The following is a 42052-nucleotide window of genomic DNA, read 5'->3' on the forward strand; positions in this document are numbered from 1 at the left end:
CCGGATTCTCTTTCACCAGCTCTTCTACTGCCTGAACCCCTCCCTGGATCGTGTAATCACCATGACAGATCAGCTTTTCATCAACCGCAATTCCATGAGCCTTAAGTGCTTTCATATATCCTAACATACGCTGTCTGGCAGTGAATACCTCATCCGGTCCACCGATCAGACCAATCTTCTGATGCTGTTCTTCTACCAGCATGCCAACAGCCTTCTCAGCTGCATTTACATTATCCACCAGCACACAGTCGCAGGATATTCCCTGGATCATACGGTCGATAAGCACAATGGGTTTATCTGTTTTCTGAAATTCATTCAGATGGGCTCCAGTCATATCTACCGGCATATTGATAATTCCATCCACACGTTTCCGGGTAAGGAAATCCACTGCTTCTTTTTCAAGCTTCTTATCTGTTCTGCAGTCACAGACAATCGCTGCATATCCATGGCTTCGGAGGATATCCTCCATTCCACTGATGATTTCTGCGCAGAAAACATTGTTCAGCTCTGGAATCACAACCCCCACTGTCTTGGTCGCATTGGTCTTCAGACCGCGGGCAACTTCATTTACTTCGTAATGTAATTCTTCGATGGCTTCTTCGATCTTGATACGGTTCTTCTCTCTTACATTCCCCCCATTGAAATAAGAGGAAATCGTTGCCAGACCAAGTCCTGTCCGTCTGGCAATATCTTTCATCGTCGCTGCCATAAATCAGCCTCTTACTCAGCCTTTCCGTCACAGCCGCAAACTTTCATACGGGCCATTACAAGCTCTTTCACAGCTGCAATTCCAGCCTTGCCATATGCCTTAGGATCAAATACCTTCTCATCCTCAAGTGTCTCTCTGACAGCCTTGGAGTATGCTGCACGAAGCTCGGTGGCAAAATTAACCTTACAGATTCCTCTCTTTACGCAATCCATAACATCCTCATCGCTAAGGCCGGAAGCGCCATGAAGAACCAGAGGAATATCTACAACTTCACGAATTTCACTTAAACGCTCCTTATCAAGAACAGGAGTTCCCACATAGAAGCCATGTGCTGTGCCGATTGCTACCGCAAGAGAAGTAACGCCGGTGCGCTCTACAAATTCTCTGGCTTCCTGTGGATCGGTATTGGTATCTGCAACTGCAACCAGGTCGTCTTCCTTACCACCTACCTTACCAAGTTCTGCCTCGCATGGGATTCCCATAGAAGCTGCTACGTCAGCCACCTTCTTGCTCACCTCAATGTTTCCTTCATAATCCAGCTTAGAACCGTCAATCATCACGGAAGTATATCCAGCCTTCAGAGCCTTCATGGCGAGATCAAAGCTACTGCCGTGGTCAAGGTGCAGGCAAACCGGAACGGAAGCCTTTGCAGCTTCTGCTGCAACGATTGCCTGATAGGTCTCAAGAGTGCCATATTTAATAGTAGATGGAGTAGTCTGGATCATAACAGGTGCTTTCAACTCCTCAGCTGCCTGAATGATCGCTTTCACCATCTCCATATTCTCTGCATTAAACGCACCCACTGCGTAACCGCCCTGCTGAGCCTTCAACAACATTTCCTTAGATGTAACAAGTGGCATATTCTCCTCCTTCTGCCTGCTGATACAGGCCGTGAATCTTCTGTTTTCAAGAAACCGAAACGTTTCTGTTTTAGTTCATATTAACTCTTTTCCAAATTTCTGTCAACAGTAAATATTTCATCTTTTTGCGTAAAATTTTACCTTGAAAAATCCAGCAAAGAAAGGTAACTTATAGAGTAGAATACTTTCGGAACCGGTATCAGTTTTTATAGATTACTGTGCCAGATTTCTGAGAAAGAACGAAGGGAGAATATATTATGTTAAAAGGAATTCCAGAAATACTTTCACCACAGCTTTTAAAAGTTTTATGCGAGATGGGACACAGCGACCGCATCGTTATCGCGGACGGCAACTTCCCAGTAGAATCAATGGGTAAAGATGCAATTGTTGTTCGCTGCGACGGACATGGAGTTCCAGAACTTCTGGACGCTATCCTTACTGTTATCCCTCTTGATTCTTATGTAGAGAAACCAGTTACCCTGATGGAAGTTATGCCTGGCGATCCGGTAAAAACTCCAATCTGGGATACATACAAAGAGATTGTTTCCAAACATGATGAACGTGGCGCCGAGGCAGTTGGAAATATCGAGCGTTTCGCATTTTATGAAGAGGCAAAGAAAGCATATTGTATTATCGCTACAGGTGAGAAAGCTGTTTACGCAAACGTTATGCTTCAGAAAGGTGTTGTTATCAACAAATAATTTTTTATTTCAGCTAAAAAGCTCCGTCGGATTCCCGGCGGAGCTTTTATTATTCATGTTTATTATGATTCACTATTTTTTCCTTTTTTCTTAAGGAGCCAGATTACCACTGCGATACCAATGATAATAACTACAACCAGAATCCAGATAGCAGAACTCATTCCTTTATCTGTGCTCTCCACATTTTCGCTGGACGCTTCCTGTTCTGCACTTTCTGAAGGAGCAACTGTTACTGCTGCCTCTTCTGTAGGCGCAATAGTCACACTTGGCTCCGGGGTGGGAGTACTTGTCTCTGTTGGTTCCGGAGTAGGAGTACTTGTCTCAGTCGGCTCCGGGGTAGGAGTGCTCGCCTCAGTTGGTTCCGGGGCAGGAGTGCTCGCTTCAGTCGGCTCAGGGGCAGGAGTACTTGTCTCAGTTGGCTCTGAAGCTGCAGTTGCTTTCTTAGTCGGTTCCGGAGCAGGAGTACTCGTCTCAGTTGGCTTCGGAGCAGGAGTACTTGTCTTCTCAGGCTTCGGGGTAGGAGTGCCTGTTGGCTCTGCCTCCGCATCACTGCTGTCTTTGCCTTCGGTACCTGCTTTTCCAACTTCAGAAGTATTCTCTCCAGCCTGAACAGATTGGGAACCGTCTTCCGCTTCTTTCTCAGTTTCAGGAACAAGTTCTACTGTACTCTCTTCCGTATTGGTGGCTTCTGCAATATTTACCCAGCCAGAAACATCACCAGCCTCTGTGTGTCCCCAGATACCATCTTTACCAGTATCTACTTCTGTATCAATATATAACTTCTCACCATTCGCTATATTACAGCCTCCGGAAACTGTGCCGTACTTTTTTCCAGGTCCTTTATACAGGCAAACGGAACCGTCTTCCTTAGCATTGACTGTAAGACTGTAATTCGCATCCTTGCTTCCGTATAAGGCAAGCTCTGATGCCACTGCCTCGGCAAGAGTGGCCGGCTTCAGATAATTCTCTTCCAGGAAACCAAACATGCCATGAAGCTGAGCATATACCCATACCTTTCCAGCTTCATCTGTGGTCTCTCCTTCTACATGGATCGCAGTTCCATTAGGAATCAACTCATCATTCAGCTTCGGGCTGGAAGCATCTGCCTCTGAATACATGTCAACACCGCCATCAGGCGATTCTACAATCATATAGTAATCTGTTTTATAATCAACCTGCTGTGTCTTTCCTGCATCTGCAAAAACTCCCACAGTCATGCAAAAAGTAAGAAGCACAGCCAGCAACATTCCCAGCTTTTTCTTCATATATATCCTCTTTTCCCTCTTATATACATTTTCTGTTTTTCATTGTAACACACCAGGAAAAACTTGCAACCATTTTTCTCATATTTTCCCATTATTTTACAGCAACAGTTACTATTCACCGGTAATGTTCCGCGAGGTGTTTTTATAAACAATTTCACAGAAAAATCGGGAATCCGGGCGTGAAATCATGCGAATGTATGTCCGATAAAGAGCCCCAGACAATAAAAGAGCGAGACAAAAGTCCCGCTCTCTCAGCTTTCCTTCATTGTCCTGGGGGAGTGAAAGAAAGCAGTTAAATTATAAAAAGCTAATTATTTATAAAGAGGTCCATAGTTCTTGCAAGCTCTGAAGTCTGCACCCTCTTTATCCATTCCAAATGCATTCCATGCTGCCGGACGATAGATATCTTTCTCCGGAACGTTATGCATAGATACCGGGATACGAAGCATAGAGCACATTGTGATCAGGTCAGCTCCGATATGTCCGTAGGAGATAGCACCGTGGTTAGCTCCCCAGTTGTTCATTACATCATAAGCTGTCTTGAACGGTCCCTCTTTGCCATCGCATCTTGGAGCAAACCATGTACATGGCCATGTGTAGTCTGTACGTTTCCAAAGTTTGTCAGATACTTCTGCTGGAAGAGCAACTGTCCATCCTTCAGCAATCTGCAGAACCGGTCCAAGTCCTTTAACAAGGTTCAAACGGATCATTGTTGCAGGCATCTGAGCTTTTGTTTCATAACGGCTGGAGTATCCGCCTCCACGGAAGTATCCGTTGTCAGCCATACACCATTCAGTGTTTTCCATGATAGCTTTCTGGTCTTCTTCTGTGATATCCCACCACTGTTTCATAACAGCATTGCCGTTTTCATCTTTAGCTTCGCCGTTAGCGTCAAGGCAAGCAGCACCGGAGTTGATCAGGTGAAGGAATCCGCCAGCTTCTTTAGCTACGCCTTCAAGGTCATATCCTGTAGCTTTCTTAACAGCCTCTGGGCTCCAGTATGTACGAACATCAGCGAAGATCTGAGCTCTGTTTGTAAGAAGTTTCATGAACATCATTCCAAGTCCGTTAAGAACGTCATTCTCTGTAGCGAGGATGTATGGCTCACGAGCTCCGTTCCAGTCAAAGGATGTGTTCAGCATAGCTTCTGCAAAGTCACCGTTTGGATAGAAATCTGTCCACTGTCTCTGTCCCTGGAAACCAGCTGCCAGAGCGTTGTGTCCGATTGCTTCCTCGGAGAATGCAGGATCAAGGTTATCGCAGCCGTTCATCAGCTCTTTGATGATAACTGCCATTTTAACTACGAACTCAAACTGCTCTTCTTTCTTCTCTGGGGAGAACTGCAGTTCTTCAGGGTTCTTGTCCCAACCAATCTTACAGGTCTCTTTCGCCCATTTGAGAGCTTTCTCAAATTCTGCGTGATCGTAGATGCCTTCTGTCATACGACGGATGATTTCTACCTCATCAACGGATTCAACACGCATTCCAAGATAGGATTCGATGAAATCGGAATCAATGATAGATCCGCCGATACCCATTGTAACGGAACCGATCTGCAGATAGGATTTGCCTCTCATGGAAGCAGCTGCAACTGCTGCACGTCCGAATCTGAGTAATTTCTCTTCAACGTCTGCCGGGATAGATGTGTCATCAGCTTCCTGAACATCATGTCCATAGATACCGAATGCCGGAAGACCTTTCTGTGCATGTGTAGCAAGAACGGATGCAAGGTAAACTGCTCCTGGTCTTTCTGTTCCGTTGAAGCCCCATACAGCTTTGATTGTCTGAGGATCCATATCCATTGTCTCTGCGCCATAGCACCAGCACGGTGTAACAGTAAGTGTGATGTCTACGCCTTCTTTACGGAATTTGTCAGCACATGCAGCACTTTCACCTACACGTCCGATTGTTGTATCAGCGATAACAACTTTAACAGGCTCACCGTTGGAATATCTCAGGTTTTCTTCAAAAAGTTTCGCAGCGGATTTAGCCATATTCATTGTCTGCTCTTCAAGAGATCCTCTGACATCGAGTGCTCCTCTACGTCCGTCGATTGTTGGTCTGATACCGATAACCGGATAGCTGCCTACTAATCTGCTCTTTGCCATGATTCATTACCTCCATAATAAATATATTCTTTTTTAAGAGGTTTCACTAAAAAACCTCCCTGTTTCCTATAGTTCATAGTATACAATTGCCAAACCGTAATTACTTGTGATATAATGGCAAAAAATAGTACAATATTCACTTTTTTGATCATTTTGTAAAAAATCCATCAAATTAACTTAAGGAGGAATTTATTTTGCAGGATCTGGACCATAATGAAGACCGTTTAAGGGGAACATATGATTTTCCTTTTGAATTTCATCATATTGATCAGGCTCATCCGCGCTATGTAATGTCCTATCACTGGCATGTAGAATATGAAATCATTCGTATTCTTGAGGGCTCTCTCACTGTCACTTTAGACGAAAAAAGTTTCATTGCAACAGCTGGAGACATCATTTTTGTACATAGTGGAATTCTTCACAGTGGAATTCCTGATAATTGTCTTTATCAGTGCATTGTTTTCGACGGAAATGTTTTCCTCAAAAATAATTCTGTTTGTGCAGGATATATGCAGAAGATTATTCATCAGGAAATTCTGATCTATCATCATTTTACACCAAAGCATATAGAAATCTGCAATACAATAAACAGTCTTTTTGATTCTCTTTGGAAAAGAGAACCTGGCTACGAGCTCACTGTAATTGGACAATTTTACCACTTTTTCGGCATTATTTTTAGTAATCATTACTATCTTGAAAGTATAACACGCGCAAGACGTGATTATAAGAGAATTTTACAGCTGAAACAGGTACTTGATTTCATTGAGCACAACTATACGGGGGCTCTGACACTAAAACAGCTTTCGGCCTCCGTATCCATGTCACCCAAATACTTTTGCCGTTTTTTCTCCGAAATGACCCATCAGACTCCCATGGATTATCTGAACAGGCAGCGCATTGAGAGAGCCTGCTATGAAATCTCCACAACCGATGATTCTATTACAGATATTGCATATCGAAATGGATTTAATGATCTGAGCTATTTTATACGTACATTTAAAAAATACAAAGGAACTACACCAGGAAAATATAAGAAAAGCTGATTAGGAGGGCGAGCATTGGCCGGACGCCCGCCCACAAAAAAAGAATTGACTTCTTTTTCTCTTATTTCTCAGATATGCTAAAGATGTGATTTTTTTCGTCGTAAGAAAAACGACAGAGAATCATTCCTGTATTTTTTACAGGCTACGTTGACGCATTTTATGCGTTTTCTTTTGCTGTTAAGACTCGAAAAAAGCCATAGCTTATTCTTGTTTTCGCTATATATGCCATTTTTCCAGAATGGTCTCTTATTCCAGGACCCTTATGTAGCAGGTTTTCAAGTAACCGGATGATGGAATTGCTGCTGATCAGGCAGATTAGCCCATGGCAGAAAACTGTCCGCACATACTGCTGCAGAACGCCGCAGAAAATCAGAAATTGTTTTTCTCTTTCGTTTCTTTTATTCTAACAAAAGCCGACCGCCATTACAACGAAATTCGGTCGTAAAATTCTCCCATAATTCGACACTTAAATGATAAATTTTATCTGTAGCTAGAGTTTTCTTTTGTCTGAAACGTGCTATAATATTTTTAATTAGAAACAACTAACACAAGTACGATGAAAGGAAGCTGTTGAATCATGGGAAGATGTTATCATTTATCAAAAACTATTACGGAAGACCAGGCAAATAAAATCATAAAAGAACTGACAGAGCGAGGCGATGTGAAACACGCCAGAATCTCCGCTGACGGACGTTATCTTTATGTGGATACCATTGACGGAGAATTTTCCGTGGTAATGTATTCAGCAGTAAATATCTGCAGCCGTATTGCAAACTGCGAGCTATCCTTTGTGAAATTTGATTACACAGCTTAAAGTCTGCAGATTGCGGGAATGATTTTTTCAAACAGGCTCCAGTACCACTTCTTCTGAAAGCATACCATCAGGACATTTATGGCAAATCTATTAAGAAAGGGAGATTAAATTATGCAGCAGATTACATTAAAAATAGACGGAATGATGTGTGGAATGTGTGAATCCCACATTAACGAAAGTATTCGTAATAACTTTTCTGTAAAAAAAGTCACCTCGTCCCATACAAAAGGAGAGACGGTTATCCTTACAGAAAATGATCTTAATGAAGCAAAGCTGAAAGAGACCATTGATAAAACAGGTTATAAACTGCTCTCTGTCTCAAAAGCTCCATATGAAAAAAAGAAAGGCTTTTTCTCTTTCCTGAAAAAATAGCCTTTCCTTGTCATAATCCTTGTACAATATTCCAACTACAATATCTCCGGTAATACGGACAATGCATATTCTGCCAGGCTATGATCTTCCTCTCCTGTGCCTCCACTTATGCCAAGACCTCCGATAATCGTATCTCCGGATTTCAGCGGCACACCGCCTCCGAAAATCACGATTTTTCCACCATCCATCTTATCTACGCCGTAAAAGGTTCCACCTGGCTGAGCCAGTTTGGATAATTCCATTGTGGACATCTTCACCGCAACAGAAGTATAAGCTTTTTTCAAAGCGACATCAAAGCTTACCAGAAATGCTCCGTCCATTACATGAACGGCAATTGGATTTCCTTCCGGACCACAAACTGCAATCACCGCTTTCTTCCCGCGGCGAAGGGCTTCCTGTTCGATTTTTCCGATCAGCTTCTTCGCTCCATCCAGTGTAATCTTATTCTGCATACCCATGCGGCGCAGTACTGCCTGAATTACAGCTTCGTCTACAGAATCAGAGGTACCAGATATGAGAGAATTTTCAACTTTCGTATCCACGCTCACGCTTCCTCCTGCCACTTTCTCAGTTCCACTTGCATGTAGTTCCGTATTTTCAGAAGATGTGTCAGTTTCTACAGACTCTGACGTACCCGTCTTCTGACCTGCTGCCTCCGCTTCTTCATAGCGTGCAAGCACATACAGATAGTCTGCCAGACGGTTCATATATTTCTTGCTTCCTGTATCAGAACCAAACTTTACACTTACAGCCGCAAGATCACGCTCCGCTCTTCTGGCCACAGCCCAAGTCACACCAATCTCAGCAGACAAGCGACAGGCCCCAGGTAAAGAGGACTCCTTCGGCATATGAAAAAGCCCCGTCAAACGGTCAATCTCTTCCTCTAAAAGCTCTGTCTTGTCATCATTGATCTTATACTCTCTATTATATGGATCTGCCACTCCTGCATCAATTCTGGTCAGATTTTCCTGGATCTTTTCCAGAAAACGGATGGTATCTCCATCTCTGATCATGGTTTTCAACACTCCAATATGGCAGGAAAGTTCATCTATGGTTCCCTCCAGCTGAATTCGGTCATCCGCTTTGGAAACGTTTTTCGTATGGACAAGATTGGTAGTTCCCTTGTCACCATTCTTTGTATAAATACTCATACGACTTTCTCCTGACATTTTACCCATCCGGGAAAATGGATTTTATTACTACTATTCAAAGATTTCTGTGTAGCTTAAATTAATCTGCCACGAAATCCTTAAGCAATTACATTTTATTATGCACCAATACACTGAATATAAGACAAGGTTCGTGCAAAAGCAGGAAATAATCCACATTATCTTACGTTCACTACATTAGTTATAAACAGACTCTGGACAAATACATACAATTCCGCCGTATCTGTCCAAAGTCTCTTATGTGTTACCGGGCACAAAGTGAACAGCAACTCTTAAATTCATTAAAATGACCACAATTTCTTGTAGATCTTCACAATATCCTCTTTCGTTGGTACTCTTGGATTGGCAGTTGTGCAGGCATCAGCAAGCGCCAGGTTTGCCATTTTATCAATTGCTGCAAAATACTCATCCTCAGAAATAGTTCCCATTTCTTTAATCGTAAGCGGAATATTCATTTCCTTCTGCATAAACTGAATCCAGTTTACAAGAGATCTTACAGACATTACTTTGTTGTAGTTACTCAGTCCAAGAATATGTGAAATATTGGCATATCGCTTTACTGCCGGAAGATATTCCTGCTGACTTCTGCTGTGTTTGTTGATATTTGCATTAAATTCTACAATATGCGGAAGCAGCATTGCATTGGCACGTCCATGAGGAATATGGAAAATAGCTCCCAGCTGATGTGCCATACTATGTGTGATTCCAAGTCCTGCAGCATTAAAAGAAAGTCCGGCAAGACAGGAAGCTACATGCATTTTCTGACGGGCATGCATATCGCCACCGTCAAGGTATGCTCTTAACAGAAAGACTCCGCAGATTTCAATTGACTTTTCTGCAAGAGCAGACGAAAATTCATTGTGATTGATACTTACATAAGACTCAATTGCATGAGTCAGTACGTCCATACCTGTATCTGCTGTGATAGAGGGCGGAACGCTCTTTACCAATTCTGCATCCAGGATTGCCTCATCAGCTGTAAGGCTGTCTGAGATCAGCGGATACTTCACATGATTATCTGTATCATTTACAACTGCAAAAGAGGTAACCTCAGATCCGGTACCACTGGTAGTAGGAATTGCAATAAGACCTACTTTGCCGTAATTGTTGATCTTCAGGGCAAACTCACGGATTGCCTTGGATGAGTCAATTGCAGAGCCGCCTCCGACAGCTACTACAACCTCCGGCTGATACTCCAGGAACTTCTTTACACCTTCTGCGATTTTTCCTACCGGTGCATCCGGCACAACATCACTGAATACTTCAAACTCCTTGCCACCGCGTCTCAATGGGTCTGTGATCAGCTCGATCATTTTCCCTTTTGCGATGAATGGATCTGTGATCACCAGAACTTTTTTGTATGGCAGTTCTGCCAGTCTATCCAGGGCATTGTCACCAAAATGGATGACTGTTTTCATTTCAAAAGTTTTCATAATTCAATGCTCCTTTATTGCAGCTTTCTTTTGTAAGCAGAAAGCTTCTATCGGACAGATTCCGGATATCTGCACTCCACGCCCTCTTCTTCAAAAAGCTTCAGCCATTTTTCAGAAGGCTTCACATCTGTCACGACGATATCAACATCCCGCAATCTTCCGGCAACGGAAAATGCGGTCTGGTCAAATTTCGTATTGTCCACAACCAGGATTTTCTTACGTCCTGAATCCAGCATTGCTCTCTTTGCTGTTCCAAAAGCTTCCTGTGATTCCATTACTCCCCAGTTCTCATCAAGAGCCTTACAGGAAAAAATAACGGTATCTACAAAATAAGAGCGAATGACTTCTTCTGTCCGGGATCCAAGAAAAGCCAGATAGCCTTCCTTCATCATCCCACCTGTGGAAATAATATTCCATCCTGACACATCTGCCAGTTCCAGAAGGATCTCCATGGAATTGGTGATCACAGTCAGACGCTCCTTCTCTTTTAATGCCTTTGCCACAAACACTGCAGTAGTGCTGGCGTCCAGAAGCAGATGTTCCCCGTCATGCACAAGAGAGGCTACAATTTCCGCCATCTTCTGTTTCCCAACTACATTCTGATTCTTGCGCACATTAAAAGGGAGATCAATGCTCACATCTTCATTGATCACAGCTCCGCCATAACTTTTAATGGCAAGCCCTTCCTTCTCCAGCTTGTCCAGATCCCGTCGGATGGTTTCCTCAGAAACACCGTATAACTGGCTCAGTTCACTTACTACTACGCGCTTCTCATTCTGTAATTTCTCAAGGATCAGATTCCGTCTCTCTAACGCAAGCATGTTCAGGTCCCCTCCGCGTTCATTTTATTGGTCAGACCAGAATTACAGAAGGCTGTCGATCATTCTCTTATCCGGATGTGCAATAACAGAGGAATCCAGATACATGCCTTTTTCAGCAACAAGCTCTTTCGCTCTGTCGATTGATGCGGATACAGCAGAAACCTCACCAGTGATCATCATGTAAGATTTTCCGCACATGCCTTTTGCAATACGAAGCTCAATAAGATCTACAATTGCAGTCTTTGCAGCCTGATCTGCAGCCTCAATAATGGAAGCTGCATCATATGTTTCAAGAATTCCCAGCGCACTGATCTCCTCAACCTGAGTAGTTCCATAAATAGCTGGGAAAAGAGACTCGTGTGGATTACCCAGTACAAAACTGTCAATGCACTTGTCCTCATATGTTGTTACAGCTGTATCTACGGCAGCTTTTACCGCACTGAGATCACCGGTAATAATTGCAATATATTTACCCGGACACACGGTCTGCGCCTCAACGATTTCTACATCAGATGTCTTAACCATTGCATCTGCTGCAGTAACGCCGGTAGCTGTAGTTTTGAATTCAATCATTCCGATTGCTTTACTCATTTTCTGCACGTCCTTTCTAATTCTTTGCAACTACGATCCAGCGGTCTGTCACCTCGGTAACTTTACCGGAGATGGTTGCATGGATACCAACACTTAAGCCCTGGGCAGGAGAAGCGATCATCTGACCTCTTGTCACCTGATCTCCAACTTTTACAATTGCCTGAGCAGGTGCTCCAATATGCTGGCTAAGAAGAATTTTAACCTTTGGAATATCAACCAATGTCTCGTCCATCGGTGCGTCTTTGTCATATTTTGTAAGACCAAGACGTGCCATCAGGCGTTCTTCCGGAACCTTGCGGTATTCTCGGGATTCCTTAACTGGTACTGGCTGTACTCCCTGAGGAGGACGAATACCTGCCTTACGAAGTCCGCCCTTCATGTCTGCAAGAAGTGTTCTTGGAGCAAGGCTCTGAGGACATGCATACATCTCACAAACTCCACAGGAGCTGCAGAAGCTTGCATTGATGTATGGATTAACATCTCTGAAATCCTGATTGGAAGCTGCACGCATGAAGCGGGCAGGATCAATCGGATGTCCCAGATTGTTACGTGGGCAAAGATCTGTACAAGTATTACACTGGCAGCAAATAGATGCTGCACGTTTTAAATCTATAGCAGAAGTCCGCATCTTCTTCTGTACGATTAAATGGTCTTTTGGCAGAACCAGAATCGCATTTGTTGTCTTCGTCACAGGGTCAGAACCTTTTCCGATTCTTCCCATCATCGGTCCACCAATAAAGTAAACCGGATCTTTTACAGTAGTTCCGCCTGCCTGGGCAACAACATCATCCATAGTACATCCAAGAGGTACTTTTACAGTTACCGGATGATTTACCTCAGCTACAACAGACACATATTTGGCTGTTACAGGCTCTTTTTTCTCTACTGCCTGGTATATATTATACAATGTCTCTACGTTAAACACAGCAACTCCCTGCTCAATAGGAAGTCCGCCAGGTCTTACAACTCTACCAGTTGCTTCGTAGATCAGTACAACCTCATCTCCCATCGGATACACTTCATCCAGAAGGTGAATGCGCATTCCAGGGAACTCTTCAATATGCTGTTTCAGAGCATTTACTGTCTGAACGTAAGATTTTTTGATTCCAATAATGGCTTCAGAAGCTCCAACCGTTTCCTGAACCATATGGAAGGTTTTCATAATTTCGTAAGCGTGCTTCTCTAATAACTGTCTGTGTAATTTCAGTAAAGGTTCGCACTCTGCACAGTTCATAAGAATGGTATTTGCTTTGTCTGTCAGCTTCATGTATGTAGGGAATCCTGCACCGCCGGCACCAACTACACCATTCTCCTGTATAATATTCTGTAATTCTTTGATATCCATGGCGTTACTCCAATCCTGCACCGTCATCAACGATACCTACAATGGCGGCATCTACCGGTGCTGTTTCTACGCCGCAGCCAATTCTTGCCGCGCTTCCTTGTGCCACCAATACATATTCTCCGATTCCTGCACCGATAATATCGATTGCAACAATCTGACTGAGGTCACCTTTCATGTGATGAACCGGTTCCACGATCATAAACTTATTGCCGATCAGCTTTTCGTTTTTTCTTGTGGAAACAACGCTTCCTACTACCTTGCCAACTATCATGTGAACCTCCAAATTTTATATCAGTTCAGCCATGCACCTGTCATTTTCAGAACCAGCATGGCTGAACACTTTATTTTAGTAATGAGGAAATGATTCCCAGAACATTACTTTATAATTGTAACTGTATTGCCTGTGGCAATTTTTGCTGCATTTGCTTCATCTGTATCAATGTGCATCTCCAGTGTAAAGCTGTCATCTACACGGATCTTCACCTGATTAAAAATGGTTCCTCTCTCATTGTCAGCCTTAACAGATACGATATCTCCATCCTTCACACCGGCTGCCTGGGCATCCTTCGGGGACATGTGAATGTGACGCATTGCTACGATACATCCCTCTTTCAGATAAATCGCACCTTTCGGTCCGACAATTGCAATAGGAGCACTTCCCTTAACATCTCCAGACTCACGCACCGGTACTTTCATACCAAGCTTGATTGCGTCTGTAGCTGATACTTCAACCTGGGAAGCCTTGCGGACCGGTCCGAGAATACGTACATTCTCAATTGCACGGAGCTTCAGTCCAACGATAGTTACTGTCTCATTGGAGGCAAACTGTCCGCCCATCAGCTCTTTTTTCTTGGTGAGCTGATATCCTGGTCCAAATAAAGCTTCAACATGTTCCTGTGTCAGGTGGATATGTCTTGCGGAAACTCCGATGGGCACCATGAAGCCATTGCCTTTTTCTTCTTTTTTATTGAGAGCATCCAGTACCATTCTGGTAATCAGCTCAACATTATTGGTTTCCAAAAGTACACCTGCTTTCTTCCTGGAATTCGGTAATGTCTGCCATAGCAGACATTATAAAAGTAAGAAGCATCCATGAATTCGCTCATGCAAGCACAGCTCATTCATGGCTGCTGTCTGGCACTTTTATATTATTTCAGAACTGGAAGGATTTTCTCAACATCTGTATGAGGTCTCGGAATTACGTGTGTAGCTACAAGCTCTCCAAGTCTGGATGCTGCTGCGCTTCCGCTCTCTACTGCAGATTTAACTGCTCCAACATCTCCACGAACCATAACTGTTACAAGACCGGATCCGATCTTCTCTGTTCCAACTAATGCAACGTTAGCTGCTTTGCACATCTGGTCAGCTGCCTCGATAGCTGCTGTAAGTCCTCTGGTTTCTACCATTCCTAATGCTTCCTGTGTCATGATTTTTTCCTCCTTATGAATTGCTGGTTTCTCAGCTTCTGTATGTTTGGTTTCTGTAATCTCTTTGTCAGCTGCAGTGGTCTTCGGCTCTTCAGCCTTTACTTCTGCTGCTTTTGCTCTGGTTGTTCTGGCCGTTCTTCTCGGAGCGGCTGCCTTTTTAGGGGCTGCTTTTTTCGCTGTCTCTTTCTTTTCTTCGTCAGCCATTATTCATCCCCCTTTTTCTTTCTCCATCGACTTGCGCTAAGCTCCACCATTTTGACGATTTCCTCATGGGGATTGGCAATTACTGCATAGCTTGCCGGTTTCTTGATGGCATTTGTTGCTGCCGCTTCCACGGCTTCTGTAACAGCTGCCACATCGCCTTGTACAATAATGGTCACCAGTCGTCCGCCCAGCTTACGCTCCCATGACGCCAGCTCAACGTCTGCCGTTTTACACATAATGTCCAGGGCATCCATGGCCGCTACAACACCTGTGATTTCAATAAAACCATATGATTTACTCATGAGCGAACTCCTTATAGTTCATTAGATGCTTGGAAGGATTTTCTCCACATCTGTATGAGGTCTTGGGATTACGTGTGTAGCTACAAGCTCTCCAAGTCTGGATGCTGCTGCGCTTCCACTCTCAACCGCTGCCTTAACAGCTCCGACATCACCGCGAACCATAACAGTTACAAGACCGGATCCGATTTTCTCTGTACCAACCAGTGTAACCTCTGCTGCTTTTGTCATTGCATCTGCTGCCTCGATTGCAGCTGTAAGTCCTCTGGTTTCTACCATTCCTAAAGCTTCCTGTGCCATGATGAATTCCTCCTGATATATCTCGACTTTTCAAGTACGCTCCAGCGTACTTGCTGTGAGGTACCTGCCATGCTCCGCATGACTTTGTTCGTTTTTATTATAGACTTAAATTCACTGGTTAGCAATCATTAATCCTTATCCAGTGCGCTGATTTTCAGCATTTTTTGTGTACCGGGTTCCGGATTTGGTATTACGTAGTGCTGTACCACACCGGTCATACTCTCTGCTACTCTGATTCCAGCTTCTACAGCCTCTGTTACATCAGAAACGCTTCCGCGGAACTTGATGCAGACAAGGAGCGGTACCGGCAGACTGTCCGCATTTGCAGGTTTATTTTTATCAAAAACCTCCAGATGGACATTTGCTGCCTTGCAGCCGGCGTCGGCCGCCACAAACGCTGTTGCCAGTCCGAACACCTCCAAGATTCCTACAGCTTCTGCCATCTTGATTCTCCTTTATCCGGCAATTATTTATTTACAACTGCGATCTTAAGACCGGTCATTGCAAGGTTCTTCTTTAATGCTTCATTGATCTCCTCAAGCGGATACTTGTCTGTGATCAGCTCAGACATTGGAAGTCCGATTGCGTTTGCTCTCTTAAGGAAATCAAATGTTGTAACGTAATCTCTTAAGGTGTATACCCAGGAGCCTACGATTGTAATCTCTTTGGAGCAGATGTCAAAATGCGGGTTGATTGTAGCATCTCCACCATTGATGAAGAAACCAAGCTCGCAAAGACCACCGCCGTTACGAATAAATTTGTAGATGTTTGCATGAGCAACAGGTGATCCTGTACACTGGAATGCAAAGTCTGCAAGATGTCCGCCAAACTGATCTTTAACAGCTTCAGAAAGTGCTTCGATTCCTTTGTGCTCCATGAAGTTAACGCTCATGGTAGCGCCCATTTTCTTAGCGAAATCAAGACGCTGCTGATTTCCATCTACAGCACAGATGTTCTCGATACCCATGGTACGAAGAACTGCAATACAGATCAGACCGATTGGTCCGCATCCCTGTACAACAACTCTGCTGTTGAAACGAAGGATACCGGTTGTTTTTGCTCTCTCAACTGCATGTACAAGAACTGCACATGGCTCAATCAGGATACGGGAATCCAGATCAAGATCACTTACGTTGAAGAATGTACTTCCAAACTCTCCGCCTCTGATAAAGATGTAATCAGAGAACCATCCGTTAAGATGAATGTCATCATCTGGAAGAAGTCCGTATACGTCAGCTCCGCCAACGTTTTTCTTGTTCAGGTCGAACATTGTGATCTCCGGATCATCCTTGAAGATCATACAGGTAACAACTTTGTCACCGATCTTAACCGGTTTTCCAGCTGTATCAGTCTTAACATTTTTACCCATGGCAACGATCTCACCAGTTCCCTCATGTCCAAGTGCAACCGGGATCAGGTTGAATGGGTCTCTCTTAAATTCGTGAGCATCAGTACCGCAAACGCCGCAGCCTTCTACTTTAACAAGGATGTCGTCATCACCAAGTGCCGGAATCGGGTACTCTTTAATATCAAAATGCTCTTTTTCAGTAAGTACTGCAACGTGTGCAGTTTTCGGGATTGCGCCTGCCGGTGCTGCAGCTGGTGCTGCCGGTGCTGCTGATGCAGAAGCTGCCGGTGCTGTTCCAGCCATTCCAGCAAGAACCTGTTTTACGATTTCTTCGATATTTACATTATTCATGTCCATTTTTATGTTTCCTCCTGTCAGCGAATGCAAAGGCTGTCTGCCATTACGCAGCGTCTTTTCTTGGTGAATGTACTTGCACTTGTAAGTCCTTCACCAGTACGGCTTGCGATTGTGAATGTACAGTAACCTTCTCCGCCGAATCCAAGTGCTGCATAGGAAGGTGCATTCTTAACAAGGATTGCGGTGTCGATTGCTTTCGCATATTTGGTGATATTGTCAATGTTCTTGGAATGAATGTGTGCAGAGTGGCGGTTACCATGCTCAAGCCATACAGCCTGCTCTACTGCATCATCAAAATCTTTTGCCCTTACAACGCCAAGGATCGGCATCATAAGCTCTGTAGCGATAAGTGGATGTTCCTTCGGTCCTTCAAATACGATGCAGCGGATATTTGCAGGAGCACTTACTCCGATCATGGAAAGTAATGTTCTTGCGTCACGTCCAACGCATTTACGGTTCAGCTTGCCGCCTGCAAGAACAACTGCTGTAAGTTTATCCTGCTCTTCTTTGGAAGCAAGGTAACAGTCATTCTCGCTTACCAGATAATGCATAAGCTCATCTGTAATAGAAGCAACTGCTACGATTTCCTTCTCTGCGATACACGGAAGGTTGTTATCGAATGTACATCCGTTTACGATATCCTGAGCAGCTTTTCTTACATCTGCTGTCTCATCTACAACTGCCGGAGGATTTCCCGCGCCAGCGCCGATTCCACGTTTTCCAGAGGAAAGGACTGCTGTTACAACGCCAGGACCGCCTGTTGCTGCAATAAGCGGGATATCTTTATGTTTCATCATAATATTGCTTGTCTCTAATGTAGGTTTCTCTACTGTTACTGCGATATTGTCCGGGCCACCTGCTTCCAGGGATGCCTCATTTAAAAGATTGATCGCATAAATAGAGGTTTTGATTGCTGCCGGATGTGGATTAAATACAACTGTATTTCCACCTGCCAGCATACCAATTGTATTGCACAGAATGGTCTCACTTGGGTTCGTACACGGAGTGATTGCTCCGATTACGCCAAACGGTCCCATCTCGATCAGAGTAAGTCCTCTGTCACCTGACCATGCTGTAGTGCTGAGATCTTCTGTACCAGGGGTCTTGTCTGCTACCAGATGATGTTTCAGGATCTTATCTCCTACATTTCCCATTCCGGTCTCATCAACGCCCATACGTGCAAGGATTTCTGCATTTTCTTTTGTTTTTCTTCGAATGCAGGTAATAATTTTTTCTCTCTGGTCCAAGGACATTTTCCGAACGATCTTCTGGGAAGCTTTCGCAGCCTCAATGGCCTCGTTCATATCTGTGAAAATTCCATGTTTACCGGCCGGAGCATCTGCAATCTGCATTTTCGCCATAACTTCCTGTACAATATCCTGTACCATGCTCTCGCTGATTGGCATGAGATTGTTCCTCCTTAACAATTGCCCACAGCTGCCTGATTTTCCCACAGCTGCCAGCCTTTATATTTTCTGATTATTTCAGTCCTAACTGAGCCATAACCTGTTTGGTAATCTTAGCTACTAACTCTGCATCTGCATTAGCTGTATCTGCTGCCGGAGCATCGCAGTTACCGCCAACGAAATCATACTGATATCCTGGGAACTGTTTGTAGTCTTCATTGTGACATGCTCCACCGCAGTTATGGCAGTTCATGCCATCTTTGTTCTGGCAAAGGCTTGCCGGATGTTTTCCAGGCATACCGAATTTACGACGGATCTCATAAAGTTTCTTAATGTTCTCTTTATCAAATTCCTTCGGACCTCCAAGAAGTTTGCTCTGATACAGAAGCTGTGCATAGAATTCTACGGACTCCATCTTCATGTATGCAGCGTTCAGGTCTGTGCTCCAGGTAAGAGCTCCGTGGTTCTCAAGAAGAACTGCATCGAAGTATGGAAGATATTTCTCAAGGTTATCCGGGATCTCCATTGTAGAAGGTGTACCATACTCAGCAATCGGAACACATCCAAGAGCGATAACTGCCTCTGGCATGATTGGCTGGGTAAGCGGAATACCAGCAATAGCAAAAGATGTTGCATAAATTGGATGCGCATGTACAACAGATCCTACATCAGGTCTCTTCTCATATACTCTCATATGCATCTTGATCTCAGATGATGGTTTGAATCCCGGGTTAGCCTGAAGAACATTTCCTTTTGCATCTACTTTACAGATGAACTCTGGAGTCATAAAGCCTTTGGATACACCAGTAGGTGTGCAAAGGAACTCATTGTCATTCAGTTTTACAGAGATGTTTCCATCATTTGCTGCAACCATGTTGCGGTTATAGATTCTTCTTCCGATGTCGCAAATCTGTTTTTTGATTTCGTATTCGTTTACCATGCTTTTTTCCTCCTTAAGCACATTCAGGTGCGGTGGATTATGTATGTTATAGTACCGCACCGGGTAACTTATCATGGCTAGGCATAGCTAGCCTGTTACTTTTTAGGTTATGTTGTAAGTTTACACCATTCCACATTATAAGTCAAGGTTTTTCCGTTGTTTTATGTTGTTTTATGTGGATTTTTTTCTGGGTTGCTATGTTGTTTTTCGTGGTTTTACTGTTTTTCCCCATTTGGCAGGTATTTTCTAATTCACCGGATCAGAGGCATCTTTTTCCCACGGCATTACATCGCCATCTTCCCTGAGATATTCCAAAATCTCCGGAATGCCCTCCTGCTGCCTGGAGTCTACATAAAAGATTTTTTTACAGCCGGCAAGCTCCAGCCAGGACGTGGCAAGTTTTACATTTGCATCCGGATTGTGGATTTTGGTAACAATTCCAATTACTTCACGGTTGGCCATACAGGTAATGCAAGGTGGAAAAAGACAATAAGGTTCCGTGGCAGATACCAGCAGACCTACCACATCTGATTCATATGTATACAACGCCAGGGCGTGTCCCAGACCTTTCGTCTGGGCATACTCTCCTGGCGTATCTACGATCACATCAAAATTATTTACATATTGTGTTTTATGATAATGTATTTTTTCACCACGCAGGGCCTGGGTCAAAGTAGTTTTTCCAGCCTCGCTGCGACCGATCAGAACAAGTTTCTTCATATTCTGTCAAGTCCTTGTAATGGGGCATAAAGTAAAGCCCAGTTTATTTCCCACATAGTCCATAATTGCGCTGGTAGAAGCTTCTACTTCCGACACAGTACCTGTGATGATCAGGCTTCCGCTGAAACGGTCAACAAACCCCAGTTCAATGCCAGATGATTTCATCGCAATATCTGCCATAATGATAGCAGTTTCTGCCGGACTTACAGTCATGATCCCAATGGCCGCTCTTGAGTAGTCCAGCGACGGATCAAGACCCAGCTTGGTGTAAAGAATCTTATCCGGATTGGCAATGATATGTGCCAGGGAAATCTGCTTGCCTGGTACAAGCTCCTGTACGATTCTCTGTTTCATTTCCGGAGACATATTATCTGTGTATCCCATTTTCTCCTCCTGAATAAAGAGTTTTATTTTCTGATTTGATTATACCTTTCTGCTTTCCAAGTGTCAACAAAAAGCAACATTTCCTGGCATGTTATATGTGGTTTTTCTTGTAGTGCAATGTTGTTTTTATTTGTTTTCTCTGTTTTTTCTTATTTATGATTGACATGTTTTTTGCCCTCTGGCATACTAAAGTTAACTGTAAATGGCTTTTCAAAACACTTTTATAGTGAAATTACCAGCTGCATATATTCACGTAATCTTGACTAGGAGATGATTTTATGTATCTTTCTGATATACACACACATTCCATTGCCAGCGGACACGGCACAACCTGCACCATCAGCGACATGGCAAAGGCTGCTTCTCAAAAAGGGCTGAAGCTTCTTGGAATCACAGACCACGGACCAGCCACTCTAGCTGCCGGAACTTCTTCTTATTTCCGAAGCCTGATCTATTCGCCCAGGAAGCGTTTCGATGTGGAATTATTATATGGAATTGAACTGAACATTCTGGATACCGATGGAAAAACAGATCTGCCACAGGAGCTTCTTGATAAGCTGGACTACGCAATCGCCAGCATGCATTATCAGAATTTCCGGCCAAAGACCAGGGAAGAAAATACTGCTGCTTTTCTGAACGTAATGAAGAATCCGGTTATAAAGATCCTGGGACACATTGATAATCCCCAGTATGACATAGATTACGACGCAGTTGTAAAGGCTGCCGGTGAAAACGGTGTTCTCCTTGAGATCAACGAAGCTTCCCTGGCGCCTTACGGATATCGGGGCGATACACAGGCCAACTGCGCGCAGATTCTGTCCTGTTGCCGGAAGTATCTGGTTCCAATCGTGCTTTCCAGTGACAGTCATGGAACAGAGCATATTGGAGACTTCACTTATGCCGCTGATTTCGTTCATAATGCTATGTTTCCAGAGGGTCTGATTCTCAACAACCAGATTCCGAAATTAAAGATGCTGTTAAGCATACGATAAAAAGGACCCAGCTTGCAGAATTCCAATGGAATTTTGCATTACGCAAAAACTCTCCGAGAAATATAAATACGTAAGCTTAACTTCGTATATATTCCGGAGAGTTTTTTATACTTATTTCTTTGATTACTCATTTTCATTTTTATGATCTGCTTCTCTTACTTTCTGCATCATCGCAGCAAGTTCCTGATATTTTCCTGTCACATAACCGTAGTTTTTCTTCTTATGAGGGAGCTGACAATTCGTACAATCTTTAAATCCCTTCTCATTATATTTGAAATTTCCGCCGCATTTGTCTCCAAGGGCATAAAGCGGGCAATAGCAGAACAGACAGTTAAAGTCCTCCGGATCAGCTCCTCTATGACAGGGAAAATACTCACATTTTTTATGACTGAAATAAGCGTATTCTTTGTCTTCCCAATATTTTTTCTCCATATTTCTCTCCTTATCTCATACAACTCAAAGCAAAATATTCTTTATATTCTATTTCGTAATGCCCAAAAATCAAATGCTAAAAAAGAATCCCGCTTACAGGAATAGAATACGGCCAGAGAGTGTTTGAAAAAGTTTTTCTGCAAGATGTACGTCACAATTTGCGGGAAATTGCGGGAATGATTCTTCAAGCATGCTCTGGAAAAGTGTAAAAAAAATACCGCATATGCGGCTTCTGGATCATCATTATTTAAGAGGGAGCGATGCTACTCCGGGGTAGAATATGATCCGTTCATATATACGCGGAGGGAACGGTTTCATCCGAAGTAGTATCGCCTGCCATTTAATCTGTATAATTCTTCTGAACAGGCGATCATTCCATAAAAAATGTCCACTCACAAAAGCGGACAACATCTCAGGGCTGCGGATTCCCCAAAACTGGTTGTTACACTTTCATCGGAAGTTTAACCTCGCCATACCAAGCAGGTTTCCTGGCTCCAGGATCATCACATCATCTCTCCTTCTCATGCGCAAGCACAATGGACTATGAGATTCGCTCCTCTGTTACAGTGACCGGATCGCTCAGGTTTCTCACCTGATTCCCTCTTTCTGCCAGCTTGTAGCTGTCAGCACTTAATATGTTCACTATGGAATTATACTGACATCATAGTACCACCGGTCACTGTCTTTGTCAACCCTTTGAAAGAATTTTTGTTATTTTTTTATCAACCAGAGTTACTGTTTACTGGCAACGTTCCGCGAGGTGTTTTTTGTGAACAAAGTTCACAGAAAACCCGAGAATTAAGTTTGCGCAGCAAACGCTACTTCTTGTGCTTGTCACAAGAAGGTTCGTCTTTCTGTGCATCGCGAAGCGCGTTACTGGTCACAGCGTGACCAGTAACGTCATTTTCTCCAGAATCTTCTCCGCCAGGATTTTCGCTGTTTTTTCATGAGATCTGTGCCCCGGGTGCTGCCTTGATCCAAATTCTCCTTCCAGTGTATCCGGAAGCTTCACAAATTCTACGCGCTCATCCCCTGTTTTTCTTTTATAATTCCCCACCGCTTTCTCAAGCGTCGTAGAAATTCCATCTCCCAGCATTCCATAACACCACAGAATATAGCTTTCCGGATTACATATGCGCAGTTTCCTCAAAAAGTCTTCCACAGCCTTTCCAACCCTGTCCATATTCTTCGTGCCGCTGCCGTCGTTTGTCCCCAGATTCACCACGATCACATCAGGCTGAAACTTCTGGAAATCCCATTTTTCCATAGCACCCAGTTGTTTGTTTCTTTCTCCATTCAAAAGACCGCATACCTGCTCATAATATAGCGGGATTGCCTGCTGCTCATTTCCTTCCCAGGAACAGAAAACACCCCAGCCACTCTGACTGATGCAATTGTACACCGCGCCCAGTTCTTTTGCTGCCATATATGCATAATTATCCACAGCATTAAAGCAAAAGGAATTCCATGTCATTTCTTCTCCTGCACCGCTGCCACCCTCACCAGAGGTAATGCTGTCCCCGATTACTTCCAATCTGAGCTTTGGTATTTCAAGAGGTAAGAACTCACCGTCAGTTTCAACCTCCAGCAGCTGAAGCAATGTTTTTTCATCTGTGGGAAACGCAGGGGTATCACGAAGAAGCTTTACATTTCTTACCTTATCCATTTCCATATTACGGAAAAGGCAGATTTCCTGTTCTCCCTTATTTACCATAAGCCGTTGGGACAATACACCATCTATGATCACATCCACCCATGGCTCAAAGGCATCATAATCGGAGCGGATTTTCACCCATATTTCTGTTGCTTTTACATTCAGTTCAATTCCAGAGGCGGTCCAAAATAGTGTTACAGGCTCCAGACTGCCATTCGTTCTTCCTAATATTCTTAAATATGGAATTTCCTTCATCTGATAATGATTCAGCATTTTTCTCTTCCTCTCATCTGGCTATATAAAAATATTTATGTTACGATTTTCAGACAATACTTTTATTCTTACTATACTTCTTTTTTCTTTGCTTTTCCACATTATTTCCAGAAAAAAAAAGCCCCTTCCGGATTTTCATCTCCGGAAAGGGCTCACAAATTCATTTATTCAGATTACACAAGACGTCTTACAGAAGTAATCGTTCTGTATGCAGCATTATCGCTGACCTTGATGCCATCTCTGGCATTGGATGCATGTACGATCTGTCCATTTCCCATATAGATTGCAACATGTCCGCCATAGCAGATCAGGTCGCCTGGCTGAGCATCCGCATAGGATACTTCATATCCGGCATTCTGCTGCTCATAAGATGTTCTTGGAAGACTTACGCCAAAGTTCGCGTATACACTCTGCACAAAGCCAGAGCAGTCAGCGCCACTGGTAAGACTTGTTCCTCCCCATACATATGGGTTTCCAACAAACTGTGTTGCATAGGATACGACAGAAGATCCGGAACCAGAAGAACTGCTGGCTGAGGAACTGTCAGAAGAACTATCTGAGGAACTGTCGGAGCTGCTTGCATCGGAATTGTAATCAACTGTATTGTCGGTATCAATTACATTACCATACTCATCATATTCATAATCAGAAGATCCATCAGAAGAACCGCTTACAACATTTCCGTCTTCATCATACTGAACATCTTCAGAGGAATTATCTCCGCTCTGAGCTGCTTCCTGTGCAGCAGCAGCTGCTGCGGCCTCTGCCTCTGCCTGGCGTCTTGCCTCTTCTTCTGCGGCAATGCGTTCTGCCTCAAGCTGCTCAATTTCTGCCTGCTGCTGTTCCAGAAGGTTCGCATACTCAGTAGCCTGCTGCTGTGCATATGCGATCTCGTTCTCGCAATCAGCACTGTTCGCACGGGTTACATCCAACTGATACTGAAGGTTAGACTGCTGAGCCTCATATTCTTCCTTCATAGTCTCAAAATCAGCTTTCTCCTGCTCATACTGATCTTCTAACTTCTGAACCTCCTCAATCGTTCTTGCATATTTCTGAAGGCTCTCTCTGTCCTGCTCATACATCTGCTGTGTATACTCAGCTCTTGTAAGAAGGTCTGCAAGGTTATCTGCATTTAACATCATCTGGAACCATGCATTGTTTCCACCTTTTTCATAAAGATACTGAATACGTTTCTTCATGGCGCTGTACTGTTTATCCTTGGCATTCTGAGCCTTGGTCAGGTCGCCCTGTGTTTTCTCAATTTCTGCTTCCTTGGAAGCGATATCACTCTCAAGAGTCTGAATGGAAACCATTACATTTACAAGATCAGAATTCAAAGATTCGATCTGGCTCTCAAGCTGCTGCTTCTGATCCCACAGAGCACTCATACGTGCGTATGTAGCATCCAGCTGCTGGCTTGTCCAAGCCTGCTCTTCTCTTAAATCGCTCTCACGGTCAGCCATTACGCTTACAACCTGTGAACCGCACATTAAAATTGCCAGTGTCAGACATACAATTCTTTTCTTCATGTTTCGTCACCCTCGTTAATCTTTTTGATAATCTAAAAAGCTCAATTTGTAATATGTTTGCAATATTTCGTTCAATCTTGCTACATATTAGCACACTCTCGCAAAGATTTCAAGCCTAAATTGCAATAAATTTTAAAATTTTGTAACATTTCGTAATACATTTGTCTAAATAAGACATCTTAGAGCGTGTTTGAAAAAGGCTTTCTAATTCAACGAAATTTCCTGTTACGCAAAAAGAGAACCAGTATTTCCACTGATTCTCTCTTGTATATTACTTAGCCATTATTTTCCAAACAAATCGTACAAAATCTGATCTGCTGTCATATTGTAATAACCATCCGGATCAGAAAGTGTATCTCCATTCCATCTCAGATAGTTACCATTTCGGATATAGTTTCCAACTGATGGATGATAGTTGAAGATGCTGTATCCGGAATACAAGGACATATATTTCTTCGCAAGGGCTGCAGCCTCACTGGAATAGCTTCCTGTAGGTGTGGTAGTTCCGGAAATCTGGACACCTGCCTGCGGAGTGGAATGAATGATAACAACACTCTTATCACTGCACTGTCCAAGAACGATCCATGTGTGGCCATCATTGTATCCGATATCGCCAGGCTTCAACTCCCAGCCATTCTGGGACAGATAAGACTGATTCACGATTGAGCCCCAGCCTTTGCCCTTGTAATAGCTTCCAATTTCACCTGAAACCACTGTGTATCCGTATCCTACACCTGACTGTGTCTGCATTACCTGATAAGCAGACCAGCCTACAAAGCCTGAACAGTCAAATCCTTTCGCACGATTGGAAGTAGAAAGATCACGGTAATTATTGTAATCATAACTGGATGGATTCGCCGACCATTTATTATACCAGCTGGTCATGGTATCGCTGAGACCCTTTCTTGTGGAATCATTCCATCCGCCGCCCCATACGTAAAGTGCTTTTCCAACAGGTAAAAGTGCTCCTGCAAGATAATTCTTGATGGTCTTATTTCCTGTATTTCCATTCGGAGAAGGATCATCCTTCTTCTCTCCCTGGCATACACCAGTACTGGAAAATGTATATGTAACACCATCAATAGTCTGTGTGCCTGTGTACATCGCGCCTGTAGTAGGATCAAAATAGTACTTTGTACCCTTGTCTGTATTCTCCACCCAGCCGGTCGCCATAGCTCCGGAGCCGCTGTAGAAATAATAGGTCACATTATTGATCGTCTTAAAACCAACTGCCATGATTCCATTGGTAGCAGTTTTCGATGTAGTGTCAAAATACCGCTTCACTCCTGATGAGCTAGTCAGCCAGCCAGTGGCCATAATTCCCGTTTTGGAAAAATAGCGGATATTTCCTTTGCTGTCCTTTACAAAACCGGTAGCTGCAACGCCTGATTTCGCGTAAAGGTAATAGGTCTTTCCGCCAAGCTTCAGCCACTTTGTCTTCATGTATCCGGTTGACGGTGCAAAGTAACGGCGCTGTCCCTTGGAATTGGAAAGCCATCCAGTTACCATAACACCTGCTTTGCTTGTGAAATAACGCTTTCTGCCCTTTTTATCTTTCACCCAGCCTTTCACCTGAACACCGGTAGATTTATTAAAATAATATTTCTTACCGTTCAGGGTAAGCCATCCTTTGACTTTCTTGCCGTTTTTATAGTAGTATGTTTTCCCTTTTACTGTACGGAATCCATTCTTCGTGGCAGCCTGTACATCTCTTGATGTACTCTGGCATGTAAAACCGGCTGCCATAAGCATTACCAGCAGCAGGATACTCCAAAGTCTGAATTTTTTACATTTGTTTTGCATACTTACCTTCCTTTTTAATTAATCTGTTGCTGTCCACAGGTAATACTGCTGTCCAGCAAACACAACCCCTGTTATTATCATCTTCAAGTTTTTACAAAGTTGTTACAGCTTTATGTAGCTCATTATATTACAGTTTCCATCTATCGTCAACCCGAAAGTAAAACTCTGTAAAGTTTTCACAATATTTTCGTATTATTTTCTCTTTAAAAGCAATGTTTTCAAAGGTATTTTCAATAAAAAAAGAACAGCCCCACACAATGCGAAAGAACTGTCCTTTTATAAATTCTGTAATATTTCTGTTATAAAATGATTATAACAGATGTTTTCTTAATTCTTCTCCGCTCAGAGCGCTTAAGTAAGCAGGTGCTACATCAAATACCGTCTTGCAGCCATTCTGTCCTTCCTGGTTCATGCGGTATGCAGCTCTTGCATATGCAATGATTACAGAAGAAGTAAATTCCGGATTAGAATCCAGTTTCAGGCTATATTCGATCACATGGCTGTTCTCATCATTCCAACCGGTCTTGCCTGTGCGGATTACAAATCCACCGTGCGGAATTCCGCTGTGGTCACGTTTCAGTTCCTCTTCGGAAATAAAATGTACAGTGGTATCGTATTCATCAAAGTAGTTCGGCATAGTCTTGATCTCATTCTCAATTCTTGCAAGATCAGCGCCTTCCTCAGCTACTACGAAACACTCTCTGGTATGTTTCTCTCTTGTAGTAAGCTCCGGATTCTTTCCGCTTCTTACTGCTTCCAGAGCAGACTCAACCGGGATGGTGTACTGTTTGCCATCTTTTACGCCTTTGATACGGCGGATTGCATCAGAATGTCCCTGGCTTACACCTTTTCCCCAGAATGTGTAATCCTTGCCGTTTGTCAGGATTGCATTTGCATACATGCGGTTCAGGGAAAACATTCCCGGATCCCAGCCTACAGAAATAATTCCCACATGACCGTTCTCAGAAGCCGCTTTATCCACATTTGCAAAATGTTCCGGGATTCTCTTATGGGTATCAAAGCTGTCTACCACATTGAACCACTGGGCATACTTAGGTGTCTGCTCTGGCAGGTCAGTAGCACTTCCACCGCAAAGAATCATAACATCAATCTGGTCTTTCATCTTCTCAGCATCATCTACAGAATATACCTTCGCTGTCTCTGTCAGAATTTTAACAGTCTCAGGAGCACGACGGGTAAAAACTCCCACCAGTTCCATATCAGGATTGTGTTTGATCGCACATTCTACGCCACGTCCCAGGTTACCATATCCCAGGATACCAATACGAATACTCATTATCTGATTCCTCCTATACTACCGCACACCAGATGCACGCTCCCCACAAATGGTCAGGCAGCTAAATAAAGCAGCATTATCCCATACGAACGTCAGATGCTTCACGTCTGCGGTATCTATATCTATTTCACGCTTTAACAGTTTAATACGTGCGAGTTTTCTTGTCAATTGATTTTTAACAAAATCTGTCATTCAAAGATTCCGGTTCTCTGGTAACATCAAAACACCTCAAAAAAAGAATACTGTACAATGGCATCTTTCTCCACGGTACAGTATCATAAACTTCTACTTTATCAACAGCACAGCACTCCGCTTCCCGGACAGCACATTCCGCAAAGCGCATTCGCCAGACAAAGCTTCAGGCACATATCATCCCCTGCCACTGGCATTCCTCCAAACGGTCCCTGCTGTGTCTCATACCAGCTTCCGCCACCTTCCATCCGGTTCAGGAGCATACGGTACTGCTGATTATTCGGCTCCTGGCGCACAGCTTCACGAATATGCTCCAGCGCTTTTACATTATTCCCCATTCCCATGTTCGCCATGGAGGAAATATAATACCACTCTCCATTCTTCTGGGAAAGGGAATTCAACACATTCATAGCCTCCTGATAATGTCCGCTCTGAACAAAATTAGCTGCTGCACGTCTGCGCACACTTTCTTCATCTTCGTAAGTGCTCTGGCGCTGCTGTCCTCCAAAGCCGCCAAATCCTCCATATCCATAACCACCGTATCCGCCGGAAGATCCACCACTGCTTCCATACTCGCGTTCTCTCATGATCTGCTCATATGCCTGCTGTACTTCCTTAAACTTCTCTTCTGCCTGATCCTTGTTCGGATTGTTAATATTCGCATCCGGATGGTACTTCCGGCTTAACTTTCTGTATGCCTTCTTTATTTCTTCATCTGTTGCATTTCTGGAAACTCCCAGTACGCTATATGGATCCAACATGTTCTTTCTCCCGTTCTTCCCTGCGTTTCCTGCTCACTTCCTCGAAGCGGCACCACACACCGGAATATAAAATGTTCCGAAGAATATCCCCATATTTAATAATAGGAAGCTTCTCGAATTCTCTGCAGGTTTCTGCCATCATCATCATAAGGATCTGGCGTACTTCCCCTTCAAACCCTTCCATTGTATATTTTTCTGCGAAAGGATTGTAATCTTTATTTTTTACATCTTCTTCCACATCATCATATGCATCCAGAAGATAGATGAATTTGCCAAGATAAAAGCCAATTCTTCGAAGGCTTTTCTCCCACTCATCCTGCCTGTAAGCAAGAATCTCCTCCATAATATGCCCAAAAATCCCGGACATTCTGTCTATATCTGTCTCTCCCTGTTTCTCCAAAGCGGAAAGCTCATCCAGAAGTTCGACGATCCGCTTCGCCTTATCTGGATAAAGTTTTAACAGACAGTTATTTTTCCCCTCAAGAAGCCTGGCGTAACCAAGCTTCACATATTTCCTGTCATCGTTCCAGTCATCCAGACATTTATAATAAGTTAAAAGTATATTCATGTCTGCACAGTATTCTGTCATCACATTCTTTCGAACCGGCTGTTTTCTCACAGGATGAAGAATGCATCTGGTAGTGCCCTTGTACGTCTTTGGCTCATAAAGGCCGGAAAGAAGCATGATCACAAAAGTCATATCATAGCTTAATGTAATCTGGCCGGATATCCCGTATTTCTCACGCAGTTCCCTGCAGAGTCCACAGTAAAAGGATCTGTACATGTCAAAATCCTTCATCTTGATCTCCGGCTTGTTCATTACAATATATCCAAACATATCAGCGCCTCTTTATAAATTTGGTATGACACTTGGGACATTCAATCTCCACTTTCTTAAATCCGCCTCTGGGGATACGGATTTTCTGACCACAGCCAGGACAGCTGTAAATATGATAGTCCTTGCGCTGGCTCATCATTCGCTTCTCTTTCTGGAAACGGGCTCTTAGCTTATCCGTCATCTGAAGATACTTCTGATTCTCCTGATAACGTTTGGAAATATTTTTGGAAAAAATCCTGAAATAAGTATAAACAATGGCAGCCATTCCAAACAGATCCAGAAATGCGCCAATTCCACTTCTGGTCCCGGTAAATAAGGTGAGCACAATAGCAGCCAGTGCCACTCCCATGGTGAATCTCGCGAACTGATCCACTCCATTGCGTCCCTGCATAAATCTCATAAATTTTTCTTTCAATAAAATACCTTCTTTCTTGTGAACTTATCTTCCTGAAATAAGTTTCTGTCTCTCTTTTGTTATTATATTATTTCCCTATCCCTGATTCTGTATATGGTTCACAAAACAATCGGCAATCATTCAGCCCTTTTCCTATCTGTCGCTGCAGACCTGGAAAATATAAAATTTCAGATAATAAGATTCATCAGCAGACCATAAGATCGGATGATCTGGTGCCTGGGTGCGATATTCTACCTGACGAAGACGTTTATGCACATTTCTGGCAGCCTGACCGATGGTCTGGGTAAAAAGCTGGTAATCCATAAAATGTGAACAGGAACAGGTTGCAAGGAAGCCGCCGTCTTTCACCAGTTTCATAGCACGAAGATTGATCTCACGATAGCCTTTCACCGCATTCTTAACAGAGCTTCTTGACTTGGTAAATGCAGGTGGATCCAGAATCACCACGTCATATTTCTCGCCTTTCTCTTCCAGTTTCGGAAGAAGATCAAATACGTCCTCACAGATAAATTTTACAGAATCAGAAAGTCCGTTTAAAGCTGCATTGGCTGTAGCCTGATCAACTGCAAGCTGTGAGGCATCCACACCTGTTACTTCTTTCGCTCCAGCATATCCTGCATTTAAAGCAAAAGAACCAGTATGGGTAAAACAGTCCAGAACTCTGGCATTCCTGCAAAGCTTCTGGATTGCCAGACGATTGTATTTCTGATCCAGGAAAAATCCTGTCTTCTGACCGTCTTTTACATCTACCTGATATTTTACACCATTTTCCACAATTTCAACCAAAGTAGGGAACTCTTCGCCAATAAAGCCCTTATATGGCTCCATTCCCTCCTGCTTACGTACTTTCACGTCACTTCTCTCGTAAACACCGCAGATCCGGATACCATCCTCTGCCAGAACCTTCTTCAGAAGTTCCACCAGCATCTCTTTATAACGGTCGATTCCAAGTGCAAGGGACTGTACCACCAGCACATCAGAAAACTTGTCCACAATAAAACCCGGCAGAAAATCTGCCTCTCCGAAAATCACGCGACAGCTTGAAGTATCCGTTACTTTCTTACGATACTCCCAGGCATCCCGCACTCTTTTCTCAAAAAACTCCTCATCGATCACAGTATTCTCATCTCTTGAAAGAAGACGTACCACAATCCTGGAATTCGTATTGATAAATCCTCTTCCCAGAGGATATCCGTCAAAATCATGAACCAGTACAATATCTCCATTTACAAAGCTTCCCATAATAGAAGCTACTTCATTATCAAAAATCCACATTCCGCCGGATTTCAAAAGACGTCCTTCTCCCTTTTTCAGGGTTACTACTGCCAGACTCATAGCACTACTCCTTTGCTTTTGCGATTTAGGTAACATTGTAGCACACAATTTCTCAATTTGCCAGTGTTTCCAGGGGTTCTGCGAAAAAGTCACAAAAATTTCATTAATCTTAAAATTTTATAAACAGCCATTTCTCTTCTTTTTTAACAGACATCTCAGTCTTATTTATAACGCAAAAAGCTCCGGATTGTCTGCGTCAGCCTCCAATCATCAGATTCTAAATCTGACTTTCAATGGCGGTACACGGTTCAGACATTCCAGAGCTTTCACTTATCTTATATTCTGACTTTTCCAGTAACTTATTTTCTTCTTATTTCGCATTCGCTGCAGCTACATGTACATGAATCAGATTGGCCTTAATAAGGGCTGGACGAACTGCATTGTAAATAATCACAACCAGGATTGTAGATACAATTGCATTTACAAATGTAGCACCGGCGCTTAATTTTGCAAGGATGCTCGCTACTTCCTGGGGCTGACCAAGAATGTACTGTTTGTAGAAATAGCCAACGATGGGATCTGCGATTACATTAAAAGCAAGACCTGCAATGGAAGCGATCAGACTCCATTTGAATACGTATTTCTTGTCGTTCGTCTCATTGATCTTTGCAATCTTGTGGGCTACAAGACCTGTTATAAGACCGATGCAAAGCTTCAGGACAAAGGTCTTGGGTGCTCCTGTAATGTAAACTGGATCCATAAGGTCTGCGATAGTCATTCCAATAGAACCTGCAAGACCACCGTACCAACCGCCAAGAAGCAGAGCTCCAAGCACGCAGAAGGTATTTCCGATGTGAAGAGAAGTAGCATCTCCACCCGGTACCGGAATCTTAATCTGCAAAAATGTAAAAGATACGTAGCAAAGTGCTGCAAGAAGTGCAGTCTCTGCAAGTTTCATAATGGTAGAATTCTGTTTGCTCATAGGTATCTCTCTCTTTCCCGGAAACCTGGTACATATTGAAAAAACCTTCTGCAAGATGTGCCTCATAAGCTGCAGGAATAATTTCTCAAACAAGTTCCAATGTTTCCTGTTTAATCACTGCCTTTTATACTGCAGTATCTAATTAGCACTTATCATAGCGAGATACTGGTATGTCTTCAATAGTCAGTTTTGATTATTTTTAAGAGGTCAGTTATTTCCTGTAAAAAAAGGTACAGTCCCCAATATCCCACCGGATATCAGCTTCTGTACCTTTTCCACCAGCAGACATGTCATCTCCTGGAGCATCCACGCATACTATTCAACAGTATTCTTCCGAATTCAGGTCTGTTATTCTTCGTAGGACTCTTCATCAATAGTCTCGTCATAAGACTCATCGCCTACTTCATCTGTAGCACTTTCATCTGTTGTCACATTTTCAGAGCCGTCAGCTGAATCACTGGAACCTGAGCTCTCACCATAAAGTTTCTCAAAGAACTTCATGGTATCTTTATACAGGGTATCTTTATCATCAGAAGATACTGCATCTCCAAGAACATCAATATCCTCAGAAGACTCACCATCATCGATCACATCAATGCCGAAAAGTTTCTTCATCTCTTTATCCAGCATATTCAGTTCTGGTGTAATGTATTTCTCAGTTCCATCCTCCTGATAGGAAACAGCACCATTTCCAAGGATACCAAGGTATTTCTGAAGAACTTTGATGGAAAGCTTGTTGGCTGTGTCGGAATCAAGTGTTACAGTAACTGCAGCATCATCTCCCATTACTTCGTAAAGAGCATCCTCATCACCGCTGTACTCTCCCTGACAGAAGGTCTTCGCTTTTTCAAATTTCGCTTTAGCATCATCGCCAAGGAAATCTGTATTCAGCTGGGATATATCTGTGATCTCTTCGGAAGAATCACTGCCATCACCAGTATCTGTTCCGCCAACTTCACTGATGTCACCGTCAGCTGACTCATCTGCAGCTCCAGTCTCCTCAGCAAGTCCCGGATCCTCTGTAGAACTCTCGATAACATTGTCACCAAGAGCACTCTGGTCTACATTATCCACAATACTGTCCTCATCATCTGATGAATCACTGCTCTCCTCTGCCTTTCCTGTTACATTGTCATTTACACGCTCCAGAGTTTCCTGCATCTCAGAGTAATCATAGTCCTGCTGGGAAATCTGCTGAAGCAGGTTTACGATGGTATTAATCTCATCATCTGTAAGAGTTACATTGTTATTATTGGAGATATTTACGACAATATTGTAGATATCATCTGCATTCTGAACATTGTCTGCAATAACCTGCATTTTCGCCTGGTTAATAACAGTGGTAGCGTCATTCTGTCCTACAGAATCAGCAAGATTACCTGTAACTACCATCTCCTCAGTAGCAAGCTCCTTCTTGGTCTCGTCAAGCTTCTGTCCACTGGCAGTCTCATATGCCATCTGGATACCAGTCAGTGCTCCTGTACCGGATACCTCGAATGGGCATGCAGCAACAACCTCACAGTTGGTAACACCAGATGTGGAAAGGGAACTTGCAATCATATTGCAGGTAACCCAGTTCAAATTGGCGGTACGAACCTTGATGCCACCGGATGTGGTAGGCTTCACATAAGCGCAGCTCACTGTTCTTGTACCAATCTGCTCCAGCGGAACATAGGAACTTAAGTGATCCCTCTCATCCTGATTGGTAACGTAGATAATCTGTACCTGGCTGGAATCTACTTTAAAATATTTCAGCATGGTGTTCTTCTGCTCATCTGAAAGATCTGCGCCAAGTGTAACAACCTTCATAGCATCTGCCATAGCCGGTACTGTGGGAACCATGCTTCCCATAACCATTGATGCGCTGCAGAGTAGCGTAGCTAATAATTTGCCTTTCTTCATAACTTTTCCTCCAACTTTCTGTCTGGGTTATAATCTGATCTTTAATGAAAGCCTCATACTCTGTAACGGCTTCCATGCACTGCACTTCTGTCTTTGCAGTTGTTTCATTTAGTACACTTATTATAACATACTTCTTATAGTTTTTGTAATTTTAATTGTTAATTCTCTCTTTGAACCTGAAAATATGTTTTGGTAAAAAAATTATTATATCAGCAGCTTTTCCAGAGCCTGTTACCGTGCAGGCTGTAAACAGTAATCCAGAACCTCCTGCACGGTCTTAACTGGTGTAATCTCAAGCTTCTCTTTTACCTCATCGGCCACATCATCAAGATCATCCATATTCTCATATGGAATAAACACATGCTTTACGCCAGCTCTTTGGGCAGCCATCAGCTTCTCCGGCAATCCGCCAATAGGCATAACACCGCCGCGAAGGGAAACTTCTCCTGTCATTGCTATTTCTGCTGGTGCAGGCTTTCCTGTCACCAGAGAGGATAATGCAGTTACCAGCGTGATGCCTGCTGATGGGCCATCCTTGGGAACTGCTCCTGCCGGCACATGGATGTGAAGATCATTTTCCTTGAATTTATCTGCAAATTCCGGATAGAGGGACTTCACAAGAGTAATGGCAATCTGGGCGGACTCTTTCATCACATCTCCAAGCTGTCCGGTAATGATCACCTTTCCATCGCCTTTTGTAAAAGAAGTTTCGATAAAAAGGATTTCTCCACCAGCACTGGTCCAGGCAAGACCGGTTACAACTCCAGGCACTGGGTTTTCCAGAATCTTCTCATGATGAATTCCATGTCCCAAAAATTCTGCTACACGCTTCTCACTTACCGTAATGCTCTTCTGCTCACCCTTTACCAGCTTCACAGCTGCATATCTGCATAACACATCCATCTGCTTCTTCAGTCCGCGGACACCAGCCTCCGCTGTATACTCTTCAATAATGCGGCGGATTGCCTCATCTGTCACCTTCAGATTCTGGGCTTTGATTCCCATGCTCTTCATTGCTTTCGGCAAAAGATGACGTCTCGCGATCTGAAACTTCTCTACTGCAGTATATCCAGGAAACTGGATTACTTCCATACGATTGAGCAATGGCTCAGGAATGGTATCGGTGGAATTGGCTGTACACACAAAAAGCACATTGGAAAGATCATAAGGAACATTCATATAATGGTCTGTAAAGCTTCCGTTCTGCTCCGGATCCAGCACTTCCAGAAGAGCACTTGCCGGATCACCGCCGTAATCTTTGGCGAGCTTGTCCACCTCATCCAGTACCATAACCGGATTTGCAGCTCCGCTTCTCTTCATTCCTTCCATAATCCTGCCTGGCATAGCACCTATGTAGGTTCTTCTGTGTCCTCGAATTTCCGCTTCATCACGGATTCCACCAAGACTGATACGCACGTATTTACGGTGAAGCGCACGGGCAATACTCTGTCCGATACTGGTTTTTCCAGTTCCAGGCGCACCTACAAACAATAAAATGGAACCAGACTGTTTCTTATTAAGAGCCATAACAGCAAGCTGCTGGATAATTCGCTCTTTTACTTTTTTCAACCCATAATGGTCTTCATTCAGGATTTCTTCTGCCTCGTTCAAATCAATTTCAGCAGGTTCCTCTGTCTTCCAGGAAAGACTTGTAGCAAAGTCCAGATAATCATACAGCATACCATACTCATGGCTGTCTTTTCCTTCCTGCTTCATGCGGTTCAGCACCTTTTCAGCTTCTTTGCGTGCTTCCTCATTCATGCCGGATTCCTGGATTTTCTTCTGGAAACGGCGCACATCAGAAATATTCTCCGGATGCATTTCGTCCAGCTGCTGCTGAAGAAATTCGATCTGCTTCCGGATAGCGGACTCCCGGTAAACTTTCTCATTGGAGTTCTTCTGCGCAGTCTCAGCTTCCTCACTGACACGGAAAATCTCCATCAGCTCATAGACAGCCTCTTCCATCAGATGCATGCGTTCTTTCCTGGAATCCACCTCGATCATATGGTATTTTTCTTCCCAGGAAAGGCTCATGTAACCAGCCAGGGCACTGACGGCTTCCGGATAGCTTTTCCAATGGTAGATCATGCTGCGTACCCAGACGCCCCACTGAAAGCCTTTTGCAAAATCCATCAGTTCTTTCTTGATCTTATCAAATTTCTCCTTTTCTTCTTCCGGGGAGATATCCTGGATATCCGGAAGATCTACCGCTTCTGCCTGAACCATGCCGTCAGTATATTCTACATGAGTCACCTGCACTCTTTTTCTGGTAGTAATCTTGACGCTGCCTTCCTCGTCTATATTCTCAATGATTCCCATCACGCCCACTGGAAAAATATTTTCCATGGAAATTTCCTCTGGGGCTATTTCTTTCTTCTGTAAAACGAAGAGAATTTCTTCTCCGATATTCTGTTCTTTAATTCTGCCTTCCGGAAACATATCTTTTTTAAAGAAAAATGTAACTTCCGGTAAAAGAAGAAGTTCATAAACTGGTATTGTAATCATACATGTTTCCTCCTTGTATTGTTAGCACTCCTTTAATATGAGTGCCAGATTTATTCTATAGAAAATGGCGAACTCATATGAATTCGCCATCTGAATCTATGATAGTTCATTATAGCACTAAATTAAAATTTTGCAATAAGAATCGAACATTCTTTCTGGAACATGGTAGTTTTTTGAAACATTTATTTCGAAACGGGAGCTAATTTTGCATTCTGATCTGTTCCCCTTTTATGGGCGCATAGGTATAAAGCTTCTCACCTTCCAGGTCCGCCTTGTGCATATCCACAGCACTGATCTGGTGGTTGTCGTAAGTATTATAATAGTAAATTCCCTTATCCGTATTACAGCAGGAAGTATATAGCGTAATCTCATACTTGTCTTCTCCCAGCTTGCAGCAGCCCCTCTGCTGGTCTACGCTGCCAAGAATGTGGAAAAACTGGCTTACACTTTCTTCTTCTGAATCCCCGGACAGAGAATTCATTTTTACAAAGGCCACCCGCACAAATCTTGACTGGGAGGAGAGATCTCCCGGCAGTCCCATGCCACCCATTCCCCGGCTGTACTGATTCAGTTCCAGATTTTCTGAAAAAGTGTTACTGCGGTTTTCCACAGCCAGCTGCATATAATTGTTCAGATTAAACATCTGATAGTTAAAGGGCGGATTGTTTGTGAGGACACCTACTGGATTATCATATATTTTCATTCCCTCTTCCAACGACTCCAGGGTAATACATTCCTCTTTGTCCGCAATAATCCAGTGCAGCTGCGCAACTGGCAGATCAGGAAGAAATGGGGTGTCAATCAGGTTCATATTCTTAAGAAGCTGGCGTGCTTCTTTCACTGTAGCACATTTTCCCAGAATCCATGGGATCAGTTCGAACTGAGTGATATTGTCTTTCCCCTCTACAGGCTTCTTGTAGCTGGCATTTCCAACGAAATTAAGGCCGGCGATTCCAAGACCTTTCTCATTGACCGCATCATAATACAGAGGATAGTTCTCCATAACACATGCCATTCCGATCATGGCATAATGATTTTTCAGCTGACCGCCTTCTCTTAAGTCAAATACATAATTTCTAGGCGTGATCACTACCTGGTCTCCATAGGAAATCTCATAATCCAGAGTTCTTCCAAAATAGAAATCCTTTGTTTTATAGGTTGCTGCTGTACACATATTCTGTTCCTCCATTCATCAGAGACTGTTTAAAAGTCAGTTCTGTATTACTGTTCACTGGTAACGTTCTGTAATCTGCATATTCCAAAAAGTTCCCAAGGCGTTGTATTTTCCAGTCTGTCATGTTATTATTTATAAAAATTGTGCATGAACGGTTCATCATTAGTGTTATATATTGTAGCACAAACTGTGAAAATTTAAACTCTTTTTTCCCGATTTCACACTTTTTTAAGAAAGGAACTTACCATGAATAAATCTATTGCAGTCGCAGGTACCGGATATGTAGGGCTTTCTATTTCTGTACTGCTGGCTCAGCATAATCATGTTGTTGCAGTTGACATAATTCCGGAGAAGATTGCTTTGATAAACCAGAAGAAATCTCCAATCCAAGATGAATATATCGAAAAATACCTGTCGGAAAAGGAACTGGATCTTACGGCCACCTCAGACGGAGAATCCGCCTACGCAGAGGCTGATTTTGTGGTAGTGGCCACCCCCACCAACTATGACAGCAGGAAAAATCATTTCGACACTTCCGCTGTTGAAGCTGTACTAAGCCTGGTCACAAGGGTGAATCCTGCTGCCACAATTGTGATCAAATCTACGATTCCTGTAGGCTACACAGAATCTATCCGAAAGAAGCTTCACAATAACAATATTATTTTCAGCCCGGAATTTCTCCGAGAGTCCAAGGCCCTGTACGACAATCTTTACCCAAGCAGGATCATTGTCTCCTGTGATGAACACACCAGAGAAGCAGCTCATACTTTTGCAGCACTTCTTCAGGAGGGTGCTCTTAAAGAAAATATCGACACCTTGTTCATGGGATATACGGAAGCAGAAGCTGTAAAACTTTTTGCCAACACCTATCTGGCACTTCGTGTTTCCTATTTTAATGAGCTGGATACTTACGCGGAAATGAAGGGGCTGAACACCCGCGATATTATCAATGGAGTCTGTCTGGATCCCCGGATCGGAACTCATTACAATAATCCTTCCTTTGGCTACGGCGGCTACTGCCTGCCTAAGGACACCAAACAGCTTCTTGCCAATTACAACGACGTTCCTCAGAATATGATGTCCGCAATCGTGGAAAGCAACCGTACCCGAAAGGATTTTATTGCTGATCAGGTACTGCAAAAAGCCGGCTATTACAACTACAATGAGAACAACCTTTATCAGTCAAGCCTGGAAAAAGAAGTGGTTATCGGCGTCTACCGCCTCACTATGAAGAGTAATTCCGATAATTTCCGGCAGAGCAGCATTCAGGGCGTTATGAAGCGGATCAAGGCAAAAGGCGCCACTGTCATCATCTATGAGCCCAATTTGGAAAACGGTTCCACATTTTTTGGCAGCAAGGTTGTAAATAATCTGGAAGAATTTAAAGAAAAAAGCCTGTGTATTCTGGCGAACCGTTATGACAAGGTCCTGGACGATGTGAAGGAAAAGGTTTATACAAGGGATCTGTTTTCCAGGGATTAAGAAACTAAAGCGTGTCTGAAAAAGACTTTCTGCAAGATGTACATCACAATTTGTGGGAGATTTTGCCCGGATGCGGGCGCCGTAACGGGCTGCGTAGGTCGAATTCGAGCAAAATATACCGCAATCTGCACCATACAAAAACAGGCAGGAAACATAGCGAGCAAGAGAGCAGATAGCTCCGTTTAATCACTGTGTTTCCTGCCTGTTGTCTATGCGATCTGGTTTCTTATTCACTATCCTGGCAGCTGCTCTCTTTCAATTACCGGATGACTTTATCCTGAAATAGCGATTATAAGCATCCAGCACATCCTTACGTCCTCTCACGCGAATGGGAACCCGTTCTCCATTTCGGAGTAAAAACTCCTCTTCTACATCTGTAATGTGATCCATGTTTACCAGAAAGCTTTGGTGGCAACGTAAAAAGCGGGGATCCTCTATCTTTTTCTCAAGATTTCCAAGTTTTTCCGCAGTCTCAAGCACTGAACCATCCAGCATATGTAAGGTTACTGTATGGCGGTCACTTTCCAGGTATAAAATTTCATCCACGAAAGGATAACGATACTGTCTTCTGCATTTCACGGAAATCCGCCTGCGGAGCTCAGACTTCAGCAGTCTGTTTAAAATTGCTGTGGTCTGCTTCTCTTCTGCAGGTTTCAGAAGATAGCCGGATGCTTCTACCTCATAACTTTCAAGAGCAAAATCAGGTGAAGCAGTCAGAAATACAATAGGCGCTTTTACTCCCAGGTCACGCAGCTTCCGTGCTGTGTCCATTCCATTCAGATCGCCCATATAAATATCAAGAAAAATCAGATCTGGCCATACATAGCCCTCTTCAATGTCTGCAAGGAGGCTCTCTCCAGATTCATATTCCTGGATCTGCGCCTCCCCGCCATTTGTCTGAAAGTACACCATCAACTGACGCTTCAGCACAAAACGCTCAACTTCCACGTCGTCACATATGGCAATTCTGTTTACCAAAGCTCTCCCAAAGCCTCCTTGTACTTGACTAGTTTATTATAACACAACGTTCCCTTTCGGGGAGAAATCTGCATAATCGTCACGTTTCAGAGCATAATCCTCAATTACCTGCACTCCCCGATTTGTGGGATCTTTCAAGCCTTGCAAAGATCCTTCACAACCTCTCCGGCAATGATCAGTCCTGCAACAGACGGCACAAATGCAACACTTCCCGGAATGTCACGACGCTCTGTACATTTGTGCTTGGCACCTGGCGGGCAGATACAGTTGGTTCTGCAGCTGATGGACATATCCTCTATTGGTCTTGTAGGGATTTCCTCGGAATAAACCACTTTCAGCTTACGGACGCCACGCTTCTTCAGTTCGCGGCGCATAACCTTGGCAAGAGGGCAGACCTTAGTCTTATAAATGTCCGCAACTTTAAACTGGCTTGCATCCAGTTTGTTTCCGGCACCCATAGAACTGATGATCGGAACTCCTTTCTCCTTCGCCTTCATAACCAGGGAGATTTTTGCAGTAACGGTATCTACTGCATCTACAATATAATCATATTCTTCAAATGGAAAATCGTCTGCATTCTCCGGCAGAAAAAAACACTTATGTGTCTCCACCTTCACGTCCGGATTGATTTCCAGCATACGTTCTTTCATAACATCTGTCTTGTATTTTCCTACTGTTTTTCGTGTTGCTATGATCTGGCGGTTCAGATTCGTAAGACATACCTTGTCGTCGTCGATCAGGTCAAAAGCACCTACCCCGCTTCTCACCAATGCCTCACACACATATCCGCCAACACCGCCGATTCCAAATACTGCCACTCTGGCACCGGCAAGCTTCTTCATCCCCTCTTCTCCAAGAAGAAGCTGGGTTCTTGAAAACTGATTTAACATAAACTTTTCTCTCCTCAATTAAAGACAGGCAACAGCCTTTCAAACAGACATTTCTCCTTCAA

General features: G+C 43.4%; 43 protein-coding genes and 1 riboswitch (1 of these 44 running past the window's edge). Of the genes, 7 read left to right on the plus strand and 36 right to left on the minus strand.

Annotated features, from left to right (window positions below; translation table 11 throughout):
* Together AB5618_RS02745 and AB5618_RS02750 are read right to left on the minus strand one after the other, a co-directional pair.
* Positions 1 to 709: the 5' portion of a LacI family DNA-binding transcriptional regulator gene (locus tag AB5618_RS02745; RefSeq protein ID WP_368366460.1), read on the minus strand. Its footprint begins 299 nt before the window's first position; the window shows 709 of its 1008 coding nt (coding positions 1–709); its start codon is at positions 707 to 709; the stop codon falls past the left edge of the window.
* Between the two features lie 11 nt (positions 710 to 720).
* The gene (locus tag AB5618_RS02750; RefSeq protein ID WP_173717930.1) at positions 721 to 1569 is read right to left on the minus strand and encodes a class II fructose-bisphosphate aldolase; all 849 of its coding nucleotides are present in this window, start codon (positions 1567 to 1569) and stop codon (positions 721 to 723) included.
* Between the two features lie 257 nt (positions 1570 to 1826).
* Here AB5618_RS02750 and AB5618_RS02755 point away from each other — a divergent pair, with 257 nt between their 5' ends.
* On the plus strand, positions 1827 to 2270 hold the full coding sequence (locus AB5618_RS02755; RefSeq protein WP_118577760.1) for an RbsD/FucU family protein: 444 nt from the start codon (positions 1827 to 1829) through the stop codon (positions 2268 to 2270).
* A 62-nt stretch (positions 2271 to 2332) separates the two neighbouring features.
* Here the strand turns inward: AB5618_RS02755 and AB5618_RS02760 are convergent, their stop codons facing one another.
* Together AB5618_RS02760 and AB5618_RS02765 are read right to left on the minus strand one after the other, a co-directional pair.
* Positions 2333 to 3535 carry a hypothetical protein gene (locus tag AB5618_RS02760; protein ID WP_368366461.1) on the minus strand — a complete coding sequence of 401 codons (1203 nt, stop codon included), beginning with the start codon at positions 3533 to 3535 and terminating at the stop codon, positions 2333 to 2335.
* Positions 3536 to 3846: 311 nt separating this feature from the next.
* Complete coding sequence (locus AB5618_RS02765) at positions 3847 to 5643, minus strand: L-fucose isomerase (RefSeq protein ID WP_118577763.1); 1797 nt, start codon at positions 5641 to 5643, stop codon at positions 3847 to 3849.
* A 194-nt stretch (positions 5644 to 5837) separates the two neighbouring features.
* Here AB5618_RS02765 and AB5618_RS02770 point away from each other — a divergent pair, with 194 nt between their 5' ends.
* The 3 genes from AB5618_RS02770 (at position 5838) to AB5618_RS02780 (ending at position 7872) form a co-directional block, all read left to right on the plus strand.
* Positions 5838 to 6686: an AraC family transcriptional regulator gene (locus AB5618_RS02770; RefSeq protein WP_173734868.1), complete on the plus strand. Its 849-nt coding sequence runs from the start codon at positions 5838 to 5840 to the stop codon at positions 6684 to 6686.
* Between the two features lie 577 nt (positions 6687 to 7263).
* The gene (locus tag AB5618_RS02775; RefSeq protein ID WP_173773169.1) at positions 7264 to 7500 is read left to right on the plus strand and encodes a hypothetical protein; all 237 of its coding nucleotides are present in this window, start codon (positions 7264 to 7266) and stop codon (positions 7498 to 7500) included.
* 111 nt (positions 7501 to 7611) lie between these two features.
* Positions 7612 to 7872 (plus strand): heavy-metal-associated domain-containing protein, encoded by a 261-nt coding sequence (locus AB5618_RS02780; protein ID WP_173773170.1) that lies wholly within the window; start codon positions 7612 to 7614, stop codon positions 7870 to 7872.
* A gap of 35 nt (positions 7873 to 7907) precedes the next feature.
* Here AB5618_RS02780 and AB5618_RS02785 read toward each other — a convergent pair whose 3' ends face one another.
* The 16 genes from AB5618_RS02785 to AB5618_RS02860 form a co-directional block, all read right to left on the minus strand.
* A complete protein-coding gene (locus AB5618_RS02785) occupies positions 7908 to 9023 on the minus strand; it encodes a cob(I)yrinic acid a,c-diamide adenosyltransferase (protein WP_173773171.1) in 1116 nt (371 codons plus the stop codon).
* 299 nt (positions 9024 to 9322) lie between these two features.
* On the minus strand, positions 9323 to 10474 hold the full coding sequence (locus AB5618_RS02790) for a 1-propanol dehydrogenase PduQ (protein WP_148461170.1): 1152 nt from the start codon (positions 10472 to 10474) through the stop codon (positions 9323 to 9325).
* Between the two features lie 47 nt (positions 10475 to 10521).
* Positions 10522 to 11295: a DeoR/GlpR family DNA-binding transcription regulator gene (locus AB5618_RS02795; RefSeq protein WP_173716624.1), complete on the minus strand. Its 774-nt coding sequence runs from the start codon at positions 11293 to 11295 to the stop codon at positions 10522 to 10524.
* A gap of 42 nt (positions 11296 to 11337) precedes the next feature.
* The gene (locus AB5618_RS02800) at positions 11338 to 11886 is read right to left on the minus strand and encodes a BMC domain-containing protein (protein ID WP_118577770.1); all 549 of its coding nucleotides are present in this window, start codon (positions 11884 to 11886) and stop codon (positions 11338 to 11340) included.
* 16 nt (positions 11887 to 11902) lie between these two features.
* Entirely contained in the window at positions 11903 to 13231 is a 1329-nt protein-coding gene (locus AB5618_RS02805; RefSeq protein ID WP_118577771.1) for a 4Fe-4S dicluster domain-containing protein, read from the minus strand.
* 4 nt (positions 13232 to 13235) lie between these two features.
* Positions 13236 to 13502, minus strand: coding sequence for a EutN/CcmL family microcompartment protein (locus AB5618_RS02810; protein WP_117850917.1), 267 nt, complete (start codon positions 13500 to 13502; stop codon positions 13236 to 13238).
* A 104-nt stretch (positions 13503 to 13606) separates the two neighbouring features.
* A complete protein-coding gene (gene pduL / locus AB5618_RS02815; protein ID WP_117850748.1) occupies positions 13607 to 14251 on the minus strand; it encodes a phosphate propanoyltransferase in 645 nt (214 codons plus the stop codon).
* A gap of 128 nt (positions 14252 to 14379) precedes the next feature.
* Positions 14380 to 14658: a BMC domain-containing protein gene (locus AB5618_RS02820; protein ID WP_005427721.1), complete on the minus strand. Its 279-nt coding sequence runs from the start codon at positions 14656 to 14658 to the stop codon at positions 14380 to 14382.
* A gap of 203 nt (positions 14659 to 14861) precedes the next feature.
* Positions 14862 to 15164, minus strand: a complete 303-nt coding sequence (locus AB5618_RS02825; RefSeq protein ID WP_118577772.1) for a BMC domain-containing protein — start codon at positions 15162 to 15164, stop codon at positions 14862 to 14864.
* Positions 15165 to 15185: 21 nt separating this feature from the next.
* Positions 15186 to 15461, minus strand: a complete 276-nt coding sequence (locus tag AB5618_RS02830) for a BMC domain-containing protein (RefSeq protein WP_118577773.1) — start codon at positions 15459 to 15461, stop codon at positions 15186 to 15188.
* A gap of 128 nt (positions 15462 to 15589) precedes the next feature.
* Positions 15590 to 15904, minus strand: coding sequence for a BMC domain-containing protein (locus AB5618_RS02835; RefSeq protein ID WP_118577774.1), 315 nt, complete (start codon positions 15902 to 15904; stop codon positions 15590 to 15592).
* 23 nt (positions 15905 to 15927) lie between these two features.
* Entirely contained in the window at positions 15928 to 17166 is a 1239-nt protein-coding gene (locus tag AB5618_RS02840) for a zinc-binding dehydrogenase (protein WP_368366462.1), read from the minus strand.
* A 17-nt stretch (positions 17167 to 17183) separates the two neighbouring features.
* Positions 17184 to 18572, minus strand: coding sequence for an aldehyde dehydrogenase family protein (locus tag AB5618_RS02845; protein WP_368366463.1), 1389 nt, complete (start codon positions 18570 to 18572; stop codon positions 17184 to 17186).
* 73 nt (positions 18573 to 18645) lie between these two features.
* Positions 18646 to 19512 carry a class II aldolase/adducin family protein gene (locus tag AB5618_RS02850; RefSeq protein ID WP_118577777.1) on the minus strand — a complete coding sequence of 289 codons (867 nt, stop codon included), beginning with the start codon at positions 19510 to 19512 and terminating at the stop codon, positions 18646 to 18648.
* 246 nt (positions 19513 to 19758) lie between these two features.
* Positions 19759 to 20232 carry a EutP/PduV family microcompartment system protein gene (locus AB5618_RS02855; protein WP_148461167.1) on the minus strand — a complete coding sequence of 158 codons (474 nt, stop codon included), beginning with the start codon at positions 20230 to 20232 and terminating at the stop codon, positions 19759 to 19761.
* A gap of 6 nt (positions 20233 to 20238) precedes the next feature.
* A complete protein-coding gene (locus AB5618_RS02860) occupies positions 20239 to 20616 on the minus strand; it encodes a BMC domain-containing protein (RefSeq protein ID WP_368366464.1) in 378 nt (125 codons plus the stop codon).
* A 278-nt stretch (positions 20617 to 20894) separates the two neighbouring features.
* On the opposite strand from AB5618_RS02860, the gene AB5618_RS02865 reads away from it, so the two are divergent.
* A complete protein-coding gene (locus AB5618_RS02865; protein ID WP_368366465.1) occupies positions 20895 to 21608 on the plus strand; it encodes a phosphatase in 714 nt (237 codons plus the stop codon).
* A 123-nt stretch (positions 21609 to 21731) separates the two neighbouring features.
* On the opposite strand, the gene AB5618_RS02870 is transcribed toward AB5618_RS02865, so the two are convergent.
* From AB5618_RS02870 to bsh, 14 genes are all read right to left on the minus strand, one after another.
* Positions 21732 to 22040: a cysteine-rich small domain-containing protein gene (locus AB5618_RS02870; protein WP_173717923.1), complete on the minus strand. Its 309-nt coding sequence runs from the start codon at positions 22038 to 22040 to the stop codon at positions 21732 to 21734.
* Between the two features lie 93 nt (positions 22041 to 22133).
* On the minus strand, positions 22134 to 22232 hold the full coding sequence (locus AB5618_RS02875) for a DUF6783 domain-containing protein (protein WP_368072608.1): 99 nt from the start codon (positions 22230 to 22232) through the stop codon (positions 22134 to 22136).
* A gap of 268 nt (positions 22233 to 22500) precedes the next feature.
* A riboswitch (cobalamin riboswitch) is annotated at positions 22501 to 22689 on the minus strand.
* A 231-nt stretch (positions 22690 to 22920) separates the two neighbouring features.
* Complete coding sequence (locus tag AB5618_RS02880; RefSeq protein WP_368366466.1) at positions 22921 to 23967, minus strand: GDSL-type esterase/lipase family protein; 1047 nt, start codon at positions 23965 to 23967, stop codon at positions 22921 to 22923.
* Between the two features lie 173 nt (positions 23968 to 24140).
* Complete coding sequence (locus AB5618_RS02885) at positions 24141 to 25496, minus strand: NlpC/P60 family protein (RefSeq protein WP_368366467.1); 1356 nt, start codon at positions 25494 to 25496, stop codon at positions 24141 to 24143.
* A gap of 282 nt (positions 25497 to 25778) precedes the next feature.
* On the minus strand, positions 25779 to 27299 hold the full coding sequence (locus AB5618_RS02890) for an N-acetylmuramoyl-L-alanine amidase family protein (protein ID WP_368366468.1): 1521 nt from the start codon (positions 27297 to 27299) through the stop codon (positions 25779 to 25781).
* A gap of 310 nt (positions 27300 to 27609) precedes the next feature.
* Complete coding sequence (locus AB5618_RS02895) at positions 27610 to 28596, minus strand: diaminopimelate dehydrogenase (protein WP_215660065.1); 987 nt, start codon at positions 28594 to 28596, stop codon at positions 27610 to 27612.
* A 293-nt stretch (positions 28597 to 28889) separates the two neighbouring features.
* Positions 28890 to 29549 carry a J domain-containing protein gene (locus AB5618_RS02900; protein WP_118577784.1) on the minus strand — a complete coding sequence of 220 codons (660 nt, stop codon included), beginning with the start codon at positions 29547 to 29549 and terminating at the stop codon, positions 28890 to 28892.
* Positions 29533 to 30387, minus strand: coding sequence for a DUF5685 family protein (locus AB5618_RS02905; protein WP_368366469.1), 855 nt, complete (start codon positions 30385 to 30387; stop codon positions 29533 to 29535). The genes AB5618_RS02900 and AB5618_RS02905 overlap by 17 nt, the downstream gene beginning before the upstream one ends.
* A 1-nt stretch (position 30388) precedes the next feature.
* Entirely contained in the window at positions 30389 to 30802 is a 414-nt protein-coding gene (locus tag AB5618_RS02910; protein WP_118577786.1) for a hypothetical protein, read from the minus strand.
* A gap of 132 nt (positions 30803 to 30934) precedes the next feature.
* Positions 30935 to 32137 carry a class I SAM-dependent rRNA methyltransferase gene (locus AB5618_RS02915; protein ID WP_148461162.1) on the minus strand — a complete coding sequence of 401 codons (1203 nt, stop codon included), beginning with the start codon at positions 32135 to 32137 and terminating at the stop codon, positions 30935 to 30937.
* Between the two features lie 310 nt (positions 32138 to 32447).
* Entirely contained in the window at positions 32448 to 33059 is a 612-nt protein-coding gene (locus tag AB5618_RS02920) for an ECF transporter S component (RefSeq protein WP_368366470.1), read from the minus strand.
* Between the two features lie 348 nt (positions 33060 to 33407).
* Positions 33408 to 34961: a DUF1002 domain-containing protein gene (locus AB5618_RS02925; protein WP_368366471.1), complete on the minus strand. Its 1554-nt coding sequence runs from the start codon at positions 34959 to 34961 to the stop codon at positions 33408 to 33410.
* Between the two features lie 231 nt (positions 34962 to 35192).
* The gene (lon, locus tag AB5618_RS02930; protein WP_148461159.1) at positions 35193 to 37466 is read right to left on the minus strand and encodes an endopeptidase La; all 2274 of its coding nucleotides are present in this window, start codon (positions 37464 to 37466) and stop codon (positions 35193 to 35195) included.
* Between the two features lie 199 nt (positions 37467 to 37665).
* On the minus strand, positions 37666 to 38640 hold the full coding sequence (gene bsh / locus AB5618_RS02935; RefSeq protein ID WP_148461158.1) for a choloylglycine hydrolase: 975 nt from the start codon (positions 38638 to 38640) through the stop codon (positions 37666 to 37668).
* A gap of 246 nt (positions 38641 to 38886) precedes the next feature.
* Between bsh and AB5618_RS02940 the strand changes: the two genes are divergently transcribed.
* Entirely contained in the window at positions 38887 to 40122 is a 1236-nt protein-coding gene (locus AB5618_RS02940) for a nucleotide sugar dehydrogenase (protein ID WP_368366472.1), read from the plus strand.
* A 15-nt stretch (positions 40123 to 40137) separates the two neighbouring features.
* A complete protein-coding gene (locus AB5618_RS02945; RefSeq protein ID WP_347708515.1) occupies positions 40138 to 40308 on the plus strand; it encodes a DUF6783 domain-containing protein in 171 nt (56 codons plus the stop codon).
* A 69-nt stretch (positions 40309 to 40377) separates the two neighbouring features.
* Here AB5618_RS02945 and AB5618_RS02950 read toward each other — a convergent pair whose 3' ends face one another.
* Together AB5618_RS02950 and AB5618_RS02955 are read right to left on the minus strand one after the other, a co-directional pair.
* Complete coding sequence (locus AB5618_RS02950) at positions 40378 to 41100, minus strand: LytTR family DNA-binding domain-containing protein (protein WP_243249258.1); 723 nt, start codon at positions 41098 to 41100, stop codon at positions 40378 to 40380.
* Between the two features lie 134 nt (positions 41101 to 41234).
* Complete coding sequence (locus AB5618_RS02955; RefSeq protein ID WP_195409389.1) at positions 41235 to 41990, minus strand: ThiF family adenylyltransferase; 756 nt, start codon at positions 41988 to 41990, stop codon at positions 41235 to 41237.
* Positions 41991 to 42052: the final 62 nt, after the last annotated feature.

This window comes from Ruminococcus sp. J1101004sp1_RTP21198st1_B9_RTP21198_201120 (assembly GCF_040924245.1).
GTDB lineage: Bacteria > Bacillota > Clostridia > Lachnospirales > Lachnospiraceae > Blautia_A > Blautia_A faecis.

What these genes read in the sequence shown, in the direction of transcription:
- AB5618_RS02905 (WP_368366469.1), bottom strand. Translation starts at nt 30,387, where the DNA reads ATGTTTGGATATATTGTAATGAACAAGCCGGAGATCAAGATGAAGGAT.
- AB5618_RS02845 (WP_368366463.1), bottom strand. Translation starts at nt 18,572, where the DNA reads ATGCCAATCAGCGAGAGCATGGTACAGGATATTGTACAGGAAGTTATG.
- AB5618_RS02810 (WP_117850917.1), bottom strand. Translation starts at nt 13,502, where the DNA reads ATGATAGTTGGCAAGGTAGTAGGAAGCGTTGTTTCCACAAGAAAAAAC.
- AB5618_RS02885 (WP_368366467.1), bottom strand. Translation starts at nt 25,496, where the DNA reads ATGAAGAAAAGAATTGTATGTCTGACACTGGCAATTTTAATGTGCGGT.
- AB5618_RS02800 (WP_118577770.1), bottom strand. Translation starts at nt 11,886, where the DNA reads ATGAGTAAAGCAATCGGAATGATTGAATTCAAAACTACAGCTACCGGC.
- AB5618_RS02830 (WP_118577773.1), bottom strand. Translation starts at nt 15,461, where the DNA reads ATGGCACAGGAAGCTTTAGGAATGGTAGAAACCAGAGGACTTACAGCT.
- AB5618_RS02955 (WP_195409389.1), bottom strand. Translation starts at nt 41,990, where the DNA reads ATGTTAAATCAGTTTTCAAGAACCCAGCTTCTTCTTGGAGAAGAGGGG.
- AB5618_RS02765 (WP_118577763.1), bottom strand. Translation starts at nt 5,643, where the DNA reads ATGGCAAAGAGCAGATTAGTAGGCAGCTATCCGGTTATCGGTATCAGA.
- AB5618_RS02865 (WP_368366465.1), top strand. Translation starts at nt 20,895, where the DNA reads ATGTATCTTTCTGATATACACACACATTCCATTGCCAGCGGACACGGC.
- AB5618_RS02890 (WP_368366468.1), bottom strand. Translation starts at nt 27,299, where the DNA reads ATGCAAAACAAATGTAAAAAATTCAGACTTTGGAGTATCCTGCTGCTG.
- AB5618_RS02860 (WP_368366464.1), bottom strand. Translation starts at nt 20,616, where the DNA reads ATGGGATACACAGATAATATGTCTCCGGAAATGAAACAGAGAATCGTA.
- AB5618_RS02895 (WP_215660065.1), bottom strand. Translation starts at nt 28,596, where the DNA reads ATGAGTATTCGTATTGGTATCCTGGGATATGGTAACCTGGGACGTGGC.
- AB5618_RS02755 (WP_118577760.1), top strand. Translation starts at nt 1,827, where the DNA reads ATGTTAAAAGGAATTCCAGAAATACTTTCACCACAGCTTTTAAAAGTT.
- AB5618_RS02820 (WP_005427721.1), bottom strand. Translation starts at nt 14,658, where the DNA reads ATGACACAGGAAGCATTAGGAATGGTAGAAACCAGAGGACTTACAGCA.
- AB5618_RS02835 (WP_118577774.1), bottom strand. Translation starts at nt 15,904, where the DNA reads ATGGCAGAAGCTGTAGGAATCTTGGAGGTGTTCGGACTGGCAACAGCG.
- AB5618_RS02790 (WP_148461170.1), bottom strand. Translation starts at nt 10,474, where the DNA reads ATGAAAACTTTTGAAATGAAAACAGTCATCCATTTTGGTGACAATGCC.
- AB5618_RS02795 (WP_173716624.1), bottom strand. Translation starts at nt 11,295, where the DNA reads ATGCTTGCGTTAGAGAGACGGAATCTGATCCTTGAGAAATTACAGAAT.
- AB5618_RS02880 (WP_368366466.1), bottom strand. Translation starts at nt 23,967, where the DNA reads ATGCTGAATCATTATCAGATGAAGGAAATTCCATATTTAAGAATATTA.
- AB5618_RS02870 (WP_173717923.1), bottom strand. Translation starts at nt 22,040, where the DNA reads ATGGAGAAAAAATATTGGGAAGACAAAGAATACGCTTATTTCAGTCAT.
- AB5618_RS02750 (WP_173717930.1), bottom strand. Translation starts at nt 1,569, where the DNA reads ATGCCACTTGTTACATCTAAGGAAATGTTGTTGAAGGCTCAGCAGGGC.
- AB5618_RS02875 (WP_368072608.1), bottom strand. Translation starts at nt 22,232, where the DNA reads ATGCTTGAAGAATCATTCCCGCAATTTCCCGCAAATTGTGACGTACAT.
- AB5618_RS02920 (WP_368366470.1), bottom strand. Translation starts at nt 33,059, where the DNA reads ATGAGCAAACAGAATTCTACCATTATGAAACTTGCAGAGACTGCACTT.
- AB5618_RS02915 (WP_148461162.1), bottom strand. Translation starts at nt 32,137, where the DNA reads ATGAGTCTGGCAGTAGTAACCCTGAAAAAGGGAGAAGGACGTCTTTTG.
- AB5618_RS02805 (WP_118577771.1), bottom strand. Translation starts at nt 13,231, where the DNA reads ATGGATATCAAAGAATTACAGAATATTATACAGGAGAATGGTGTAGTT.
- AB5618_RS02840 (WP_368366462.1), bottom strand. Translation starts at nt 17,166, where the DNA reads ATGGACATGAATAATGTAAATATCGAAGAAATCGTAAAACAGGTTCTT.
- AB5618_RS02775 (WP_173773169.1), top strand. Translation starts at nt 7,264, where the DNA reads ATGGGAAGATGTTATCATTTATCAAAAACTATTACGGAAGACCAGGCA.
- AB5618_RS02825 (WP_118577772.1), bottom strand. Translation starts at nt 15,164, where the DNA reads ATGAGTAAATCATATGGTTTTATTGAAATCACAGGTGTTGTAGCGGCC.
- AB5618_RS02855 (WP_148461167.1), bottom strand. Translation starts at nt 20,232, where the DNA reads ATGAAGAAACTTGTTCTGATCGGTCGCAGCGAGGCTGGAAAAACTACT.
- AB5618_RS02925 (WP_368366471.1), bottom strand. Translation starts at nt 34,961, where the DNA reads ATGAAGAAAGGCAAATTATTAGCTACGCTACTCTGCAGCGCATCAATG.
- AB5618_RS02900 (WP_118577784.1), bottom strand. Translation starts at nt 29,549, where the DNA reads ATGTTGGATCCATATAGCGTACTGGGAGTTTCCAGAAATGCAACAGAT.
- AB5618_RS02785 (WP_173773171.1), bottom strand. Translation starts at nt 9,023, where the DNA reads ATGAGTATTTATACAAAGAATGGTGACAAGGGAACTACCAATCTTGTC.
- AB5618_RS02850 (WP_118577777.1), bottom strand. Translation starts at nt 19,512, where the DNA reads ATGGTAAACGAATACGAAATCAAAAAACAGATTTGCGACATCGGAAGA.
- bsh (WP_148461158.1), bottom strand. Translation starts at nt 38,640, where the DNA reads ATGTGTACAGCAGCAACCTATAAAACAAAGGATTTCTATTTTGGAAGA.
- AB5618_RS02940 (WP_368366472.1), top strand. Translation starts at nt 38,887, where the DNA reads ATGAATAAATCTATTGCAGTCGCAGGTACCGGATATGTAGGGCTTTCT.
- AB5618_RS02760 (WP_368366461.1), bottom strand. Translation starts at nt 3,535, where the DNA reads ATGAAGAAAAAGCTGGGAATGTTGCTGGCTGTGCTTCTTACTTTTTGC.
- lon (WP_148461159.1), bottom strand. Translation starts at nt 37,466, where the DNA reads ATGATTACAATACCAGTTTATGAACTTCTTCTTTTACCGGAAGTTACA.
- AB5618_RS02780 (WP_173773170.1), top strand. Translation starts at nt 7,612, where the DNA reads ATGCAGCAGATTACATTAAAAATAGACGGAATGATGTGTGGAATGTGT.